The sequence below is a fragment of the Rheinheimera sp. 4Y26 genome (assembly GCF_025245835.1).
Lineage (GTDB): Bacteria > Pseudomonadota > Gammaproteobacteria > Enterobacterales > Alteromonadaceae > Pararheinheimera.
This window is the reverse complement of the sequence record NZ_JAOBWS010000019.1, coordinates 1-46,555: the sequence shown is the minus strand read 5'-3', so window position 1 is coordinate 46,555 and position 46,555 is coordinate 1. Positions and strand designations below refer to the sequence as shown.

The following is a 46,555-nucleotide window of genomic DNA, read 5'->3' as shown; positions in this document are numbered from 1 at the left end:
GGAATTAAGAACGCAACCAATGTTGCGTTCTGCCGGCTGAACGCCCTGAGCTCTGCGAAGGGCATCAAGGCTCCCAACAGTCAGCAGTTCGGCTTCATCCGGCTGAAAACCCGAGCTACCCGAAGGGCATCAAGGCTCCCATAACAATGCCAGACTCTTACCGCTTGCATATCCGTTAATCAAAGCGAAAGTTCTTAAGCCATTTTTCTAAGTCACTGATAGGCATTGGTTTAGCAAATAGATAACCCTGAGCATAATCACAATTTAGGCTCTGTAAAAACTGCTGTTGCTCCCAGGTTTCAACGCCTTCAGCGACAACTTTTAACTGCAGTGCCTGACATAAAGCGCAGACGGCTCTGGTTATTTCAATGTCGTTACTTTGATGCGGAATGGTCATTACAAAAGAGCGGTCTATTTTTACGCAATTGATTGGTAAGTGTTTTAACCGGCTTAACGATGAAAAACCGGTGCCAAAATCGTCGATAGCAATAGTTGCTCCCTGATCTCTGAGCGCCTGTAATACACTTACTTTACCTTCCAGATCCTGCAAAGCGGTTTCGGTAATTTCAAACTGCAGCAAGGCTGGATTCACCTGATAGTGCCTGACTGCCTGGGTTACACGTTCTATCAATTGCTCGTCTTCCAGTTGCCGGACTGATAAGTTTAACGAAACCTTCAGATCAGGGGTCAGCTGTTGTAATGCGGTCATGTCTTTACAGACCTGGTCGATAACCCAGGCACCCACTTCGACAATTAAAGTACTGTGCTCCGCAATACCGATAAACTTTTCGGTAGATATCATGCCGTAATCGGGGTGAAACCAGCGGATAAGCGCTTCAACACCACAAAATTTTTGTTGTTGCAGGTCGATAATTGGCTGGTAAAACAACATCAGGCCGCTGTTTTTCAGCAGAGCAGCTTTGAGCTCTTTTTCGATAAAAACCCGTTCCTGAGTTTTATCTGCCATAGCCACATTAAAAAAAGAATAACGATTACGGCCGCTTTCTTTTGCAGCAAACATAGCCAAATCGGCACATTTTAATAATTCGTCATAACTGCTGGCATCTTCAGGAAAACAAGCAATACCAATACTGCAGGAAACCTGTACCTGGCTGTTATCAAGTTCGATTTCTTCACTAATTTTGCGCAGCAGTTTTTCCGCAACTTTGTGGTAAAAAGCCGGGTTGCTGGCGTCGGGTGTGATAATCACAAATTCATCGCCGCCAACACGGATTGCGGTGTCGCCGGCTCTGGTCAGCTCGCTGATGCGCTGCGCTATCACCTGCAGCATCCGGTCGCCGGTGCTGTGACCAAGTGTATCGTTAACGAGTTTAAAACCGTCCAGATCCAGATACATGACACCCAACATGCTTTTGTTACGGATAGCGCGTTCGACTTCAATTTTGAGGGTTTTTTCCAGCTTAGCCCTGTTGCCAAGGCCGGTTAGATGATCGTGAAATGCCAGTTTTGCCAGATTTTCTTCAGCCCGGCGTAATGCCGAAATATTTGAAAAGGTCAGCACATAATGGCTGGTGGCACTGCCTGGCTGTGGACTTTTCACTTTGCAGATATGCTGCCAGGCCGGAAAACAGCTTTGGTCTTTACGCAGGCAAACGACTTCGCCACTCCAGTGACTGGATTTAAGTTCGGACAATTTTGCCGCCACCGGCGAATGGTTATTTTCCGGATACAAAAACGATTCGGGGTGTTGCCCTAATACGTCAGCACTGCGATAACCGGTGATAGTGGAGAAGGCTGGATTTACTGATAACACTTTAAAATTCTGATCGAGGATGAGGATGCCTTCTGCTGTGGTTTGAAATACCGCATGGGCTTGCCGTAACTGATGTTCCGACTGCTGCTGCTCAGTCACATCCCGCATCACCCCAACCAATAAGGTCTGGGTACCCTGCTGAAAATGACGGGCAAACAGTTCAATCCAGCGTGGTTGTATACCGGCTAAGCGCATTACCACGTTGATATCGCGGTCGCGGTTAAACAGTTGTTGCAGGCGTTGATGTTCGGAAGGGTGAAAAAGCTGCAGTAAGTGCTCTAAACCGTCACAAATTACTTCAGGAGGATTGGATAGCAGGTCGTTAACAATGCCACAGCTGAGCAGGGTGTTTTCAGTTTCGTCCAGCTCCCATAGACCAAGCTGGGCGGCTTGCAGTGCCATTTGTAACCGCAGTTCTGAGCGTCTGACTTGTTGATCTGCCTGGTGGCGGCACAGTGCCATCCGGATCGACGCATCCAGCTCTTTGCGATCATAAGGTTTAATTAAATAACCATAAGGCAAACTTTGTTCAGCATGTTCCAGAATGTTGTTATCGCAAAAAGCAGACAAAAATATTACCGGCAACTGCATTTCATTGTGCAGTAATCTGGCGGCTTCTGTACCGCGCATATTACCGGCCAGCTGAATATCCATCAGCACCAGATCCGGCTTTAACTTATTGGCAGTGGCCAATACTTCTTCACCGTAAGCCAGTGTAGCCACCACAGTATGGCCTAAATCTTCCAGCGACATTTTTAGATCGAGCGCAACTATATGCTCGTCCTCAACAATCAGAATATTACGGTTCATGATAATTTCTCCGTCACTGGTAAAAAGCGCACTCTGAACCCTGTGCCTGGTGAGCGTTGTAGTTGCAGCTCGCCACGCAGCTGCGCAATAAAAGTCGGGATCAACTGAAATCCCAGTGAAGAGCCTTTGCCAAGTTCGGCTTTGTCGCTAAGACCCACCCCGTCATCAATAATGGCCAGATGAATATGACCGTCTTCCAGCAGTGACAACTCGAGCCGGATCAAACCGGTTTGACGACCCGGAAACGCATGTTTAATCGCATTGGTCAGCACTTCGTTCACGAATAAACCACAGGGGATGGCTTGTTCCAGCTCCAGCACCAGTTGTTGATCTACCGCAGAAAAATCAAACATGATTTGGCAATGCTGGCTAAGACTTTGTCGTACCAGCTGACAGAGCTGCTGCAAATAAGAGCCGAGCGCAATCGAAGAAAAATCCCGTTTTTCATACAGCAGTTGGTGGGTGAGAGCCATGGTACGCACCCTGAGCTGGCTTTCGGTTAATGCCTGTTTTAACTCAGGCATCGCGCCTCTGGCCTGTAAATTAAGCAGGCTGGAGATGATCTGCAGATTATTTTTGACTCTGTGGTGCACTTCATTCAGCAGGGTGGTACGTTCATTCAGTAATTGGCTTTTTTCATCAACTATAAATTGCAGTTTCTGCTGAGCGGCTTTTTGTGCTGTGATATCCGTCACAGTCGCCAGCACTCTGGCATCTCCGGTCATATTCAGGTGGGTCAGACCTATCTCCACCGGAAACAAAGAGTTGTCTTTGCGTTTGGCATAAAGTTCGGCGCGTTCTGACATGCGTCTGGAACTTGGCTTTTGCAGATAATGATGGCGATGCTGGTGGTGACGTTCCGTCAGCTCTTCCGGCACCAGGATTTCAATGGGCTGTCCAATCAGCTCTTCGGCCTGATAACCAAACATTTCCAGTGAACGCGGGTTTAACATGGTGATACAGCCATGCTGGTCAACACAAATCAGGCCATCAGCAGCACTGTCAAATACCCGGCGAAAACGTAACTCGCTCTCACGCAGCTCTGCTTCACTCTGGGTGCGGGCCGAAATATCAATGGAAGAAGGGATCAGATAACTTAATTTTCCGTTGTCGTCGTACATGGGTACCAGCATAAAATCCAGTACCATGATTTGATCTTTCATTTTGGCGGTAATGTCAAAACGGCTGGTCTTTCCTTCATTGGCAGCTTTGACGGCATCTTTAAGACGTTGCCGTTCAGATTCGGAATGTTCAAACCAAAAGGTATCCCAGACTTTTTGCTGCACCACGTCTTCGAGTTGAATGCCGGCCGCTTGTAATGGTGGGCTGTTGGCATCGATCAAAGTGCCATCTGGTGTCAGTATGCCAACAAAAGCAACCAGACTGTCCAGCACCTTGCGCAGGCGCTGCTGGCTTTGCTGCTGACTGAGTTCAAGCTGGCGCACTAAGGTTTGATTTTGTGCCAGCACAGCTACGGCGCTAATACTGCCATCAGGCCCTGCCACCGGGAAATAACTGCAGAGCCAATCGCTGTTTTGTTCAGGTACGGCCGGTGTTGGTGCGGATACGGCAAAATCGAGCCTGGCGACGCCTGTTTGCAACACTTGCTGGATCACAGGAGCTATATCAGGAGCAAGCTGGGGCAACATTTGCCACACAGTTTGTCCCAGATGCTCTTCAATGCTGTGGCCGTTAAAATCTGCCAAGGTTTGGTTGATTGACAGATACCGCAGGTCGGAATCTAGGAGCGCAACGCCAGTTGGAATATGAGGTAACAGTAAATCATAGGCCTGTGCTTTGAGTGCACTCAGCTCCCTCTCTGTCATGATCACGCCGGTTCCATCCCGTTAACAACAGTGCTGGCTTAAACCCTAGTGTATAAATTGGGGAAACTCAAAGTCGGGAACAAGAAACTTTAGGAGATCGACTGCCAGCCTGAGTTGCTGGCAGTATTCTGTTGTTGCAGCAGTGAGACGCGGAAGAGAGAATTAGTCGGCCAGGTAATAGTCGACAGTGGCCACCACCCGCACTTTTTTGATATGGGGTGTGCTGCTGTCACGGTCGCTGATACTAAACTGGCCCTGATTAGCCTGCTTAATCTTGCCTACTCTGCTATTGGAATCGGCAGCAAACTTTTCTGCCACTTCGCGGGCGTTGCGGGTAGCTTCTTCAATCATCTGCGGTTTAACACTATTAAGACCAGTAAATAAAAATTCGGCTTTGCTGTCGTAGTCCTGGCCGGCAATGGCAATGCCGTTTTTGCTCAGATCCAACAGTTTTTGCATAGCACCGTGCGCCATATCCACATTGGTACTGTACACAGTGACTATAGAAGTGCCGGTAAAGCGTGGCTGATTAGGGTTACCATCGTTATAGCCGGCCTGGCGGTCAACAAAAGCCGGCACTGACACGGAAATTTCGTCATCGGTAAAACCATGCAGCTTTAAAAAGGCGATCACCTGCTCATTTTTCTTTTCGACACTGGCCACCAGAGCGGTCAGTTCATTGCCCACATCATTAAATTTAATGGGCCAGATCACAGTGTCGGCGGCAATGTCGCGCTCAGACAAGCCTTTGACCTGTACTGTCCGTTCCAGTGCTTTGATGGACATCAGTTGCTGGCCAAGAGTATAAGCGCCGGCGATAGTACCAAGGGTAAAAAATACACCTAAAATCCAGGCGTGACGTGAGTTTGTATTCATCAGAAGCTCCATGCGGGGTCAAAAGTTGGCTTATTCTGGGCTGAATAGGTGAATTACAGATGAACTGTAATAAAAAAGCTCAGACCAGCTGATCTGAGCTTTTGCCGTCAGACATGAAGGTTAATATTCTGCCCCAGATTACCAACTGCAGAAGGTGCAGGTGCTGTCGGTGCAGAACTGATGGCACTTTGCAGTAATTGCAAGGTCATCTTCCCTTCCTGTTCTTGCTGGGATTTCGCCAGAGCGACGCCCAGTAACTCGTAGCTTTGGCTTAATGCCGCGCCACCGATGCCTTCAGTCATAGAACCTCCCATGCCAATACATCATATTGTTATCGGCCATTTGTGCCAAAAGCTGAACTATTATTTTGTCAGTATGGCAGAAGTTACTGTTTTTCTTCTGTATTTAGTTGTAATCAGGCGGGAGCTTTCTGGCAGGCAATAAAAAAAACCTGCGCTTGCAGGGTTTTTAAAAGCACAAGTCGAAGCTCAGGACAATTGCACCAGCGCAGTGCCACTGCTTTTTAATTGAGAAGGAGACAACACTGGTGTTAACGGCCGCACCGGGCGGGTTGGGCCTTTTTTCACAGTGCCTTTAATTAAGGGCTCAGGCGCCGCTGGTAATTTGCCAAGTTTAGCTGCCAGCCCCTGCTGAATGTCTGCCACTGTGTAACCGGCTTTAATTTTCATCCGGACATAAGGAATGCCTGAAGCTTCTAAAGCGCCGCTGACAAACCAGTCCGGTATGGCTTTATGACCTTCTTTACTACTGTTATTGACCAGATCAACCACGGCAACAATGCTCATATCTGTGCTGTCACAGAGCACATAATCCAGATATTTGGCATTGAGCTTTAACAGCGCGGCGCGCCGGGTTTTGCTGTCGGCATTACTTTTTAATTCCAGAATGTCGGCCAGTTTCACCCTGTTAATAATTTTGTATTTATCGCCTACCGCTTTTTCCAGCAAGGTGAGAAAAGAGCGTTCTACCGGGGTAAATAACTGCGATTTTTTGGTAAAAGGGAAGGGGTTGCCATGATGGATCAGACGATTAACGACTAATGCGGCAATCACAGCTAACAGCACCAGTAACAGGATAATAAATTCCATAATGACCTCTGACAAAATTTTGACTCTCAGCACAGGGATCAGCCGATCTCCGTGTTTCTCCGTCCTGACTCTGCAGAAGTTGTGCCACAGTATTAGTGTTTTTGCTCTAATTGTCATTTTTTAAAATGATACCAGGCATTGCTATCATTAATGGCGGTGATAAACCCTTTTGACTTATATTCGGCCTATAGTACCTGACACTCAGTAAGCTATCGTTTTATGCTTTGACTGCCAGCAGGCACAAAGCAGCACCAGTATAAGGACCAACAGCATGACTATTGAACGCGCTAATTTATCGATCCGCGGGGCTATGCAGCCTGCTTATGACGCTATCCTGACGGAACAAGCCTGCGCTTTTCTGGTGGATTTAGTACGCGCTTTCAGGCCAGAACTGAAAAACTTGCTGGCGACACGGCAGCAGGTACAGGCGCGTTACGACAACGGCGCTTTACCGGATTTTCTCAGCGAGACCGCCCACATTCGTGCCGGCGACTGGAAAGTGGCGGCTATTCCGGCCGATTTACAGGACCGCAGAGTAGAAATTACCGGCCCTGTTGATCGTAAAATGATTATCAACGCATTAAATGCCGACGTAAAAGTCTTTATGGCGGACTTTGAAGACTCACAAGCCCCAAGCTGGAGCGGAGTAATTGAAGGGCAAATTAACCTTAAAGATGCCAACCTTGGCACCATCAGCTACGAAGATCCGGCATCCGGCAAACAATATGCGCTCAGAGATAACCCGGCGTTATTAATAGCGCGGGTGCGTGGTTTGCATCTGTGGGAGCGCCATTTGTGGGTAGATGGTGAACAAATTCCAGGCTCGTTGACCGACTTCGCGTTGTATTTTTTCCATAATTATCAGCAGCGTCTGGCCAAAGGTTCAGGTGTGTATTATTACCTGCCAAAACTGCAGAGTCATCAGGAAGCCAAATGGTGGGATGATGTGTTTCGTTTTACCGAGCAGCGTTTTAACCAGCCGATTGGCACCATCCGCGCCACAGTGCTGATTGAAACTTTACCTGCTGTGTTTGAAATGGACGAAATTCTGTTTAGCCTCAAAGATCACATTGTGGCGCTGAACTGTGGCCGTTGGGACTATATTTTCAGTTATATCAAAACGTTAAAGAATCATGCTGACAGAGTGTTGCCAGACCGTCAGGTGGTGACTATGAACCAGCCGTTTTTAAGTGCGTATTCAAGGTTGCTGATTAAAACCTGTCACCGCCGTGGTGCTTTAGCTATGGGCGGCATGGCGGCTTTTATTCCGGCCAAAGACGCAGCGCAAAATGAAGCCATTCTGGCCAAAGTCACGGCGGATAAAACGCTGGAAGCCAATAACGGCCACGACGGTACCTGGGTGGCGCACCCTGGCCTTGCCGCCACGGCAAATGCGGTGTTTAACGCCAAATTAGGCAGTAAACCCAATCAGTTGCATGTACTGCGGGAGCAAGATGCCCCTGTCACTCAGGCGGATTTATTACAACCTTCTGAAGGCGAGCGCACTGAAGCCGGTATGCGTACCAATATCCGCGTGGCGCTGCAGTATATTGCCGCCTGGATCAGCGGTAAGGGTTGTGTGCCTATTTATGGTTTGATGGAAGATGCGGCTACTGCCGAAATTTCCCGCACCTCTATCTGGCAATGGATCAAACATGGCAAAACCTTGTCGAACGGCAAGCTGATTGATAAGTCGTTATTTAGCCAGATGCTGGATGAAGAAGCGCTGGTGGTGAAAGCAGAAGTTGGCGATGAAGCCTGGGCTTCACAAAATTTTGCCAAAGCTGCGGCTTTGTTGCTGAGCATTACCACAGCTGATGAGCTGGTCGACTTTTTAACTTTGCCGGCTTATGAGCTGCTGGAGTAAACAGCGGCTAAAAGTCTCACTGACGCATTGAATATAAAAACGGGGCTTAAGCCCCGTTTTTGCTCCCTGAAGCCATCAAACTGACACCGGCAAAGCCCAGTGTCATGCACTGCGCCATGTTGTGCTTAATGGCTAAGTTCTTCGGCAATTTCGACAATTAAACGACGCAGCCAGATATGGCTGGCGTCCTGGTGCAGCAGCGGGCTCCAGATCATTTTCAGTTCAATAGACGGAATAGGAAAAGGCGGGTCCAGCACCTGCATGGTATTGTCGTTTTTATAAAGCTGCGCAGCTCTAAGAGGCAAAGTCGCTATCAGATCCGTTTCTACCGCTAAGTGCATCGCCACATGATAGTTACGGGTGAACACACTGATATTGCGTTGTTTGCCAAACTTGGCAAGCGCTTCGTCCACCCAGCCGAGTTTCTGCACATCGGCTGGATCCATGCCCACACCAACGCCAAAACCGGTTTTACTGACCCAGATATGCTGACCTTTTAAATAAGAGTCGAGATTAAAATTGCTGAGTATCGGGTTTTGTTTATGCACCAGGCAGGCAAAACTGTCGCGCCAGATAGTTTTCTGATGAAAAGACTGGGGTAAATCGTCAAACCTGTTAATGGCCATATCCACTTTGCCGTTTTCAACGTCGTGAAAAGTCACATCGGAAGGCGTCATAATGTCGAGTGACGTGGCAGGGGCCTGTGCGCGCAGTCGTTTTAATAAGGTTGGGATCAAGGTGGAAGCTGCATAATCACTGGCCATGATGCGAAACACCCTATGGCTGTGCTCAGGCTCAAAATCTTTGTTGGGCTGTAAGGTTTCTTCCAGCGTCAGCAAAATGCCCCGAACCACGGGCGCCAGTTCTTTGGCGCGTTCTGTCGGCACCATACCGTCGCTGGTGCGCACCAGAATAGGGTCGTTTAATAAATCCCTGAGTCGTTTCAGGCCGTTGCTCATAGCGGGTTGGGTGATACTGAGCTGGTTTGCGGCACGGGTCACGTTCTTTTCCCGCAACAACACATCCAGATACACCAACAGGTTTAAATCAATTTTGCTGATATTCATAAGCAGGCTCTTTTTTCAGCAGCAGGGTCGGTTGGCTATATTCACACAATGAATGGTGAGAATCAAAAAAATCAGCTTCATGAATTGCTTTTTTGACTCCTATAGTGAATGGCAACAGCAAGTGCAACAAAGTGCCGCTGCTACCATAAATGTGAAGCCGCTAGTCGGATGAACGAAGGCCAAATCAGAGGATGCCGCCATGTCAGCTTATCAACAGACCATTAAAACGCTTGAACAAACCGTCAAAGCACAGGGCACAGCCTGGAATGCCATCAGCGCAGAATACGCCGCGCGGATGCAATTACAAAACAGATTTAAAACTGGTTTAGACATTGCCCAGTACACTGCTGACATTATGCGTGCCGATATGGCCGCTTATGATGCTGACAGCAGCCAATACACCCAGTCTTTGGGCTGCTGGCACGGTTTTATCGGTCAGCAAAAGCTGATTGCCATTAAAAAACATTTTGGTTCGACTAAACGCCGTTACCTGTACTTATCCGGCTGGATGATTGCCGCGCTGCGCTCTGAGTTTGGCCCGCAGCCTGATCAGTCCATGCATGAAAAAACTGCAGTGCCAGCGCTGATTGAAGAGCTGTACACCTTTTTACGTCAGGCCGATGCCCGTGAGCTGGGTGGTTTATTCCGCGAGTTAGACGCAGCCCGCGCCGCTGACGATCAGACCAAAGTTGCTGCGGTACAAAGCAAAATCGACAATTTTGAAACCCATGTGGTGCCTATTATTGCCGATATCGACGCAGGTTTTGGTAACGCTGAAGCCACTTATCTGCTGGCGAAAAAAATGATTGAAGCCGGTGCCTGTGCCATTCAGATTGAAAACCAGGTGTCGGACGAAAAACAATGTGGTCACCAGGACGGCAAAGTCACAGTGCCACACGCAGATTTCCTGGCCAAAATTAATGCGGTGCGTTACGCCTTCTTAGAGCTTGGTATCGAAAACGGCATTATTGTTGCCCGTACCGACTCTTTAGGTGCTGGTCTCACCAAACAAATTGCGGTCACCAACGAACCAGGCGATTTAGGTGATTTATACAACAGTTTCCTGGATGGTGATTACATTCAGAGCGCCGATGATATTCAAAACGGCGATGTGGTGGTGAAAGCCAACGGCAAGCTGTTAAAACCAAAACGTCTGCAAAGTGGTTTGTTCCAGTTTAAACCGGGTTCAGGGGTTGACCGCGTGGTGCTCGATTGTATTACCTCCTTGCAGCACGGCGCCGATTTATTGTGGATTGAAACGGAAAAACCTCATGTTGGCCAGATTGCCGAGATGGTAGACCGCATCCGCGAAGTGGTGCCTAACGCCAAGCTGGTCTACAACAACAGCCCGTCCTTTAACTGGACGCTGAACTTCCGTCAGCAGGTATTTGATGCCTGGCAAAAAGAAGGCAAAGACCTGTCATCTTATGACAGAGCCAAACTGATGAGCGTGGATTACGACAACACAGCACTGGGTGCAGAAGCCGATGAACGCATTCGTACCTTCCAGGCTGATGCGGCCAAACGTGCTGGCATTTTCCACCATTTAATTACGCTGCCTACTTACCATACTGCGGCCCTGTCGACTGACAATCTGGCCAAAGAGTATTTTGGCGAAGCCGGTATGCTGGGTTATGTGAAGGGTGTACAACGTCAGGAAATCCGTCAGGGTATCGCCTGTGTCAAACACCAGAATATGTCAGGTTCTGACATTGGTGATGATCACAAAGAGTATTTTGCCGGTGAAGCTGCATTAAAAGCTGCCGGTAAAGACAACACCATGAATCAGTTTTGAGGGAAGCTGATTCATGGCCAACCGGCGCTGTGAAAATAGCAGCGCCGATAATTGCTGAAAAAGAGTTTTACGTGGTCGGGATTGGGACTTGAGGGTCTTCACGACTTTGGCAGCCGCAAGGCTGCCTTTTTTATGCCTGCTGCCCGCTCAGGCCCGCAGATAGGTTGTGGCTGAACCTTCGGTTGTTTGTTCCTGTGTCGCTGGCGGCTCTGCACTCAGCTGCCATAACAACTGGCTGATGCGCACTTTATGGTAAGGCAGTTGCCGCTCCGCTTTGCCCGGTTTTTTTAACACCAGTAAGCCTTGCTGAAATAAAATACTGGCGTTTGCCGTCTGAATTTGATTGCCCTGACGCGAAAATGGGATTTTTTCCAGCTGAAGCCTCTCACATAAAATGGTTTTTACTGCCTGTTTGTCCATATTGTTACCTTAAGCCACCAAATGCAGGCGCATTCTGCTGGCGTTAAGTGACAACAAGGTGGCAGTTATTTGAAGTTTTAGCGTTATGCTATCTCAGCCGCACAGCGTGTTTTGTCAGGGTTGTACGTTTTCCAGCTGATAACAATGACAAATCGCCTGCCAGGCACTTTCCGCACTGTCGACAAACTGAATTAATTTCATATCTTCGGGGCTAATCAGACCTTCTTCTACCATCAGGTCAAAATTGATCAGACTGCGCCAGAAGTTTTCATCAAACAAAATCACCGGAACTTTGCTGGCTTTGCCGGTTTGCAGCAGGGTCAGGGTTTCAAACAATTCATCCAGGGTGCCAAAACCGCCGGGAAAGGCCACCAGAGCCCGGGCGCGTTGTAAAAAATGCATTTTACGGATGGCAAAATAGTGAAACTGGAAACAAAACTCCGGCGTGATAAAAGGGTTGGGTTGTTGTTCGTGTGGCAGCACTATATTCAGGCCAATACTTTTACCACCGGCATCAAAGGCTCCGCGGTTAGCAGCTTCCATCACCCCTGGTCCACCGCCGCTGATAATTGTCAGGGCAGCATCCGGATGTTGCTGGCTGTGACTGGTGACCAGATGGGCAAATCTTTGTGCTTCCTGGTAATACCTGCTGTTTTTCACCTGACGTTTGGCGATGGTTAACGCATGCAAAGCGGCTTTATCATCCGGCGTTTGTGCCAGTTGTTGTTGCGCCTGACTGAGCAGGACAGCCGCATATTCTGGGGATAAAAAACGGGCACTGCCAAACACCACCACTGTGGCTTTAATTTTGTGTTGCTCCAGCACTGTCTGGGCTTTGAGGTATTCCAGCTGCAGACGCACATGGCGCAGGTCGTCCTGCATTAAAAAGTCTTCGTCACTAAATGCCAGCCGGTACGATGGATGTTCCTGCAGTTTTGCAGCCTGCAGTTTGGCTTCACGGGCTGAACTTAGATGACGTTCATACAATAAATTCTGGTCGCTCAATGGGTTGCCCTCCGGTTGCTGTTGGCGTACTGTCGTGATCACCATCAGGGTCAGTCACGCTGAATTAAACTAAGCTATTGTTTGATTTAGCTTAAATGTAGCAGCAACCAGGCTTGCTAAGCTACGGTTTTCAAAGGGAGTATGTTGATGCCTTTAGATGCCAGTTTAACTTTTTTAGGTGCTGCCGGTCAGGTGACTGGCTCTTGTTATCTGCTGGAATGGAACGAACAAAAAGTGCTGCTGGACTGCGGCATGGTGCAGGGCGGCGATCAGATCACAGATTTACATCGGTTCCGTTTTCAGTTCAGGCCCAAAGATATTGATGCGGTGATTTTGTCCCACGCCCATATCGACCACAGTGGTCTATTAACACTGCTGGTAGCGCATGGCTTTCACGGCCAGATTTATTGCACAGAAGGCACGGCTAATTTATTGTCGGTGTTGCTTAAAGATGCTGTGCATCTGTATTTAAAAGATTTGGAGTGGCAAAACCGGCAGCGCGCCCGCCTTGGCAAACCCGAGCAAGAACCGCGGATGACACTCAAAGATGTGGTCGGCGTGATCCGCTGCTTAAAACCTATCAGCTATCAACAGCAAAAAGATGTACTGCCCGGGCTGGCGCTGGAGTTTCTCGACGCCGGCCATATTCTGGGCTCGGCCATAGTGCAACTTTGGCTCAAACATGGTCAGGCCATGCGTAAGTTGGTGTTTTCCGGTGATTTGGGCAACCCCGCCACAGTGTTGATGCACGACCCTTCCATTGTGAAACAAGCCGATGTAGTGCTGATGGAAAGTACCTATGGTGACCGCGACCATCAGCCGCTCAGTAACACACTGGAAGAGTTTGCCAATGCCCTGGCCGAAGCTGATAAAGCCGGTGGTAATGTATTTATTCCGGCTTTTGCGCTGGGCCGCTCACAGGAAATTTTGTATTACCTGGGGGTTTTATACCATCAGGGCAGGCTCAGACAAAAAATGGTGGTGCTCGATAGCCCGATGGCGATTGAAATTACCCGTATTTACAATGAGATGATTGACGAGTTTGATAAAAAAGACACTCAGGTCTTTAAAAAATACGGTGCCCATGACTTGCAGAGTTTTTTACCCATTTTGCATTTAACGGAAAAAGTCGAGCAGTCGATGGCGCTGAACAGGGTGAGTCAGGGCGCCATTATTATTGCTGGCTCCGGCATGTGTAATGGCGGTCGTATTGCGCATCACCTCAAACATAATCTGTGGAAAAACGCCAACCACATTATTTTTGTTGGTTTTCAGGCCAAAGGTACTTTGGGCCGCAAGCTGGTGGATGGTGAAACCAGGGTGAAAGTGATGGGGCAGCCTTTGGTAGTAAAGGCCTTTATTCATACCATTGGTGGTTTTTCCGCGCATGCCGGTCAGTCGCAGCTGATCAACTGGGCTACAGCAATTGGTGGACAGCCACAGTTTTATCTGGTGCACGGCGAACCCCAGGCGCAGCTGGTATTACAGGAAAAACTGCAACAACGGGGTTTACAGGTAGATATTGCTGAGATGGGGCAAAAAATTCAGCTGTGAAAAGACAGACAGCAGTGAAGAATTGAACTGAAGGGGCAGACAATAGCTGCCCCTTTTTTTGTCACAGGCCCGGCGTTTATCAGGACGCCTGCACCTGAGTCGGGCTGACATCTTCGCTTGGATAACAACCCAGCACTTTGACAAAACGCGTGATGCGGTTCAGTTCATCCAGCGCTCTTTTCATCGCGTAATCTTCCAGATTGGCCAGCACATCCACATAAAACATTTCTTCCCATGGGTTACCCGGAATAGGCCGCGATTCCAGTTTACCCATGCTGATGCCATGGGTTTTTAACACCATCAGCGCATCCACCAAAGCACCGGGCTGCTGGCCTGTGTACATAATAAAAGTGGTTTTGGCCGGAATGGCTTTAGCCACCGCAATGGCTTTGCGTGCTACCACAATAAAACGGCTGACATTGTCTTTCTGGTTGGCCAAATCACGCGCCAGCACCTCTAAACCATAAAGCTGACCACCTTCTTCACCGCCAATAGCCACCACAGACAAATCGTTGGCTTCGCGCACTTTGTTAAAGGCGTCGCTGGAGGCTTCACAATAGTCAATTTTTACATTCTGCAGCTTTTGCAGATAGTTGCTGCACTGGGCTATCACCTGCGGATGGGCACAGATTTGTTTGATTTGGCTCAGATCTGTCCCCGGCAAACCAAGTAAGCAATGTTTAATCGGGTGGGTCAGCTCGCCCACTATCGACAGGCGGGTATGCTGCAATAAATCAAAGACCTCGTTAATACTGCCGCTGGAGGTATTTTCAATGGGCAATACAGCGTAATCGGCGTGGCCGGTTTCCACCGCCTGCACTATTTCGTTAAAACTGTCACAACCAATTTCAATCAGCTTTTCGGCGCGGCGGGTGAAGTATTTTTGCGTGGCCCAATAGCTATATGAACCCTGACGACCAAGGAAAGCCACCCGGCATACAGCGCCATTGTCGCCGTTCAGTTGACCCTGCACCTTGGCCTGCTGCTGTAATACCGAGTCTTCAATAATCACATGGTACAGCTTGGTGACATAACCAGCGTCCAGCCCCAGGCTTTTGCCTTTTTCAATCAGGCTCAGTAGCAATTCCTGCTCACGTTTTTGGTCACGGATAGGTTTGTTTTGTGCCAGTTTGGCATCGGCGACACAAAGCGCCAGAGTACGGCGTTTGGCCAGCAGCTTTAGTAACTGCTGATCAGTATCGCTGATCTCAGTCCGGATTTGGTCAAGTTCTATCGGCATAGCAGTGGGCATTTGGGCTTTCCTTTCTCTAAAAAAAAACCTCCCGTTTGGGAGGTTTTTGACTGTTTCACACGCGCGCAGCCAGCTACCTCCCGAGTTGGGTGGTAAAGCTAAAAAAGAAACGGGCTACGAGCTTTAATGTTTTCATATCACCACAATAATCAGTCTGGATGGCTAAAGTCAACCGCGCGGTTGTAATTCCAGCAAGTATTTTTCTTTACCTGGTAAAAAGCCAAGTTCTTGTTCACTGGCCCAGAATGAATGGTCGGCACGATAAAATTCCGACAGCGGATGGCCGGACTGGCCACCAGGAATAGTTAGAATCCCTTGTTGCTCATGGCCTGGCGCCACCACCATCCGTTCAGACTGCCCATGCTCCGGCCGCTGCACCCTGGGCATATGCCGGTCGCCGGCCATAGGTAATGCCGGCATATCCAAAAGCGGCGACAGCCAGGGTAGGGCTTTGCTCATCGGATGTTGTAACTGCACTGTATTAAGCACCCCCCAGTTGAGCTGCTTCAACTCAACCTGAGACTGTTGCAGCAGTTGCTGTTTGCTATCCAGTACGGCCTGCTCTAACAATGCCTGCCAGCTGGTAAAGCCTGATGGCAGGGCATCCGCTCTTTTGGCTTGCAACAAGGCCCAGCCTGGGGTTTCCGGACTCAGTTTTAAATCGGCAAGGGTTAGTTGCTGCTCTTCAAGTTTGGCGGCCAGCGGCGCAAACATCAGCTCCAGTGTTTTATCGCGAAAGGCCCGCACCAGCGGATAACCGGCATCGTCCGGGCTTGCGGCCTTAACGCCATTTTTCACCTGAGTTTTGTAATGTTCCAACTGATGTTGTTTAACAAAATCATCGCTTAGCACATCCAGCAATAATGCTTTCCAGCGTTGTAAAAACAATGCGCGGTGATCAAGCTGAATTTGGTGCAGGCTGTGTTCTGAGTGGTTGTTGCTGGCCAGCAAGGCGTCGCGGATTTGTTGACCCCGGGCGCCTAAATCATAACCACCGTCGCCAATCAGCTTTAGCGCTTTACCACCCACTGTGCGGGCATTGGCGGTCCAGAGCCGCTGCCCGGCCGGATTTTTCAGGCTGGGATAAGCGCTGGCGTCAAGATAACCGTCCCAATAGTTGTCACCATTGCTCCAGTCTTGCGGCAGGTCCATATCTTTGAGCTGGCGGTTGGGAATAGCGCCGATCAGCGTCCAGCCGATATCACCGTTTTTACCGGCCACCAGCAGGTTTTGTGCCGGTATGCCGACTGTAGGCGCCAGTTTCAGCGCATCATCCACTGAGGTGGCCTGCTCCAGCGCCAGTAAATTCAGATTAATACCTGCCTCGTCATGGGCCACCCAGCGCAGTGCATAACCGTCAAAAGGGGCGGCCATCAGAGGGCCCCAGCGGGTTTCTTTCACCAGCATCACATGGTCAGGCTGGCCTTTAATTTTAATGACTTCGTTGTTGTAGCTGTATTCCTGATCGCCGGCCGGGGTCTGGTATTTTTGTGGATCTTCAGCAGCTTTAATTTTAATCAGATCCTGCCAGTCGGCCGTGCTGTTGGTAAAACCCCATGCGATATGGCCATTGCTGCCAGCCACTACCGACGGGGTACCAGGCAGAGTGACACCGCTCACCTGCAGCTTGTTGTCGCCTTGTTGCCAGTTCAGCTGGGCTTTATACCAGGTGCCCGGCACCCGGATGCCAAGGTGCATATCGTCGGCCAGAATGGCGCTGCCATGGGCTGCTAAGGCGCCTGCAACCGCAAAGTTATTACTGCCGATATCACGGCTGTCGCGCCAGCCACATTGTCTGCAAGCGGTGTTGCCATTGGCAAAAGGGTAAGGACTGTCGGGGATGGCAATTGCTTTGACTTCGGAGTTATCAATGGCGGCTTGCCAGTCACTGCTGTGCTGATTAAAAAAACGATACCAGTCAGCGCTTGTGTGCTGCTGCAAGACTTGTTGCGCCAGCTCGTCTTTGCCAAGTGCGCCCTGTAAATCCAGATACATGCTAAATACTACCAGCAAAGAGTCCGCCTGCTGCCAGGGCCTGGGTTTTTGCATAAGTAAGCCATATTCAAAAGGCGGCAGACTCAACGAGGCCAAACCGGCGTTGACGCCCTGAGTGTATTGCTGCAGCAGCTCCTGCTGATCTTTAGGTAATCTGGTAACAGCGGCTTGCGCCCTGTCGCGAAACCTGTGCATCCGGCGGCTGATATCCAGCTGCAGCGCTTTTTCACCAAAGAGCTCCGACAGCTCACCGGCGGCATTACGCCTGAGCAAATCCATCTGGAAAAACCTGTCCTGAGCATGGGCAAAACCAAGAGCATAAGCGGCGTCCTGTCTGTTGCTGGCGCTGATACTCAGATAACCATTGGCATCGCGGCTCAGCACTACTTTGGCCTGAACCTCAGCCTGATAGTCACCCTGATATTGCGGCAGACTGGCCCAAAGGCCGGCATAAAGCAGCAATGCCAGTACTATCACCAGCCCTGTTATCGTATAAAGCGAGGTTTTGAACCATTTCATCAGGATTTCTGCTCTTTTTCCGTTAGAATCTGCGACTTAGAATATAAGATTTCGTGGAAGCTGACATGCAAAAATACAAAATCTGGGATGGCGCAGTGCGCTTTTTTCACTGGAGCCAGCTGATGTTGCTGGGAGGGCTGTGGTACAGCGCCGAGCAGGAATGGTATGGCGTGCATATGACTTTGGCTTATAGTCTGGCGGCTATTTTGCTGGCGCGTTTAATTTGGGCTTTTGCCGGCAGCGACAATGCGCGTTTTAGTCATTTTGTCCGATCGCCTGTTTCTGTGTGGCGTTATTGGCGGCAGCCGCAAAAACCACAGGCGCAAGGCCATAACCCTTTATCAGGTTATATGGTGTTAGTATTGATTGGACTGGTGTTGCTGCAATTTTTGTCTGGCCTGCTGACCACTGATGATGTGTTGACCGAAGGGCCACTGGTCGCCATGGTGGACAGCGGCTGGGTAGAGCTTGCCAGCAGCTTTCATCGTTTTAACCTGAATTTATTGTTGTTTTTTATTGCTGTGCATGTGCTGGCAGCACTTTGGCATCAGCTGCATGGTGACAAAGTCATCAGCCGGATGCTAACGGGTTATCAGGATAAACCACCACAGCAAGACCTTCGCTTTTGTGCTTTTTATTGGTATCTGGCACTGGTCATAGTGCTGGCGTTAGCTTTTTATCTGTGGCAGGGCGAGCAGGTTTGGGCTTTGTTGCAGGCAGATTTGGCGTCCTGACCAAAACAGCAACACAGGCTCTTGCAGGCGCAGAACCCGGCATCCCCGCGGCCATAAAAAAAGCGCAGTTTAACTGCGCTTTTTGTTTTTTAATCAGCGGATTAGTCCGCTTTATATTTGTCGTGACAGGCTTTGCAGTTTTTGGCAAAGGCAGCAAAAGCCGCTTTTACTTTGGTCTGATCCTGAGTTTGTGCAGCAGATTGCAGTGATTTGGCATCTTTGGCCAGCTGCTCACCGCGGCTTTGGAAATCCTGCAGGTTTTGCCAGATTTCGGCTTTGGCGTCTTTGCTGGCTTTATCTGCGCCTGGCACGGTAAAAGCTTCCCACGGCAGCGTGGTTAAAGTGGCCAGCGCATCGGCACGTTTTTGCAGCCGGCTGGCTTCAAAAGGCACAGCACCAGTTAACATGTCTTTGACGTCGGCCATATTGTGGCGAATAAGCTGAAAGCTGTGCTGACGGTAGCTCACCGCATCTTCGGCTTCAGTGAAGGCGCTGGCTGCTATGACAGAGCCGCTCAGCAGGGACAACAGGGTGGTGCTTAATAAGAGTTTTTTCATCCGATGATTCTCATTTGTTTGAATTGCATGCAATAATGTTAAAGCTTTTCAGCGCTTTGGTATAGTCGGCACGAGCTGGTTTACCACAGACGCGGGACAGGTATCAAATCTTCCGATGTTAAAAAAGACAACCATCAGGGTCGCGAGTGAAGGAAGCAAGTTATAAAACCTCAGGTCTGAATTCGCTTAGCATCAAATTTTCTGCTTTGGTGTTTTTGCTGACGGTTGCAGCCAGTACCCTGATTGCATTTGCCATGCTGGCTTTGCAACAGGAAGTACTGATTGAGCAGGAACGCATTTCACTGGTACAAACCACCAACCGTTACGCCAAACAGCTGGACAGTGAGTTCTGGCAAAAAGAAAAAAAGGCCATCAGTGCCAATCAGGTGGTCAGCCGTTATCTGGCAAGTCAACCTGAAGTGACTGAAGTAAAACCCGACTTTTTGCCCGACGGCAGTGCCCGCAGTAAAGACGATTTATCCGCGGCCTTTCAGCAACAACAAAAATTTCAGCAAAACCCTCATCCCTATTTTTCACAGACCGCAGAGTTGTGGCAACAACTGGCGCCTGTGCTGCTGGAAGACTTTTTTAATTTTTATTTTATTTCCAAAGATGGTTTTATCCGCATAGCGCCGGCCGACTGGGCGCTGGAAATTCAGGCGGATCATAATTTTCAGCAGGATATCTTTTTTAATATAGCCACCCCGGAACAAAACCCGGCGCGGTTGCCTCGCTGGACCCCCTTGTATTTTGACACCATCTGGCAAAAGTGGATGACCAGTCTGGTGATCCCGGTGTATATCAATGATGAGTTTGTTGGTATTACCGGCACCGATGTGGTGCTGGATGAAGTTTTTGCCAATTTATCGCAGATTTCGTTGTGGGAACCCGGGCGCGAAGCCTTGTTATTTGATGGCGCCGGCAATTTATTGCACGACAGCGACAATAGCCTGCAACAAAGCCTGCAAAAACCAACGATGAATCAGCTGGCGGTTGGGGTCAAACCTTCCAATCCGCAGCTCGCAGCTTTTGTCGCCCGGGTGGTGCAGTCGCCCAAAGAGCTGGACGCCAACAGTAAATCAATTCCTGACTATGTGGCATCCGCCGCCCGTATTGAGCGGCTGAACTGGTATGTGTCTTTGTACCACAGCAAAGCCCATGTCATTGAAGGCCTTGATAGTTACCGTGACAACGTGGTGCTGCTGTTTTTGCTGGTGGCTTTGATTGTGGCACTGGCACTGCAGTTTTTTATCTACAAATTTGTGCTCAAACGCCTGACCCGTTTAGCCGGTGCTGTACAGCGTTTGTCCCATGGTGAAGCCAGCCAGCTGGAGCTTGACGAGCGTTCCGATGAAATTGGTTTATTAAACCGGGCATTTTTGCGGATGTCTGATGAAATTCACCAGCTGATTTCCGGTTTAAACACCCGTATTCAGGAAAAAGAAGAAGCAGAGCGTGCTACGCGTAAACTCAGTAAAGCAGTGGCTTTTTCCAGCTCGGGCATTGTCATTACCGACCATCAGCTGCAAATTGAATACGTAAATCCCTTTTTACTGGAAATGATTGGGTGCACTCCGGTGGAGGTGATTGCCAAACCTTTGCATCTGTTGTTTGCGCAGGAAATGCGTTTTGTGGGTGCCGATATTTTGCAAAGTTTGCAGGAGCGGCATCACTGGCGCGGCGACATGTTGCTGCAACAAGGCAGCAAACAGTTCTGGGCCAGTCTGGCCATAGCGCCTATCCGCGATGATAAAGGCGATGTCAGCAATTACGTCTGCGCCATGCAGGACATTTCTTTTATCAAAGAAAGCCAGCGCAAAATGGAGCAGCTGGCTTATTACGATGTGCTCACCGGCCTTGCCAACCGCAGTTATTTCCGTGACCAGCTGAAAAAAGCCATCGCTATGTCCAGCCGTGGTTATTACCACTTCGCTCTGCTGTATTTTGATTTGGACGAATTTAAACGTATTAACGACACCCTGGGCCATGATGCCGGTGATGAATTATTAAAAGAAGTGGCCAGGCGCTTAATTAGCCGGCTGCGCGAAGAAGATACTATCGCCCGCTTAGGTGGCGATGAATTTGCGGTGATTTTAAGTGGTATTGCCGATCGTAAACAGGCTGCTGCCATTGCCACCAATCTGCAGCAGGCTTTTGCGCTGCCGGTGCGCCTGGCCGGTCATGATGTGTCTATCAGCGCCAGTATTGGTATTACCATAGCGCCGGAAGATGCCGATGAAGAAGAGCTGCTGCTCAAGCACGCCGATTTGGCGATGTACGAGGCCAAAGCCCGGGGTAAAAACACCTACCATTTCTTCAGTCAGGATCTAAACGACGCCGCCAAAGAGCGGCTGGAAATTGAAAACCAGCTGCGCGAAGCTATTCGTGAACAACAGTTTATGTTGTATTACCAGCCGAAAATCGATATCCGCAGCAAACAGATTATCGGTTACGAAGCGCTGCTGCGCTGGCTCAGGCCAGACAATACCATGGTGCCGCCGCTGCGTTTTATTCCGGTGGCAGAAAGCACCGGCTTAATAGTGCAGATTGGCGAATGGATAGTGCTGGAAGCCTGCCGTTTTCTGGCACGCCAGCACAGCAGAGGCAATCTGGTGACTGTGTCTATTAACCTGTCGGCCCGCCAGTTTACCGATCAGGATTTACCCTCTGTGGTGGAGCGGATTTTAAAACGTACCGGTGCATCACCTGAACATCTGATTTTTGAAATCACCGAAAGTATGTTAATGGGCGATACCGATGCGGCTATTGTCCAGTTAAACGAGTTAAAACGGCTCGGATTGGCTTTATCTATCGACGACTTTGGTACAGGCTATTCGTCGCTGAGTTATTTAAAGCGTTTCCCGGTAGACGAGCTGAAAATCGATCGTTCTTTTGTGAAAGATATCCCGGAAGATAAAAACGACATGGACATCACAGCCGCCATTATTGCGATGGCGCAGAAGATGGATCTGCGTGTGGTGGCCGAAGGGGTGGAAACACAAGAGCAAGTCAACTTTCTGCATGACAATGCGTGCTATCTGGTGCAGGGTTATTTCTTCAGTATGCCATTGGCAGAACAGGAATTGTCCCGATTAAACTACGACACAATCAGTTAAATTTCCGAATTAAAATCAGGAACCTATACATGAATTCATTCCGCCTCTCTGTGCTGAGCGCCGCTATGGTTTTGTCCATTGCGCCGGTCGCGGCAGATCAGACCCGTCCGTTGCAGGGTATTCGTGATAAAACGCCAAACTTGCTGGCTTTTGTCAACGCCACTGTGCACACCGAACCAGGTAAAAAAATCGACAATGCCACAGTGCTGGTTGAAGACGGCAGAATTACTGCGGTCAGCACCGCAGCTGCGCCTGCCGGTTATCGCCGTATTGATGCCAGTGGTCATCATATTTATGCCGGTTTTATTGATGCTTACAGTGGTTATGGTGTGGAAAAAGCGCCGGAAGCCAAAGCCTTTTCTTTTGGTGACGACCCTGTGTATCAGAATGAACGCAAAGGCGGTAATGCCAGTAACGCCGCTATTCATGCCGAACGCCAGTGGGCGCACGACTTTGTTCCTGTGGCCGATGATGCCAAAGGCTATACCGAACAAGGTTTTACTGTAGTGCAGTCAGCACGTCAGGACGGTATTTTCCGTGGCCAGGCCGTGGTGGCGTCTTTAGGTAAAGGTTTGCCGGGCGAACTGATTTTAAAAGCCGAAGGCGCGCATTTTATGGCCTTTGATAAAGGCAGCTCCAAACAAAGTTATCCGTCTTCGCTGATGGGTAGTATTGCGCTGATTCGCCAGACCTTGTCGGACGCCAACTGGTACCGTGACGCTTATGGCAAACAAGACACTTTGATCAGCCAGCAGCCGGTGGAGTTTAACGCTGCGCTGGCAGCTTTAGCCAAACTACCGCAGGCAGGTCTGGTGTTTGAAACCACAGATGACCGAGCCGTACTGCGTGTCGACAGTTTGCTGAAAGAATTTAACCTGCAAAATGCCGTGTTGCTGGGCTCGGGTTTTGAGTACAGCAGAGTTAATGAAATTAAAAACACCGGCCGCAGTTTTATTATGCCGGTGGCTTACCCTGAAGCACCTGCCGTTGCCAGTATTGACGACCAGCTGGATGTGAATCTGGCCCAGCTGCGACACTGGGAAAGGGCACCTGCCAACCTGGCTGCTATGGCCAACGCCGGTATTCCTTTTGCGCTGACCACTCATGCGCTGGAGAAAAAAGACCAGTTCTGGCCGAACCTGCGTAAAGCCGTGAGTCATGGCTTAGCGGCAGATAAAGCACTGGCGGCGTTAACCACAGTGCCTGCCGCTATGCTGGGTTTGCCCGAGCAGCTGGGTAAAGTTGCGCCTGGTTATCAGGCTGATTTAGTCATTGCTAAAGGTGATTTATTTAAAGACGGTGAAATTGTTGCCACCTGGATCCGTGGTCAGGAGCATCAGTTTAAACCGCTGCAACAGCCACAGTTTGCCGGTTTGTATAACCTGAACCTGCAAGGTCAGGCGTTAAAGCTGGAACTGACAGGTGAAGGCAGCAAACTTGAAGGCAAGCTTATCAACGGCGACAAAAACGTAGCGCTGAAAAACCTGAGTCAGAATGACAACAAACTGCAATTTACCGCTGATTTAACTGAAGCAGCGGCAGGCAGCGGTGTGCTGCAGGTCAGCGCGACTTTGGACGGTGCTTTATTGTCGGCGCAGTTGTTGTTGCCATCAGGTAGCCGTCAGCAGCAGATGCTGAGTAAAGAGTCAGTACCAGCCAAAGCCAGTGACAACAAAGCGGACAGCGACACTCAGCTGCTGTCAAAAGTGACTTATCCAAACCGTGCTTTTGGTTTAGATGCGCCGCTTACCCGAAAAAATGTCCATATTAAAAACGCCACTGTCTGGACTTCAGATAAAGCCGGCAAACTGGAAAACACCGACGTGATTGTCAAAGACGGTAAATTCAGTGCCATTGGCCAGAATTTGTCGACACCTTCGGGTTACCAGGTGATTGATGCCACAGGTATGCATTTAACCGCCGGTATTATTGACGAACACTCACACATCGCCATTGAAATGGGCGTGAACGAAGGTTCAGACGCCGTAACCTCAGAAGTGCAGATCGGTGATGTGCTGGATCCGGATGATATTAATATTTACCGTGGTTTAGCCGGTGGTACCACCACTGCACAATTGCTGCACGGCAGTGCCAACCCTATTGGCGGTCAGGCGCAAATTATTCAGCTGCGCTGGGGTGTGACGCCTGAAGGTCTGAAGTTTAAAGACGCACCACCAAGCATTAAGTTTGCGCTGGGTGAAAACGTCAAACAGGCCAACTGGGGTGAAGCCTTTACCAGCCGCTACCCGCAAACCCGGATTGGGGTAGAAACTATTATCCGTGACGCTTTCCAGGCTGCCAAAGAATACAAAGCCGCCTGGGCTGCCTATGACAACTTATCGCGCAGCGAGAAAAAAGTCACAGCGCCACCAAGAAAAGATTACCGCCTGCAAACCCTGGTGGAAATTCTGGATAAACAACGTTTTGTTCACACTCACTCTTATGTGGCTTCTGAAATTCTGATGCTGATTGATTTAGCAGACGAAGTGGGTTTTAAAGTGCATACCTTTACCCACATTCTGGAAGGTTACAAAGTGGCCGATGAAATGAAAAAACACGGTGCCAGTGCTTCAACCTTTGCCGACTGGTGGGCTTATAAAATGGAAGTACAGGACGCCATTCCAAGCAATACCTGTTTAATGGCTGACCGTGGTGTGCTGGTTTCTGTCAACTCTGACAGCCCGGATTTACAACGCCGTCTGAATCAGGAAGCGGCTAAGTCGGTGAAATACTGTGGTATGTCACAGGAAGAAGCGCTGAAAATGGTCACCATTAACCCGGCCATTCAGCTGAATATTCAGGACAAAGTAGGTTCTGTTACCGAAGGCAAACAGGCTGACTTTGTACTCTGGAATGCCAACCCGCTGTCGGTGTATGCCCAGGCGCAACAAACCTGGATTGACGGTGTGCCTTATTACGACATCAACAGAGATGCGCAGTTACAACAGCAGGTACTGGCTGAGAAACAACAGCTGATGCAAAAAGTGCTGGGTGCATCTGACGCGGCCAGAAAAGGCAGTGGCGGCACACATAAAACCAACGAACCTATCTGGCACTGTGAAGACAATGGCGACTGGTTAAAAGCCCGTTTCAGTGGCGGTCAGCATCTGCATTCGCATGCGGCGCTGTAGGAGATAACAAATGAATTTAAATAAATCACTGATTTCGTTACTCATTGCCGCTGCAGTGAGCCCGGCGCTGGCGCATGACATAGTGCCAGGTGCCAAACAAACAGCACCTGTGTTATTAACAGATGCCACTATTCATACGGCAACCAAGGGTGTGCTGGAAAATGCCGACCTGCTGATGGTGGATGGCAAAATTGCTGCCATGGGTGTGGATCTGGCTGCGCCTGAGGGGGCCAAAGTGGTGTCGCTGCAGGGTAAACACCTGTACCCTGGACTGATCGCACTGGCCAATCAGCTTGGTCTGATTGAAATTGAAGCGGTACGTGCCACCGACGATACGTCGGAAGTGACTGACACTAACCCTGATATCCGTGCCCGTATTGCCTATAACGCCGATTCGGAAGTGATCCCAACGGTGCGCAGCAATGGTTTTAGTTACAGCCTGGTCTATCCAAAAGGCCGTGCTTTAATGGGCCAGTCCAGCTTAATGCAGCTGGACGCCTGGACCTGGCAGGATGCAACTGTGACTGACGCTGTAGGTTTACATATCAACTGGCCATCAACCAGCACTGTCGCCAACTGGTGGAACCATAAAAAGCCGGAAGAAATGGCCAAAGAAAACGCCAAGGCTCTGCAAAAGTTAAAAGACTATTTTGTGCAGGCTAAAGCTTATGCCGACGCTGAAGCGGCTGGCCTGAACAAAGGCGTGGATTCACGCTGGCAGGCGATGATCCCGGTGTTTAAAGGCCAAAGACCTTTGTTTGTGCATGCCGACGATTTACGCCAAATCAAACAAGCGATGGAATTGGCCAAGCAGTATCAACTGAAGCTGGTGATCGTAGGCGGACGTGACAGCTGGCGCATGGCCAATGAGCTTGCGGCAGCAAATGTTGCCGTGGTGTTCACTGCACCTTACGGTATTCCGGAGCGTGATGACGAAGCCAATAACACAGCTTTCCAGACGCCGGCCTTGTTACAAAAAGCCGGGGTGAAGTTTGCTTTGTCGCTGGATGGTTATTGGGACACCCGTAACGTGGTGTTTGGCGCAGGCCAGGCCATCAGTTATGGTTTAACCCGGGAGCAGGCGCTGGCGGCTGTGACTATTAACGCGGCACAAATTGCCGGTGTAGCCGATAAAATTGGTTCGCTGGAAGTCGGCAAAGCTGCCACTGTGGTGGTGTCGGATGGTGATATTTTTGATTATCTGACGCACAAAGTCAGCGCTATGTGGATTGATGGTCGCGAAGTGACACTGAACGATCGTAATAAACAGCTGCATCATAAATACAGCCAAAAACCGGCAATCTAAGCTGGTTTAAAACAATAAAAAAGGCGACATCAGTCGCCTTTTTTATTTCTAAAACAATGGCTTGTTGTAGCCTTTAGCCACCAGCCCATTTGATTTTATAACCCAGTTTAGTCAGTTCTGCCGACACTGTGTCACGCTGATCTCCCTGAATTTCAATGACTCCATCTTTGACAGAACCACCACAACCACATTTTTTCTTTAACAGGGCTGCAATGTCGGTCAGTTTGTCATGGGGTTCAGCAATGCCGGCAATGGTGATCACCGCTTTACCATTGCGGCCTTTGGTTTCACGTTTTAGCCGTAAAAAACCATCACTAAAAGCAGTGCCGGCCGGTTTTTCGCTTTTGTCCGGTGTAACAGTGCCGCTGTCGGTGCTGTAAACCAAAGTAGACGACTGTTGTTGCCAGTCGCTTAGGGATATTTTTTTTGAACTCATTGTGGGAATACCTGTTGTGGCAGGGCGAATAATGGCAAGATAAAGCATCAGCGTGTATCTCAGCAAGTCAGCCTAAAGCTGACCCGCTTATTTGCTGAAAAGTCAGGCAAAATCGTTGGTTTTTTAGCGGATTCTGTTAGACTGCTTCGGCTTTAGAAATCTGGATGGCTAATGTCTATTGTTACTTATCTTACCCAAAGTGGCTTATTACCAGCCGATATGGACGCCGCAAGCCGCAACAGCCTGCTGGTGGCAGTGGAAAAATATCAGAATGAACTCCAAGCTGCGGTCAAAAATGCCGATTTAAAGCTTGAAGTGCAGTGGCAATATCAGGTGCCGGAACTGGGTGAAGGCGGCTCTTGTTCGCTGTTTGGTCAGCTTGCGGCAGAACCTTATGATTTAACGCCAATTCTGGGTGGCAAAACTCCCGCCAATCATGCGTTATTGGCAAGGCTGGGGGCGATTAGCCGTTATTATCAAAGCCATAGTCAAAGCAACTGGTTTGGCATTTATCAAAAACGGCAAAACAGCGCCGGTGAAACTGTGCTGGTGAAGCTGAGTTATTTTGGTGAGCCTTCCCGTGCCGAATTTCCGCTCACCGCTGAATTTGCGGCTATTAGCAATAACAGCAGTGTGGGATTGTCAGGCAAAGCGCGCATTATTAATGATGTGCCGGCTTATCTGCAGCAGGGCGGTGAATATTACACCTGCGATCCAAAAGTATTGGCTGAAGCCTGCATTCCGCTTTTTGGCGAGCGTGGTGAGCTGGTGGGTATTATCGACTCAGAAGCTTTTGTCAAAGATCTGTTCCATGGGGATGAGCTGGCGCTGTTGATTGCAGCGGCTATGCTGGTGCCCGTTGTTTTTGCCGCTGCAGCTTAAGCTGACAGTGGCCGGTACAGCAGCTTCAGGGCGCTGTGCTGCCGGTCCCGGCGGCCGGCTTTATTGTGAAACCGGGCTTAAGCCGGTTTTGGTTTTGGCAGCAACACACAGGTAACTTGTTATGTTTTCTCATTTACAGCCGGTCGCAACAGACCCGATTTTAGGTTTAATGGCGGCTTACAAAGAAGATCCGAACCCACTGAAAGTTGATCTTGGCGTTGGCGTTTATAAAGACGAACAAGGCCACACTGCAGTGCTGGAATGTGTGAAAAAAGCGGAAAAACTGCGGCTGGACCATGAAGACAGCAAAACCTATATCGGCATGGCCGGTGATTTAAGCTTTAACGCCCATATCGAAAAACTGGCGTTTGGCCCACACAAAGTGTTGCTGGAAGGCCGCACCACCACAGCCCATACCCCAGGCGGCACCGGCGCTTTGCGTGTTGCCGCTGAATTTATTAAAAAAGCCAATCCGGATGCCACCATTTGGGTGACGAGCCCAACCTGGGCTAACCATATTTCGATGTTTCAGGCTGCTGGCTTAAAAGTAAAAGAATATGCGTATTACGACTACGACACCAAAGGCCTGAAAGAAGAGCAAATGTTTGCTGAACTGGCGCAAGTGCCGGCCGGTGACGTGGTGCTGGTGCACGCCTGTTGCCATAACCCAAGTGGTATGGATTTGAACTTTGCCCAGTGGCAGCGTTTTGCCGCCCTTGCCAAAGAAAAAGGTTTTACCCCGCTGGTGGATATGGCCTATCAGGGTTTTGGTTTAGGTCTGGATGAAGACACTAAGGGCCTGCGTCACCTTGCCAATGAAGTGGAAGAGCTGATTTTATGTACCTCTTGCTCAAAAAACTTTGGTTTATACCGCGAGCGTATTGGTGCAGTTTCTGTGGTGGCCAGTGACAAAAAAACCACCGACATTGCCCGTTCTAACCTGCTGGCTGTGGTGCGCAGCATTTATTCGATGCCACCGGCGCATGGCGCTATTATTGTCAGCCATATTCTGGATAGCCAGGAGCTGACGGCTTTATGGCATCAGGAACTGGCGACTATGCGTAACCGCATTAACGATTATCGTCAGCTGATCATCGATAAACTGGCCGATGAAGGGGTGAAACAGGATTTTAGTTTTATCACTAAACAACACGGCATGTTCAGCTTCCTGGGTATTAACAAAGAGCAAATTGACCGCCTGCGCACTGAATACAGTATCTATATGGTGGGTTCAAGCCGCGTCAGCATTGCCGGTTTAAACCACAGCAATATCGATTATTTTGCTAAGGCTGTTGCTGCTGTATTGAAATAACAGCGTTTAAATCGTTTTAAACCACAACAAAGGCAACTTCGGGTTGCCTTTGTTTTATCTGCTGCTTAAGTTTGTAGTATTCCTGTGTGGTTGCAGTGGCGGTTCAAGTGCAGAAAAAAACCGGCAGTCGGCAGAGGTCGCGAAACCTCGTGTTGTTGTTGCTCTTGATGCTACCGCCATTGGCAGCGGAGCCCATCCGGGTGGTGCTTGAAGTATCCCCTCCGCATCAAACCTATGATAATGGCCAGGTTGCGGGCCTGAGCACTGCCGTGGTGGAGCTGATGCTGCAACAGGCCGGGCTGCAGCCCCGTTATGAAGTTTATCCCTGGGCCAGAGCCTTCCGGCTGGCAGCCTCCACCCCCAATGTGCTGATTTATAACATGGCGCGCACGCCCGAGCGCGAAGGGCAGTTTGAATGGATTGGCAAAGTGGCCCGTTATCAGTTTGGTTTGCTGAAATTAACCCGCCGTAACGACATCAAGGTGCAGCAGCTCAGTGATATTCATGGTTATGTGGTGGGCGCACAGCGCGAAGATTTTGCGGTTGAGTGGTTAAAAAACGTGGCTAAACAACCTACAAACCGGCTACAGCTGCAACCCGATGTGGTGGAAACCTGGCGTTTGTTTGCCATCGGCAAACTGGATCTGATGATTGATGACCCAAATGCCATTCAAACCATGCTGGATAAACATCAGCTGACGCGTGCCGATGTGCAGTTTGTGCTTTTTGTGCCTGAACTCGAGTTATATAGCTGGATAGCCGTTAAAAAAGGCTCAGATCCGGCATTGGTGCTGCGTTTACGGCAGGCTTACGCCCAAATTAAAGGCTCACCCCAGCTGAAAAAAGTGCTGCAGCCCGAGTTCGTCGATGCACTGACTGATCCTCCTTTAGCCTGTACCGATTTTAATCAGCAAAGCTGTTCTGCGTGGATGCCGGCTGTGACGGTATTCGCGACCTTTTGCTGCAATTTGTGAAAACGTTGTGCTCTGTTGCGGCTGAACCTTATTTCTGGGGGCCATGCAGCAGAGGGCAGAGCCAAAATAGTCCGCACTGGTCGTACCTTTAAATGCTCCGGCCAATCAATCAGTTAGTCGGGTATCAATTTTTAGTCTGTTTTTTCAATTTTTATATCATGTTTCCATAATGGAAATATCAGTATCTGCTCACTTTTTCAGCCATTTTTTTTAAAACTTTATGCCATACCCAATCCGCGGCTGAGGCCCGCCTTGCAGCTTGGGTTGGAGAATACCTGAAGGTGCATCAGGCCTGCCGTAACGAATAGCTTTTCGTTCCTTTCGCCAACCTTTCAGGAGAAAAAACTCATGGCACAAAATCTGTTAGCAAATCTGGCCGGCTTGTATTATCAGCAACTGGCTAAACAACTGAATAACCCTGTTGGTTTTCAGGTGGCTACAGGCAGTACTCAGGTAATGGATCAGCCCACGCTGAACTCAGTGGCAGATAGTATTCCACTGCAAAGCCTGAACAATTCATTTAGCGGTAACCCGGTGAACACCTTCAAGGGCAACTACGGTAATGTGCTCAACGGCTTGGTTGCACCTTCCTTTGTCAGCAACGCGCTGGGAACTGCTTACGCGTCCAGCTGGCTGCAATATCAGTCACAAAACTCGGCGTCTCTGGATTTCTCCAGCCCAGACAAACTGTTAAGTTCACAACAGGCGCTGATGCGTAAATGGGGCGTGATTGACCAGATCCCATCCGGCACTGTTGAAGCCGGTGTGACAGCGCTGACGCAGGAAATAGACAATCCGGTGTCTGTTGCAGTGGCGCTTTGGCACTCCAATAACGGTAATCCTTATGGATTTACCCCGCCATCGGCCAATGTGGCTATTGCCTTTAATAACCCGTCACCTTGTTCTTTTCAGATCTCCAATCTGGAAAACAGTGCTGATTTATCCAACACCTGGGCTAAAGGCGCTTTTGGCTTTTTGTTTGATATTTTTGAGCTGGGCAACGAAACCTCCTACAGCAAAGAATCACAAACCTTTGTCAGCAGTGGTTTTAACCTGAATTTCAGCTGCCGTCAGGTCTCGATAGATGTTGGGCCTGTTGCTGTTGGGCAAGATTTTAATGTGGCCGGTGTCAAATATGGCGCCTGGTATTCTTCGGACGCGCTGTTACGGGCTTTTACCTCGCCCAACGACGCCACTGTGTGGAGCCGTGCCGCCGACTGGAATAAATATTTTGGCGGCAGCGGTACCTTTAACCGGGTAGTGACCAAGCTGTTTTTAGCGGACGACATCAACCTGACCATGAGCTCCACCGCCACTTTTTCATCTGAAGAAGTGACCAAGCTGCAAACGGCAGCCGAAGGCGGCTTCTGGCCATTTTTTGTGGCAGAAGGCAGCGGCGGCAGCACCACTACAGTCACCCACAACAATGACAATACCATTACGGTTAAAACCAGCAGCCCGATAGGGGTTTATATCCTGCTGGGCGTTGCCACTGCATCGATGAACCAACTGATGGGGCAGGGCAACTAAATGGTCTGGTTTGTTAATAATCAGTTTCCGGTGATCAGCGGTGGTGGTGTGCCTTATAACGTCACTATCCAGATTGATCAGGAAACCTGGGATGCTTGTGATGCTGATGTGCAAACCGGCGTGCTGAATATTCTGGCCGCTTTGCCCATCCAGTTATTAAGCGCCTCAGGTAAAGGCAACGGCATTAAACAGGAAGCACAGGGCCTGGAGTTTCACACCCAAACCAATAAAAGGTTGCAGTTTCCGGGTGGCACTATCAAAGACAAAACCTTCACCTTTGACCGCTACGGCAAAGGCTGGGGGCACTAGGGTTCTGTAGCTGCTGTTCCCCGGCAGGGGCGTTGAGTTACTGCCCAGTTCCAGTTAAAAACCATCTCCATTGGGGATGGTTTTTTTATGTTGGTTTTGGGTTACCAGCTGAGGTTGTTGCCGCCTGGATCCCAGGCGGTGTGAGTGCAACAACATAGGTTACATGACCACTGAGCAATATCGGGACATTGCATCTAAACGCTCGTTGATATGGTAAATAGCTGTTATTAATGAGATTGTGTTAAGCCTGCGGCATAGCGCGAATGCGGGGACTCGCCCCCGCGGGCGAGTCACTTTTTGTGTCGACAAAAAGTGACGCAAAAAACGACCCCGGTAAGCCTTCGAAAGCCCGCTAAAAATCAAAAGTTTGAGGCGCCGCCAAAACTCGGCAAGCGCTACCGTCGCTTGCCTCAAACAGTTGGCGTCTTAAAACCTCAAACTTTCAATTTTTATCGGCTCGGCTTATGTGGACTCCCCCTTGTCAACAACATCACCATCAATAAAAGAATAAATGCGTGCTTATGTACGAGCTCTGATTGGGTTGCTATCCCAGGCTCTATGATATTTACGCGAACTTGTTGTCACATCTAAACGGCGAGCTCGAAGCTCTTACCGAGCCACTGACTTAACAAGTTGATTTTTATCTTTTATTGAGCATTTTGTTGTTTGACAAACCTGGTTAAGCAGCCAGAAGTTCTGCTTTGTATTCTGTGCCTTTGGTTATCATCGCAAAGGCGGTTCTGACAGTTTTATTGGCCAGTGCAACAGCGGTGCAGCGTTTTCCTCTGCGTGCGACCATTTGTTGTATCCATAAATCCTTTTTTGTTTTGGCGATGCGCCGGAGCGTTTGATTAACAACAGCCATAGCGCCACAGACTAAATAGCTTCTGATGGTGTGGTTTTTCACATATTTGCTGACAGAGCCGAGTTTCACTTTGCCACCCGAACTATGTTGAGCCGGAGTTAAACCAATACAGGCAGAGGCATCACGGCCTTTTTTAAATTGCCCCATTTCCTCGCAACCCAGCACAATATAAAGATTGATTGCATTTAATGGCCCCACGCCCTCCAAAGCTTGCAGAGATTTACAAACCGGATGCTGGTTCGCCGCAGTTTCCAGATAAGCGTCATACTTTTTAACCGAATCAATCCGTTGCATCAGCTGCTCCCATGCGGTTTTTAATGCTTCGCGAAATACCATTGAGAAGCCATTTTCAGCATCTTCCAGCACGGCCTGCACAACACCGCTCAAACCGCCCTGACGTGGTGAAATCCGGATATTAAACTCCAGCAACAGCGATTTTATCTGATTCTCTATCGCCACTTTATGTTTCACGGCCAACTCCCGTAACCGGGCCAGAGTTTGCAGTTCCTGCTGCTCTTTTGATTTGCCGTTAATAAACGAAACATCAATCAGCTGAGCGGCCTGAGCAATGGCCAAAGCATCATTTTTATCTGTTTTTTGGTTTTGTCTCACACTGGCCACAAGTTTGGCGGAAATAAGCCGGGCATCATGCCCATATTTAAGCGCCATTTGTTTCCAGTAATTGGATGTGCTGCATGCCTCAAAGACAATCGTCATGGGTTTTGAAGAAGCTAGCCAGGAAGCAAATTGCGTTGGTGTCATAGCCTGATTAGACAGCACCTTATTGTGTTTACAAACACAAACCTGAATTTCCTTTTTTGCTAAATCAACACCCGTGATTGTCGTTTGCATGTGGGACTCCAAATATTGTTGCCTGAGCGCTGAAAGATTAATCCAGTGCTATGAGTTGGGGGAGTCCAATTATCTTAAAGGGGAGAAAAGCGCTGCGTTTGGTGGTTTGGTTCGTTGCTGGTGACTGTGAGCATTAACAAGCTAAGTGTTTGTTTTATTTGATGCCCTGCGGCATGGCACGGATGCGGGGTCTCGCCCCCGCGGGCGAGTCACTTTTTGTGTCGACAAAAAGTGACGCAAAAAACGACCCCGGTAAGCCTTCGAAAGCCCGCTAAAAATCAAAAGTTTGAGGCGCCGCCAAAACTCGGCAAGTGCTACCGTCACTTGCCTCAAACAGTTGGCGTCTTAAAACCTCAAACTTTCAATTTTTATCGGCTCGGCTAAACGGGGAGGAAAAAGCGCTGGCTTGGTGATTTGTTTACTTGTGCTTGCGGAAAAAACTAAAACAAAGCACATTTCAAGACCTGACCCTGAGGTATTGGAAACTGACATGGATCTGATGAGATTAAAAGAAGCAACTTCGAATTTGAAGGCTCAACTTGAAAATTTAGCTGGTGAAGACGATTTAGCCGCAGGGGTCTTAAGGGCATTGACCCCGCTTTTTAACGATATCGAATGTGGTAAGTTACAGACCGCAGTTCCTTGGGAGTCCGTGCCAGCACAGGTGGCTTTCCATCATGAAAGCCCACTTCGGCTAAATGAAAAATTATATGATGCTTATGCTGTTTTTCATGTGCAAGTATCTGGTGGTATCCCTGAAGACTTGCTAAAAATAATCAGGTCTCTAGACAATAAATAACCCCAAAGCCCCTTAGAAAAGGTGCTTCTTTTAAGGCTTTAAAATAGAAGCCCTTACTTAGCCGTCAACTGACTGACGGTGTGCTTTAAAATCATGCCGTCGATCAGTGATTGGATGGTGCGCTGTTCTTCGTCAGACATTTGACTGAGTAACATGTAGGACACCCATAAATTAACAAAACCCCTTCGTTTTAACCGGGGCTTTGTTTTACCCGATGCCTTTGGCAATGCGTTGGGTTCACAAAAATATGAATCTTCTCAACGAGGCAAAGCCGACATTCGTTTTTGACAGTTTCTATTGAAAACAACTGTTTTTCGCTAAAACCAGAAATTTCAAAGCAATACCGCTCTTTTTCCCCGTCAAGCGAGCCGTTGTTTTGGCCGGTTTTGAGGTTTTAAGACGCCAACTGTTTGAGACGGCTGACGCTAGCAGCCGTCGAGTTTTGGCGGCGTCTCAAAATTGGTCAAAACAGCGGGCTTTCGAGCGATCTCGGGGTGATTTCTTTGTGTCCCTTTCTTTGTCAGCAAAGAAAGGGACTCGCCCGCCGGGGCGAGACCCGGCATTAGCGCCATGCCGCAGGCATGAAAAAAACAACGACGCCAGCGAGTTGCAACGAACCCAACATCCTCGCCATGCCGCAGGCATTAAAAAGCACAAATAAAAAATCCCCGCCAAGCAGGGATTTTCAAAGCGCTTAGCTGCCAGTAAACCGGCAGCGTTACAAGCCAGCCGCCAAGCGCAGCTTAAATTTTCTTATAACGAATACGGTGCGGCTCTAATGCTGCCGCGCCATAAGTCGCCTTCACCCAGGCTTCGTAGTCTGAATAGTTACCTTCGAAGAAGTTCACTTTGCCTTCGTCGCGGTAATCCAGAATATGGGTGGCGATACGGTCGAGGAACCAGCGGTCGTGCGAGATCACCATGGCGCAGCCAGGGAAATCGAGGATGGCGTTTTCCAGTGCGCGCAGGGTTTCAACGTCCAAATCGTTGGTCGGTTCGTCGAGTAACAACATGTTGCCGCCGGCTTTTAACAGCGCCGCTAAATGCACGCGGTTACGTTCACCACCGGATAACTCACCGATAAACTTCTGCTGGTCATTGCCTTTAAAGTTAAAACGACCCACATAAGCGCGGCTTGGAATAGTGAAGTTACCAATTTGCAGCATGTCCTGACCGTTGGAAATTTCCTGCCACACGGTATTTTTTGGATTCATATTGTCGCGGAACTGGTCAACACTGGCTAACTGCACTGTTTCACCTAATGAAATAGTGCCGCTGTCCGGCTGCTCAGTGCCGGAAATCATCCGGAACAAGGTGGATTTACCGGCGCCGTTGGCACCGATAATGCCCACAATGGCACCTTTAGGAATGCTGAAACTTAAGTCGTCAATCAGCACGCGGTCGCCATAAGATTTACGCAGGTTATTCACTTCCAGCACTTTGTCGCCTAAACGTGGTCCTGGCGGAATAAACAACTCGTTGGTTTCGTTGCGTTTTTGGAATTCCTGGCTTTGCAATTCTTCAAAACGCGCCATCCGCGCTTTGGACTTGGCATGACGGCCTTTTGGATTGGTGCGCACCCATTCCAGTTCTTGTTTAATGGAGCGCTGGCGGGCGTTTTCAGTTTTTTCTTCCATCTGCAGGCGGGCGTCTTTTTGCTCCAGCCATGAAGAGTAGTTGCCTTCCCATGGAATACCTTCACCACGGTCCAGCTCTAAAATCCAGCCGGCCACGTTGTCGAGGAAATAACGGTCGTGCGTGATGGCAACCACAGTGCCGCTGTAGTCGTGCAGGAAACGTTCTAACCAGGCCACAGACTCGGCGTCCAGGTGGTTGGTTGGTTCGTCCAGCAGCAGCATGTCTGGTTTTTCTAACAATAAACGGCAAATGGCCACCCGGCGGCGTTCACCACCCGACAGCACGTCAATGCGGGCATCCCATGGTGGCAGACGCAGCGCATCAGCGGCACGTTCTAACATATTGTCGAGGTTGTGGCCGTCTTTGGCCTGAATAATGGCTTCCAGCTCACCCTGTTCACGGGCTAAAGCGTCAAAGTCGGCATTTTCGTCGGCATAAGCGGCGTATACGGCGTCCAGGCGGCTCAGGGCGTGTTTAACATCGGCCACTGCTTCTTCCACCACTTCCCGCACTGTTTTGCTCATATCCAGCTCAGGCTCTTGTGGCAGGTAACCAATTTTGGTGCCAGCCAGCGGTTTGGCTTCACCTTCAAATTCTTTATCCACACCGGCCATAATGCGCAGTAAAGTGGATTTACCAGAGCCGTTTAAACCGAGCACACCAATTTTGGCGCCAGGGAAAAACGACAAAGAAATGTCTTTTAAAATGGTTCTTTTCGGCGGGACTACTTTGGAGACCCGGTACATCGAATAAATAAACTGCGCCATAACGCTTTCTTCCTGAACTAAGAAAAAGTGGCCAGATTGTACGTTATTTTTTTCGCCAACCAAAGCTGACAGCAAAGCCGCTGCAATTAAATTCGCCAGCAGTGCTAACTTTCTGGTCTAATAGCACATCTATTGCAAATTTCTTTGCAACTTCTTTTAGTTATTTATAAGGAAAGCGCCATGTCTGAGTACATTAATGATCCTGTTTTTCAAGAGTTTATTGCCGAAGCTCGTACCCAGGGCCAGGTTTGGGTGCTGGCCCATGGTGAAGATTTGCTGGTGGTGGAATCGGTAGATTTTGAAGACACAGACGTGATGCCATTCTGGTCAAGTGAAGCCGCTGCACAGCTGCACTGCAGTGAAGAGTGGTCTGAATACAAACCTGAGCCTATTGCGCTGGATGTATTCTGTGAAGGTTGGCTCAAAGAAATGTACGAAGATGGTGTGCTGATTGGCACCAACTGGGACGAATCATTAAACGGCCCTGAAGTAGAACCGCGTGAAGTGCTGGAAGCTTTGGCACAAACTCAGTAATTCCGGCCTGTTGCAGAAAAAAGGAGCTTAAAAGCTCCTTTTTTATTGGCGACAAACCGTTCTCAGATTAGATTTTTAATAGCGCCGACACTTTTTAGCACCAGTCACTACTGAGTTCCGGCCCTTCAGGCGCTGGTTTTTTATTTGGGATGAGCGGCAAAAAAATCGCGGAATAACGCCGGTTGTTCCGGCAGTGTCAGGTCAATACCGGGCCTGAGTTCGGTCAGCAATAAATTAAAACAATCGAGCCTGGCTTGTTGTTTGTCATTGCCGTCAATCAGATGCCAGGGCGCATGGGCTGTACTGGTCAAATCCAGCATCTGCTGTTTGGCCTGTTGATAATCCCCCCAGCGGGCTCTGTTGCGTAAATCTTCGGCGGTCAGCTTCCAGCTTTTGGCCGGTTCTTCAAAACGGGCGCGAAAACGGTTGAGCTGCTCCTCGGCAGAAATATCCAGCCAAATCTTAATGATCCGAATACCTTCCTGCTGCAGGCACAGCTCAAACTCATTAATTTGCCGGTAGGCGCGTTGCCAGGCCGCCTCATCACAAAACCCTTCCACTCTTTCCACCAGCACCCGGCCATACCAGGAGCGGTCAAACACGGCCCAATGGCCATGCTGGGGTAAACGTTGCCAGAAACGTTGCAGCCAGTGCTGCTGGCGCTCACTTTCATCAGGGGCACTGATAGGCCAGACATGCAACCAACGTGGATCCAGACACCAGCCAATTCGGCGGATAATGCCACCTTTGCCGGCGGCATCCGGCCCTTCGAGCACGATGACCACACTCTGTTGTTGCCGGCCCATGGCTTGTTGTAATAACGCCAGCTGATGTTGTAGTGCCGTCAGTTCCGCTTTTTTATCCATCAGAGGTTCCTTTTTATTGCTGCTGCCTTGATGTTAGCCGCTAACAGGACAGCATCACAACGTAAAGATCAGGTAAAGACAACGCTGTTTGCTTTTTTACTTATTGCAAATGAGAAGAGTTCTCAGTAAGATTTGCAGCATTCGATAACACAGCAGGGCGGGTTGCTTTTGTCTGCGGTTGGTGTGAGCGCACAAAGCGCCAAATTCAGTAAATTCATTCGGTTATTACATATATACAGCTCGATGCTGGTCGGGGTGTTGTTGTTATTTTTTGCCGCCACCGGCATCACGCTCAATCACCCTGAATGGCAAAACAATTGGGGAGCCAGTTCAGCGCAGCAAGAGTTACAGCTGCCTGCAGCGCTGATGCAGCTGCACTGGAGTGAAGATGAGCTGCAACAAGCGAGGCAAGCAGAACAAATAGCACAATGGTTGCGCTCGGAACATCAGGTGCAGGGTGCGGTGTTTAACTTCAGCTTTGAACCGGACGAGCAGCTGCTGGAGCTGGATTTTAAAAGGCCGGCTGGCTACAGCGCGGTATTGGTGGAGCTTCAAAGCGGCCGGGTGGAACTTAACACTGAATATGCCGGCACCCTGGCGCTTTTAAACGATTTACATAAAGGCCGTTATGCAGGTGTGAGCTGGAAATGGCTGATCGATATCACGGCGCTGGCTTGCCTGCTGTTTGGCATCAGCGGTTTTTATTTGTTATGGCGCCAGCCTGCGCGGCGCAACAGTGGCATCAATACCGCACTTTTTGGCGTTTTATTGCTGCTGATTGCTTATCTGGCGGCGCTGCATTAGCCAAAAAAGTAGCCCCAATTAACGCAAACAGCGGCGTTTTCAAGCGCAGCACGAGAACACAGTTTTTTACTACAAAAGGATATCAAGTAATGAAGTTTGCTCCCCTTGCATTGTTGCTGCTCAGCTGCACTGCCGCCGCTGCCGCCGCTGCCGCCCCTTTGCATATTCAGCTGGAATTGCCCAAGCCGGAACATGGCCCTTATCACCGGCCTTATGTGGCGGTGTGGGTGGAAGATGCCAGCGAAAAGCCTGTGCGACTCATTGAAATCTGGCGGGAAAAACCAGATTGGATCAAAGATTTACGCCGTTTCTGGCGCAAAACAGGCCGTGCTGATCAGCCGCTGGTGGATGCCAGAACAGGCGCCACTAAAGGCCCGGGCCGTTATCAGCTGAGCTGGGATGGCAAAGACGACACTGGCGCAGCTGTGGCACAGGGGGATTATCTGTTGGTGCTGGAAGCGGCGCGTGAGCATGGTGGCCGCAATCTGGTGAAACAGCCGTTTCGCTGGGATGAAAGCGCCCTTGAAATCAAAGTCAAAGCCGGCACTGAACTTGGCGAAATTATCTTAACTAAAGGAACAAACTAAGATGGCAATTGCAAAATTAACCGCACTGGCGGCGCTGCTGTTTGCATCGCAGTTGTCGGCTCATACGCTGACGGTGGTGCCTTCACATTATGTGCAATCTAAAACCGGCAGTTTTGTCAGTGTTGATGTGTCGGCTTCGAACATGACTTTCCAGGCGGATAAAGGCGTAGGGCTGGACGCTTTTTATGTCTGGTTGCCCGATGGCAGTAAAGTCAAACCTGCGGCGGTTTATCAGGGTAAACGTAAATCCCAGGCAGAAGTAGAGCTTGCCACTGACGGCACTTACCGGCTGGAGCTTGGCAACGGCACAAGGTATTTCACCAGTTATGAATTAAAGGGTGAACGTAAACGGCTGATGGCCAATAAAAAAGAGCGGACTGCAAAGTTACCTCAGGGCGCCGAAAAAGTGGTGACAACCCAGGGCAACAGCAGGGCGCTGGCTTTTGTCACTGTGAATAAACCTTCAGAGGCGGTGTTAATGCCTCAGAACAAAGGGCTGGAATTTCAGTTTGACCGCCATCCTGCCGACATAGTGGCCGGTGAAGAAGTGACAGTGATTTTGCTGATGGATGGCAAGCCAGCTGCCGGAGTTGAACTTGATTTGTCGCGTGAAGGCGAGTTGTACCGCAATGAGCCGGAGCGTAAGCATCACATAACCGACAGCTCTGGCAAATTTGTGTTTAGCGCGCCAGTGGCTGGCCGTTATTTGCTGGAAGCCTCTTATCAGGCCGACATTGCTTCAGAGCTGGCCGATAAAGTGCGGGAAGGATTCACCTTAAGTTTTGAAGCCGCTTTGCCATAACAGATGTTTTGCGCTAACCACGCGAACACCCAAAGAGGCGAAGAGCTGGCGGATTCAGGCTGAAATCCAGCAAAAAAGCATGTTCTTGCGATAAAAAAAGGGGCCGGTAAAGGCCCCTTATGCTGAGTGTCCACCCAAGTTGCGGATTAGTACTCCAGGCTTAACTCTTCTTCGTCATCCAGATCCAGCAGACGGCGCAGTCTTTTTTGCTCTAACAAATCGTCAATTTTACGTCTTGCTTCAAGCTTATGTTTATTCTTGCTTTCTTTGCCGCTTGTTTTACTTAGTTTCAATTCAGCTGCGATATCGACAGCGTCATAGTCCCCAGACATCATCTCTGCCATTGTTGTTACTTCCATGGTTTTTTTTCTTGTTGCGCCCAGTGTTTTAGCGTTAAATTTTTCACCACTAAAGCAATTTATTCTTATCGTCACCATTAATTTTATTTATTTGTCTGCTAAGTTATTGCCTGTTATCGCAGTTATGGGTAATTCTGTCGGCGAAATCAGCAGCAGATAGTGTGAGCTTGCTGCTTTTGTGCACAATCTGACGACAGCCTTGGCAGATCTGTTCAGCACCAGGTCACGTATCAGCTGAACTTGAACAGGAGAAAATCATGAAGCGAACTTGGATTTTAGGTGTGGGTGTTTTATTACTGGGGCAAAGTGCGCTGGCGCAGGCCAGTCAGTGTGGTGACATTCTGAGCCACTCGATGCAGCAATTGCGTAGCAAAGAAACCGTGGATTTGTGTGAGCAGTTTAAAGATAAAACCCTGCTGATTGTAAATACCGCCAGTAAATGTGGTTTTACTCCACAATTCAAAGAGTTACAGGCGTTGTCAGAAAAGTACGCAGACAAAGGTCTGGTGGTGCTTGGTTTTCCGTCCGATGACTTTATGCAGGAGCATGATGACGAAAACAAAACCGCCGAAGTTTGTTATATCAACTACGGTGTGAAGTTTCCGATGTTCTCCACCAGTGCAGTTCGCGGTGATGACGCTAACCCGATTTTTAAAGCATTAATTGCCAAAACCGGGGAAAAACCGTCCTGGAACTTTAATAAATATCTGGTAAGTAAAGACGAAGAAACAGTGCAGCATTTTGGCAGTAAAGTGAGCCCGCTGGATCCGGATTTTCTGGCGGCAGTGGAAAAAATGCTGATGAAATAACAGTACTTTGGCTCGCACTCGCCGGATGACGCCAGTGCTGCTGTGTGCGCTTAACAATAAAAAAGCAGAGTCTGATGACTCTGCTTTTTTATTGGCGGCCGCTTTGTTGTAAAGCCAGGCGGACGGCACTGCATAACGCAGCGGATAACCGGGTCTGCGCTTCTTTGCTGTTGTGGCTTGCACCTTCACAGCACAAGGATTAATATCTCCTTTAGTTATTACCATATTCCATTATTGAATAAGGGCTGTGATGGAGCTGATCCTGACTTTGCTGGCAGCGTTAATTATTGGTTTATGCCTTGGCCTGTTTGGCTCAGGCGGCTCCATTATGACAGTGCCGGTTTTGCTCTATCTGCTGAAACTGCCTGAAAAAATTGCGATAGCCTCGGCACTTGGCGTGGTGGCTTTAATCAGTCTGGTAGCGCTGCTGCCTTATTTGTATCGCCGGCATCTGCAATGGGCTTTGTTATTCAAATTGGCGTTGCCCGGCATGTTGGGCGCCTGGGCTGGCAGCTGGGCCAGTCATTTTGTCGCAGCGCAGTGGCAATTGTTATTGCTGGCGCTGTTGATGAGTCTGAGTGCGCTGAATATGTGGCAACAGCAGATTTGGCAATGGCCGCTTAAACGCAGCTGGCAAATAGTGTTGGTTGGTTTTTTGTTGGGTTGCCTGACTGGTTTTGTCGGCGTTGGCGGTGGGTTTTTAATTGTGCCGTTATTGCTGGCTATTACCAGTCTGACGATGTCAGCTGCGATAGCCACCAGTCTGGCATTGGTGTTATTGCAAAGTAGTGTCGGTTTTGTCGGACATTACCAGCAGCTGGCATTGCAGGGGCAACAGCTTGATCTCACGCTGATTGGCATGCTGGGTGGGCTGGGTGCTCTGGGCAGTATGTTGGCGCTGGCGTTACATCAAAAGCTGCCGCAGTCCTTGCTTCGGCGTATTTTTGCGCTGTTATTGCTTGGCCTGGGGGCCAGTTTATTGTGGCGGCATTTTTTGTAGTAAGCAGGAACAAGGCCGGTGAAATATAACCTGGCTTTGGTTGAACAAACCCGCAATTTGCGGGTCTTTTTAGAGACTTTATATTAGATAAATCTAAACTGAGGTGTATATGACAGTAGAAAGAGCAATTCTGGCTTTTGCCGGTTTTATGGTGTTGTTAAGTCTGGTTCTGACTTACACAGTGCATGCAAATTTTGTCTGGCTGACAGTCTTTGTTGGCGCCAATTTATTGCAAAGTGCTTTTAGCGGTTTTTGCCCGGCGGCAATCTTTATGAAAAAAGTGCTTGGGTTACCAACAGAGGCTGAAAAAGCCCGCGCCGCTTAAATTAGCTTTGCAACGGTTTTTGCCTGAAGCTGTTGGCGCTTTGTGATCACAGGGCCTGTTCAAGCGGGCATTGTATTGATTTTGCGTCGCAGCAGCTCGCGCTCCTAAGCAAGGAACAGTGCACAATAACCAGCAATGCCTGATGCGCAGCGAATCACAGTGCTGCAGCCAATGCCGACGCAGCTGTGCAAAATTCGCCTCAGACCAAAAACAAAAACCAGCACAGGTTGCGCTGGTTTTTTTATATAAAGGCAGCTGTTAGCTGGCTTGAAAGCCGGGATCCGGCAGCTGATCTTTTTTATTGGCCGCCACACGGGCCAATTCATCACAACGTTCGTTTTCAGGGTGGCCGGCGTGGCCTTTAACCCAATGCCATTCCACCTGATGCTTCAGGCTCGCAGCATCCAGCCGCTGCCATAAATCCTGATTTTTTACCGGCTCTTTTTGGCTGGTGCGCCAGTTATTGCGTTTCCAGTTTTTCAGCCACTGGGTGATCCCCAAACGCACATACTGGCTGTCGGTGGTCAGCACCACATGGCATGGCTCTTTTAAACTCTCCAGGCCTACAATAGCGGCCATCAACTCCATTCTGTTATTGGTGGTCTGGATAAAACCACCGGACAGCTCTTTTAGATGTTGTTGATATTTCAGCACCACACCATAACCGCCAGGGCCCGGATTGCCCAGACAAGATCCATCAGTAAAGATTGCCACAGTTTTACGCATCAACGCTTCCCAGGTGCTTAAACGGCGTATAATCTAACGCAAAAGCGCTGAAAAACGAATCGAAGATGGCAAAACGACAGATAATTCTCGATACCGAAACCACTGGCATTAACCCGCAGGACGGGCACCGTATTGTGGAAATCGGTTGTGTTGAGATGTTTAACCGCAGACTCACCGGCAATAACTTTCATATGTATTTAAACCCTGACCGCTTTATGGATCAGGAAGTTATAAATATTCACGGCATTACCAACGAGTTTGTCGCTGATAAACCGCGTTTTCGCGATATTGCCCAGCAGTTTTTTCAGTATATTCAGGGCGCTGAGCTGGTTATTCATAACGCAGCCTTCGACGTGGGTTTTATTAACCACGAATTTAATCTGCTGAATCCGCCGTTGCCGCCGGTGCACAGTATTTGTACTGTGCTGGATACGCTGGCTATGGCGCGGGATTTACATCCGGGCCAAAAGAACAACCTGGACGCGCTGTGTCGCCGTTATGATGTCAATAACAGCCACCGCACTTTCCACGGCGCCTTACTTGACGCTGAAATTCTGGCCGATGTGTATCTGGCGATGACCGGCGGCCAGGTCAGCTTAAATCTGGCGTCCCATCAGGACAATGCCGAACAACAACAGCAGCAACAGGTGCAGGGGCTGATCCGCCGTGGGGCTTTGCGTATTGTCAGCGCTTCTGCGGCAGAGCTTGAAGCCCATGAAAAACGTCTGGATCTGGTGCAGAAAAAAGGTGGGAGTTGCCTGTGGCGAAGTTAATGTTAAGCTGTTTAGCCCTGTTATGTTGTGCTCAGTTTGCCGTTGCACAAAGCAGCACTGAAAATCTGCCCGCTCAGACTGCAACAAATCAGACTACAACAAACCAGTCTGTACAGACCACCACCAGCAAGCCCACCGAAGCACAACCTGAACCTGAAAGATCCGGGTTGGTGGAATTACCCGATATTTCCGCCAGTAATCAAATTCCGCTGTTAGACAACAGATTCCGCATTGATTTTGAAGTCAAAGAAATCACGCTGGTGTTCTTTCGCAAAAGAGGTACACCACCTGTGGTGTTGGTAAAACCGGACGGCAGTAAAATTTACTGGCGCAACGCCAAAGAACAACAAGTGATTTGGCATGAAGATAAAACCTATGATCTGATCAAAATCAGTAATCCAACGCCAGGCCCGTGGCAGGCGATAGGGCAGATCCTGCCGGAAAGTCGCATTATGGTGTTAACCGATATTGATTTGGAGGTAGATAAACTGCCAACAGATTTAATGGTAGGAGAAACACTCAAAGTCACAGCCCGGCTGACCAATGGTGGCAAACCCATTAATGCAAGGGATTTTCGCGATATTCTGCAGTTGGATGTGCTACTGATCAGCACGCAGAAGCCGGAGTATGACAATCACTTACAGACGGTGATTGAATTTACCTCTTTTAAAGATGACGGCAAGAACTTCGATGAAAAACCCAGAGATGCCATTTTTACCGGTGAATTTAAACTGGATTTTCCGGCCGGTGAGTGGATCCCTAAATATATTGTAAAAACACCACTTTATACCCGCGAACTGATTCAGGATCCTATTCTGGTGCACCGCACGCCGCTGGCCACTGAAGTGAAAGAAGGGGCGACAGAACAAGACAAACATATGCTGACCTACAACATACTGCCAGGTCCGGCGGTCGGCAATAAAGTGTCCTTGCAGGGGCGGATCCGTTTTCCCAGTGAGGAAGTGCAGAGTTTTACTTTAGGTGAGCAGGAAGGCAACAGTCGCACATTGCCTATTGTGAACGCCGGTTTTGGTACCTACCGTGTTGAACATACCATGTTTGGTAAAACCAGCACTGGGCGTGATTTTGTCATGACGCTGCCTGAAGTGACTTTTGCTGCCACAGGTCCAAAACTGGAAGTGCCACAGGTGGATGATGCCACAGCGGCGGCATTAAAAGTCCAGGCTGCGCAGGATGGCGCTGTGGCGCCGGGGGAAAGTGCGGACGGTGTGACAGTTGACGGAGCTTTGGCTACAGGTCAAAAAGTTGCAGCTGATGGTGAAACTCTGACGGCAGGCACTGAAACAGCAAATGCAGAGGAAGCCGCCAAACCTTTCCCGATTTTTTCGGTGATTTTACTCAATCTGGCCATTCTGGTTATTGGTGGTGGCGCTATTCTGCTGCTCGTCAATGACAATGCAAAATCAACTTTTGTGATGTTAGTGGCCAAATTAAATCCCGTAGCTGCGCTCAAACATAAAAAAGCACAAAAAGCGGCACAGGCTACCGCAACAGATACGGCAGGAAAAACGACAGAACAAGCCGGGAAAGCTCAAAAAAACAGCGGGAATGATGATATTTTAGACCTTTCGCTGCCGGATGATTAAGCTTTAGCCAAATGCACCAAAAAAGAGGTTGACGGCCTTTCGGTGAATCCGTATTATTCCCGCCGCAACGCAGCATACCCAATTGAAAATGCTGTATTGCTTGGCGCGGAGCGGTAGTTCAGTCGGTTAGAATACCGGCCTGTCACGCCGGGGGTCGCGGGTTCGAGTCCCGTCCGCTCCGCCACTACGTCGAAAACGCTTTCTGATTCCGGAGCGGTAGTTCAGTCGGTTAGAATACCGGCCTGTCACGCCGGGGGTCGCGGGTTCGAGTCCCGTCCGCTCCGCC

At 49.3% G+C, this 46,555-nt stretch carries 39 protein-coding genes and 2 tRNA genes; 24 read left to right on the top strand and 17 right to left on the bottom strand.

The genetic code is table 11. The annotated features are described in order from the left end of the window. Positions 1–175: 175 nt before the first annotated feature. From N3Z11_RS17295 to N3Z11_RS17275, 5 genes are all read right to left on the bottom strand, one after another. Positions 176–2,584: an EAL domain-containing protein gene (locus N3Z11_RS17295; RefSeq protein ID WP_260658454.1), complete on the bottom strand. Its 2,409-nt coding sequence runs from the start codon at positions 2,582–2,584 to the stop codon at positions 176–178. After that, positions 2,581–4,410 (bottom strand): PAS domain S-box protein, encoded by a 1,830-nt coding sequence (locus tag N3Z11_RS17290; RefSeq protein WP_260658453.1) that lies wholly within the window; start codon positions 4,408–4,410, stop codon positions 2,581–2,583. The genes N3Z11_RS17295 and N3Z11_RS17290 overlap by 4 nt, the downstream gene beginning before the upstream one ends. 162 nt (positions 4,411–4,572) lie before the next feature. Beyond that, positions 4,573–5,286: an SIMPL domain-containing protein gene (locus N3Z11_RS17285; RefSeq protein ID WP_260658452.1), complete on the bottom strand. Its 714-nt coding sequence runs from the start codon at positions 5,284–5,286 to the stop codon at positions 4,573–4,575. Positions 5,287–5,393: 107 nt separating this feature from the next. Further along, positions 5,394–5,588, bottom strand: coding sequence for a hypothetical protein (locus N3Z11_RS17280; protein ID WP_260658451.1), 195 nt, complete (start codon positions 5,586–5,588; stop codon positions 5,394–5,396). Between the two features lie 186 nt (positions 5,589–5,774). After that, positions 5,775–6,395: a DUF2726 domain-containing protein gene (locus tag N3Z11_RS17275; protein ID WP_260658450.1), complete on the bottom strand. Its 621-nt coding sequence runs from the start codon at positions 6,393–6,395 to the stop codon at positions 5,775–5,777. Positions 6,396–6,666: 271 nt separating this feature from the next. Between N3Z11_RS17275 and aceB the strand changes: the two genes are divergently transcribed. Next, positions 6,667–8,262: a malate synthase A gene (gene aceB / locus N3Z11_RS17270; protein ID WP_260658449.1), complete on the top strand. Its 1,596-nt coding sequence runs from the start codon at positions 6,667–6,669 to the stop codon at positions 8,260–8,262. A 125-nt stretch (positions 8,263–8,387) separates the two neighbouring features. Here the strand turns inward: aceB and N3Z11_RS17265 are convergent, their stop codons facing one another. Next, the gene (locus tag N3Z11_RS17265) at positions 8,388–9,329 is read right to left on the bottom strand and encodes a LysR family transcriptional regulator (RefSeq protein WP_260658448.1); all 942 of its coding nucleotides are present in this window, start codon (positions 9,327–9,329) and stop codon (positions 8,388–8,390) included. A gap of 199 nt (positions 9,330–9,528) precedes the next feature. Between N3Z11_RS17265 and N3Z11_RS17260 the strand changes: the two genes are divergently transcribed. Continuing rightward, complete coding sequence (locus N3Z11_RS17260; protein WP_260658447.1) at positions 9,529–11,124, top strand: isocitrate lyase; 1,596 nt, start codon at positions 9,529–9,531, stop codon at positions 11,122–11,124. Positions 11,125–11,271: 147 nt separating this feature from the next. On the opposite strand, the gene N3Z11_RS17255 is transcribed toward N3Z11_RS17260, so the two are convergent. After that, on the bottom strand, positions 11,272–11,544 hold the full coding sequence (locus N3Z11_RS17255) for a hypothetical protein (protein WP_260658446.1): 273 nt from the start codon (positions 11,542–11,544) through the stop codon (positions 11,272–11,274). A gap of 114 nt (positions 11,545–11,658) precedes the next feature. Further along, positions 11,659–12,549, bottom strand: coding sequence for a TIGR00730 family Rossman fold protein (locus tag N3Z11_RS17250; protein ID WP_260658445.1), 891 nt, complete (start codon positions 12,547–12,549; stop codon positions 11,659–11,661). A 147-nt stretch (positions 12,550–12,696) separates the two neighbouring features. Between N3Z11_RS17250 and N3Z11_RS17245 the strand changes: the two genes are divergently transcribed. Continuing rightward, positions 12,697–14,103 carry an MBL fold metallo-hydrolase RNA specificity domain-containing protein gene (locus N3Z11_RS17245; RefSeq protein WP_260658444.1) on the top strand — a complete coding sequence of 469 codons (1,407 nt, stop codon included), beginning with the start codon at positions 12,697–12,699 and terminating at the stop codon, positions 14,101–14,103. A gap of 79 nt (positions 14,104–14,182) precedes the next feature. Here the strand turns inward: N3Z11_RS17245 and N3Z11_RS17240 are convergent, their stop codons facing one another. After that, complete coding sequence (locus N3Z11_RS17240) at positions 14,183–15,355, bottom strand: chorismate mutase (protein ID WP_260658443.1); 1,173 nt, start codon at positions 15,353–15,355, stop codon at positions 14,183–14,185. A gap of 168 nt (positions 15,356–15,523) precedes the next feature. Next, complete coding sequence (locus N3Z11_RS17235; RefSeq protein ID WP_260658442.1) at positions 15,524–17,869, bottom strand: penicillin acylase family protein; 2,346 nt, start codon at positions 17,867–17,869, stop codon at positions 15,524–15,526. 65 nt (positions 17,870–17,934) lie between these two features. On the opposite strand from N3Z11_RS17235, the gene N3Z11_RS17230 reads away from it, so the two are divergent. Continuing rightward, a complete protein-coding gene (locus tag N3Z11_RS17230; RefSeq protein WP_260658441.1) occupies positions 17,935–18,603 on the top strand; it encodes a cytochrome b/b6 domain-containing protein in 669 nt (222 codons plus the stop codon). 101 nt (positions 18,604–18,704) lie between these two features. Here N3Z11_RS17230 and N3Z11_RS17225 read toward each other — a convergent pair whose 3' ends face one another. After that, positions 18,705–19,160, bottom strand: coding sequence for a c-type cytochrome (locus N3Z11_RS17225; RefSeq protein WP_260658440.1), 456 nt, complete (start codon positions 19,158–19,160; stop codon positions 18,705–18,707). Positions 19,161–19,306: 146 nt separating this feature from the next. Between N3Z11_RS17225 and N3Z11_RS17220 the strand changes: the two genes are divergently transcribed. Genes N3Z11_RS17220 through N3Z11_RS17210 form a run of 3 tightly spaced genes read left to right on the top strand, consistent with a single transcriptional unit; the run spans position 19,307 to position 26,713 of the window. After that, complete coding sequence (locus N3Z11_RS17220; protein WP_260658439.1) at positions 19,307–22,276, top strand: EAL domain-containing protein; 2,970 nt, start codon at positions 19,307–19,309, stop codon at positions 22,274–22,276. 29 nt (positions 22,277–22,305) lie between these two features. After that, positions 22,306–25,407: an amidohydrolase family protein gene (locus tag N3Z11_RS17215; protein ID WP_260658438.1), complete on the top strand. Its 3,102-nt coding sequence runs from the start codon at positions 22,306–22,308 to the stop codon at positions 25,405–25,407. 10 nt (positions 25,408–25,417) lie between these two features. Next, a complete protein-coding gene (locus tag N3Z11_RS17210) occupies positions 25,418–26,713 on the top strand; it encodes an amidohydrolase family protein (protein WP_260658437.1) in 1,296 nt (431 codons plus the stop codon). Between the two features lie 73 nt (positions 26,714–26,786). On the opposite strand, the gene N3Z11_RS17205 is transcribed toward N3Z11_RS17210, so the two are convergent. Beyond that, positions 26,787–27,149: a translation initiation factor gene (locus N3Z11_RS17205; protein WP_260658436.1), complete on the bottom strand. Its 363-nt coding sequence runs from the start codon at positions 27,147–27,149 to the stop codon at positions 26,787–26,789. A gap of 171 nt (positions 27,150–27,320) precedes the next feature. On the opposite strand from N3Z11_RS17205, the gene N3Z11_RS17200 reads away from it, so the two are divergent. From N3Z11_RS17200 to N3Z11_RS17180, 5 genes are all read left to right on the top strand, one after another. After that, positions 27,321–28,031, top strand: a complete 711-nt coding sequence (locus N3Z11_RS17200; RefSeq protein WP_260658435.1) for a GAF domain-containing protein — start codon at positions 27,321–27,323, stop codon at positions 28,029–28,031. Between the two features lie 121 nt (positions 28,032–28,152). Continuing rightward, on the top strand, positions 28,153–29,343 hold the full coding sequence (locus N3Z11_RS17195) for an aromatic amino acid transaminase (protein ID WP_260658434.1): 1,191 nt from the start codon (positions 28,153–28,155) through the stop codon (positions 29,341–29,343). Between the two features lie 203 nt (positions 29,344–29,546). Further along, entirely contained in the window at positions 29,547–30,317 is a 771-nt protein-coding gene (locus N3Z11_RS17190; RefSeq protein WP_260658433.1) for an ABC transporter substrate-binding protein, read from the top strand. Between the two features lie 348 nt (positions 30,318–30,665). After that, positions 30,666–31,847: a hypothetical protein gene (locus tag N3Z11_RS17185; RefSeq protein ID WP_260658432.1), complete on the top strand. Its 1,182-nt coding sequence runs from the start codon at positions 30,666–30,668 to the stop codon at positions 31,845–31,847. Continuing rightward, complete coding sequence (locus N3Z11_RS17180; protein ID WP_260658431.1) at positions 31,848–32,156, top strand: hypothetical protein; 309 nt, start codon at positions 31,848–31,850, stop codon at positions 32,154–32,156. Positions 32,157–32,835: 679 nt separating this feature from the next. Here the strand turns inward: N3Z11_RS17180 and N3Z11_RS17175 are convergent. After that, entirely contained in the window at positions 32,836–33,873 is a 1,038-nt protein-coding gene (locus tag N3Z11_RS17175; RefSeq protein WP_260658430.1) for an IS110 family transposase, read from the bottom strand. Positions 33,874–34,363: 490 nt separating this feature from the next. Here N3Z11_RS17175 and N3Z11_RS17170 point away from each other — a divergent pair, with 490 nt between their 5' ends. Further along, positions 34,364–34,672 (top strand): hypothetical protein, encoded by a 309-nt coding sequence (locus N3Z11_RS17170; protein WP_260658429.1) that lies wholly within the window; start codon positions 34,364–34,366, stop codon positions 34,670–34,672. Between the two features lie 743 nt (positions 34,673–35,415). Here the strand turns inward: N3Z11_RS17170 and ettA are convergent. Then, complete coding sequence (gene ettA / locus N3Z11_RS17165; RefSeq protein ID WP_260658428.1) at positions 35,416–37,077, bottom strand: energy-dependent translational throttle protein EttA; 1,662 nt, start codon at positions 37,075–37,077, stop codon at positions 35,416–35,418. Positions 37,078–37,257: 180 nt separating this feature from the next. On the opposite strand from ettA, the gene N3Z11_RS17160 reads away from it, so the two are divergent. After that, entirely contained in the window at positions 37,258–37,611 is a 354-nt protein-coding gene (locus N3Z11_RS17160) for a DUF2750 domain-containing protein (RefSeq protein ID WP_260658427.1), read from the top strand. A 140-nt stretch (positions 37,612–37,751) separates the two neighbouring features. Here N3Z11_RS17160 and N3Z11_RS17155 read toward each other — a convergent pair whose 3' ends face one another. Further along, positions 37,752–38,477, bottom strand: coding sequence for a polyphosphate kinase 2 family protein (locus tag N3Z11_RS17155; RefSeq protein ID WP_260658426.1), 726 nt, complete (start codon positions 38,475–38,477; stop codon positions 37,752–37,754). A 183-nt stretch (positions 38,478–38,660) separates the two neighbouring features. On the opposite strand from N3Z11_RS17155, the gene N3Z11_RS17150 reads away from it, so the two are divergent. The 3 genes from N3Z11_RS17150 (at position 38,661) to N3Z11_RS17140 (ending at position 40,670) form a co-directional block, all read left to right on the top strand. After that, complete coding sequence (locus N3Z11_RS17150; protein ID WP_260658425.1) at positions 38,661–39,281, top strand: PepSY-associated TM helix domain-containing protein; 621 nt, start codon at positions 38,661–38,663, stop codon at positions 39,279–39,281. 89 nt (positions 39,282–39,370) lie between these two features. Beyond that, on the top strand, positions 39,371–39,868 hold the full coding sequence (locus N3Z11_RS17145; RefSeq protein ID WP_260658424.1) for a DUF2271 domain-containing protein: 498 nt from the start codon (positions 39,371–39,373) through the stop codon (positions 39,866–39,868). A gap of 1 nt (position 39,869) precedes the next feature. After that, positions 39,870–40,670 (top strand): DUF4198 domain-containing protein, encoded by an 801-nt coding sequence (locus N3Z11_RS17140; protein WP_260658423.1) that lies wholly within the window; start codon positions 39,870–39,872, stop codon positions 40,668–40,670. A 146-nt stretch (positions 40,671–40,816) separates the two neighbouring features. Here the strand turns inward: N3Z11_RS17140 and N3Z11_RS17135 are convergent, their stop codons facing one another. Beyond that, complete coding sequence (locus N3Z11_RS17135) at positions 40,817–41,029, bottom strand: PA3496 family putative envelope integrity protein (RefSeq protein ID WP_260658422.1); 213 nt, start codon at positions 41,027–41,029, stop codon at positions 40,817–40,819. Positions 41,030–41,286: 257 nt separating this feature from the next. Here N3Z11_RS17135 and N3Z11_RS17130 point away from each other — a divergent pair, with 257 nt between their 5' ends. The 3 genes from N3Z11_RS17130 to N3Z11_RS17120 all read left to right on the top strand — a co-directional run bounded on the left by N3Z11_RS17130 (position 41,287) and on the right by N3Z11_RS17120 (position 43,163). Continuing rightward, the gene (locus N3Z11_RS17130) at positions 41,287–41,838 is read left to right on the top strand and encodes a glutathione peroxidase (RefSeq protein WP_260658421.1); all 552 of its coding nucleotides are present in this window, start codon (positions 41,287–41,289) and stop codon (positions 41,836–41,838) included. A 250-nt stretch (positions 41,839–42,088) separates the two neighbouring features. Then, a complete protein-coding gene (locus N3Z11_RS17125; RefSeq protein ID WP_260658420.1) occupies positions 42,089–42,838 on the top strand; it encodes a sulfite exporter TauE/SafE family protein in 750 nt (249 codons plus the stop codon). 109 nt (positions 42,839–42,947) lie between these two features. Next, entirely contained in the window at positions 42,948–43,163 is a 216-nt protein-coding gene (locus N3Z11_RS17120) for a DUF2892 domain-containing protein (protein WP_260658419.1), read from the top strand. 258 nt (positions 43,164–43,421) lie between these two features. On the opposite strand, the gene rnhA is transcribed toward N3Z11_RS17120, so the two are convergent. Then, complete coding sequence (rnhA, locus tag N3Z11_RS17115; protein ID WP_260658418.1) at positions 43,422–43,889, bottom strand: ribonuclease HI; 468 nt, start codon at positions 43,887–43,889, stop codon at positions 43,422–43,424. A 65-nt stretch (positions 43,890–43,954) separates the two neighbouring features. Here rnhA and dnaQ point away from each other — a divergent pair, with 65 nt between their 5' ends. The 4 genes from dnaQ to N3Z11_RS17095 all read left to right on the top strand — a co-directional run bounded on the left by dnaQ (position 43,955) and on the right by N3Z11_RS17095 (position 46,553). After that, positions 43,955–44,662 carry a DNA polymerase III subunit epsilon gene (gene dnaQ, locus N3Z11_RS17110; RefSeq protein WP_260658417.1) on the top strand — a complete coding sequence of 236 codons (708 nt, stop codon included), beginning with the start codon at positions 43,955–43,957 and terminating at the stop codon, positions 44,660–44,662. Further along, entirely contained in the window at positions 44,650–46,269 is a 1,620-nt protein-coding gene (locus tag N3Z11_RS17105) for a TIGR03503 family protein (protein WP_260658416.1), read from the top strand. The genes dnaQ and N3Z11_RS17105 overlap by 13 nt, the downstream gene beginning before the upstream one ends. Before the next feature lie 107 nt (positions 46,270–46,376). Beyond that, positions 46,377–46,453: transfer RNA gene (locus N3Z11_RS17100), tRNA-Asp, on the top strand. A gap of 26 nt (positions 46,454–46,479) precedes the next feature. Next, positions 46,480–46,553 (top strand) — tRNA-Asp (locus tag N3Z11_RS17095). Positions 46,554–46,555: the final 2 nt, after the last annotated feature.

Coding starts and splice junctions, on each gene's coding strand:
- N3Z11_RS17170 (WP_260658429.1), top strand. CDS start 34,364: ATGGATCTGATGAGATTAAAAGAAGCAACTTCGAATTTGAAGGCTCAA.
- N3Z11_RS17260 (WP_260658447.1), top strand. CDS start 9,529: ATGTCAGCTTATCAACAGACCATTAAAACGCTTGAACAAACCGTCAAA.
- N3Z11_RS17215 (WP_260658438.1), top strand. CDS start 22,306: ATGAATTCATTCCGCCTCTCTGTGCTGAGCGCCGCTATGGTTTTGTCC.
- N3Z11_RS17185 (WP_260658432.1), top strand. CDS start 30,666: ATGGCACAAAATCTGTTAGCAAATCTGGCCGGCTTGTATTATCAGCAA.
- N3Z11_RS17145 (WP_260658424.1), top strand. CDS start 39,371: ATGAAGTTTGCTCCCCTTGCATTGTTGCTGCTCAGCTGCACTGCCGCC.
- N3Z11_RS17240 (WP_260658443.1), bottom strand. CDS start 15,355: ATGCCCACTGCTATGCCGATAGAACTTGACCAAATCCGGACTGAGATC.
- aceB (WP_260658449.1), top strand. CDS start 6,667: ATGACTATTGAACGCGCTAATTTATCGATCCGCGGGGCTATGCAGCCT.
- N3Z11_RS17175 (WP_260658430.1), bottom strand. CDS start 33,873: ATGCAAACGACAATCACGGGTGTTGATTTAGCAAAAAAGGAAATTCAG.
- N3Z11_RS17275 (WP_260658450.1), bottom strand. CDS start 6,395: ATGGAATTTATTATCCTGTTACTGGTGCTGTTAGCTGTGATTGCCGCA.
- N3Z11_RS17120 (WP_260658419.1), top strand. CDS start 42,948: ATGACAGTAGAAAGAGCAATTCTGGCTTTTGCCGGTTTTATGGTGTTG.
- N3Z11_RS17265 (WP_260658448.1), bottom strand. CDS start 9,329: ATGAATATCAGCAAAATTGATTTAAACCTGTTGGTGTATCTGGATGTG.
- N3Z11_RS17140 (WP_260658423.1), top strand. CDS start 39,870: ATGGCAATTGCAAAATTAACCGCACTGGCGGCGCTGCTGTTTGCATCG.
- N3Z11_RS17225 (WP_260658440.1), bottom strand. CDS start 19,160: ATGAAAAAACTCTTATTAAGCACCACCCTGTTGTCCCTGCTGAGCGGC.
- N3Z11_RS17245 (WP_260658444.1), top strand. CDS start 12,697: ATGCCTTTAGATGCCAGTTTAACTTTTTTAGGTGCTGCCGGTCAGGTG.
- N3Z11_RS17155 (WP_260658426.1), bottom strand. CDS start 38,477: ATGGATAAAAAAGCGGAACTGACGGCACTACAACATCAGCTGGCGTTA.
- N3Z11_RS17135 (WP_260658422.1), bottom strand. CDS start 41,029: ATGGAAGTAACAACAATGGCAGAGATGATGTCTGGGGACTATGACGCT.
- N3Z11_RS17130 (WP_260658421.1), top strand. CDS start 41,287: ATGAAGCGAACTTGGATTTTAGGTGTGGGTGTTTTATTACTGGGGCAA.
- N3Z11_RS17160 (WP_260658427.1), top strand. CDS start 37,258: ATGTCTGAGTACATTAATGATCCTGTTTTTCAAGAGTTTATTGCCGAA.
- N3Z11_RS17290 (WP_260658453.1), bottom strand. CDS start 4,410: ATGACAGAGAGGGAGCTGAGTGCACTCAAAGCACAGGCCTATGATTTA.
- N3Z11_RS17200 (WP_260658435.1), top strand. CDS start 27,321: ATGTCTATTGTTACTTATCTTACCCAAAGTGGCTTATTACCAGCCGAT.
- N3Z11_RS17255 (WP_260658446.1), bottom strand. CDS start 11,544: ATGGACAAACAGGCAGTAAAAACCATTTTATGTGAGAGGCTTCAGCTG.
- N3Z11_RS17210 (WP_260658437.1), top strand. CDS start 25,418: ATGAATTTAAATAAATCACTGATTTCGTTACTCATTGCCGCTGCAGTG.
- ettA (WP_260658428.1), bottom strand. CDS start 37,077: ATGGCGCAGTTTATTTATTCGATGTACCGGGTCTCCAAAGTAGTCCCG.
- N3Z11_RS17285 (WP_260658452.1), bottom strand. CDS start 5,286: ATGAATACAAACTCACGTCACGCCTGGATTTTAGGTGTATTTTTTACC.
- rnhA (WP_260658418.1), bottom strand. CDS start 43,889: ATGCGTAAAACTGTGGCAATCTTTACTGATGGATCTTGTCTGGGCAAT.
- N3Z11_RS17295 (WP_260658454.1), bottom strand. CDS start 2,584: ATGAACCGTAATATTCTGATTGTTGAGGACGAGCATATAGTTGCGCTC.
- N3Z11_RS17280 (WP_260658451.1), bottom strand. CDS start 5,588: ATGACTGAAGGCATCGGTGGCGCGGCATTAAGCCAAAGCTACGAGTTA.
- dnaQ (WP_260658417.1), top strand. CDS start 43,955: ATGGCAAAACGACAGATAATTCTCGATACCGAAACCACTGGCATTAAC.
- N3Z11_RS17180 (WP_260658431.1), top strand. CDS start 31,848: ATGGTCTGGTTTGTTAATAATCAGTTTCCGGTGATCAGCGGTGGTGGT.
- N3Z11_RS17230 (WP_260658441.1), top strand. CDS start 17,935: ATGCAAAAATACAAAATCTGGGATGGCGCAGTGCGCTTTTTTCACTGG.
- N3Z11_RS17195 (WP_260658434.1), top strand. CDS start 28,153: ATGTTTTCTCATTTACAGCCGGTCGCAACAGACCCGATTTTAGGTTTA.
- N3Z11_RS17205 (WP_260658436.1), bottom strand. CDS start 27,149: ATGAGTTCAAAAAAAATATCCCTAAGCGACTGGCAACAACAGTCGTCT.
- N3Z11_RS17125 (WP_260658420.1), top strand. CDS start 42,089: ATGGAGCTGATCCTGACTTTGCTGGCAGCGTTAATTATTGGTTTATGC.
- N3Z11_RS17235 (WP_260658442.1), bottom strand. CDS start 17,869: ATGAAATGGTTCAAAACCTCGCTTTATACGATAACAGGGCTGGTGATA.